At 71.1% G+C, this 57,671-nt stretch carries 52 protein-coding genes (1 of these 52 running past the window's edge); 31 read left to right on the top strand and 21 right to left on the bottom strand.

All coding sequences use genetic code 11. From position 1 onward, the window contains the following. The 3 genes in view from SM418_RS35750 to SM418_RS35740 are tightly spaced (each overlapping or abutting the next) and all read left to right on the top strand, a layout consistent with a single transcriptional unit that may run on beyond the window. Positions 1 to 39 carry the final stretch of a helix-turn-helix domain-containing protein gene (locus tag SM418_RS35750; protein ID WP_371945981.1) on the top strand. The gene continues 777 nt to the left of window position 1, outside the view, so the window shows 39 of its 816 coding nt (coding positions 778-816); its start codon lies beyond the left edge, outside the window; it ends in the stop codon at positions 37 to 39. Next, positions 36 to 230 (top strand): DUF397 domain-containing protein, encoded by a 195-nt coding sequence (locus SM418_RS35745; protein WP_371945982.1) that lies wholly within the window; start codon positions 36 to 38, stop codon positions 228 to 230. Before SM418_RS35750 ends, SM418_RS35745 begins: the two co-directional genes overlap by 4 nt. Further along, positions 227 to 460 carry a Scr1 family TA system antitoxin-like transcriptional regulator gene (locus tag SM418_RS35740; RefSeq protein WP_371966154.1) on the top strand — a complete coding sequence of 78 codons (234 nt, stop codon included), beginning with the start codon at positions 227 to 229 and terminating at the stop codon, positions 458 to 460. The genes SM418_RS35745 and SM418_RS35740 overlap by 4 nt, the downstream gene beginning before the upstream one ends. A 67-nt stretch (positions 461 to 527) precedes the next feature. On the opposite strand, the gene SM418_RS35735 is transcribed toward SM418_RS35740, so the two are convergent. The 3 genes from SM418_RS35735 to SM418_RS35725 are packed head-to-tail and all read right to left on the bottom strand — an operon-like array spanning position 528 to position 1,899. Then, a complete protein-coding gene (locus SM418_RS35735; RefSeq protein ID WP_371945983.1) occupies positions 528 to 941 on the bottom strand; it encodes a DNA-binding protein in 414 nt (137 codons plus the stop codon). Then, on the bottom strand, positions 938 to 1,195 hold the full coding sequence (locus tag SM418_RS35730; protein WP_371945984.1) for a CopG family transcriptional regulator: 258 nt from the start codon (positions 1,193 to 1,195) through the stop codon (positions 938 to 940). Before SM418_RS35730 ends, SM418_RS35735 begins: the two co-directional genes overlap by 4 nt. Positions 1,196 to 1,200: 5 nt before the next feature. Next, positions 1,201 to 1,899 carry a winged helix-turn-helix transcriptional regulator gene (locus SM418_RS35725; protein ID WP_371945985.1) on the bottom strand — a complete coding sequence of 233 codons (699 nt, stop codon included), beginning with the start codon at positions 1,897 to 1,899 and terminating at the stop codon, positions 1,201 to 1,203. 119 nt (positions 1,900 to 2,018) lie between these two features. Between SM418_RS35725 and SM418_RS35720 the strand changes: the two genes are divergently transcribed. Further along, the gene (locus SM418_RS35720; RefSeq protein ID WP_371945986.1) at positions 2,019 to 2,828 is read left to right on the top strand and encodes a class I SAM-dependent methyltransferase; all 810 of its coding nucleotides are present in this window, start codon (positions 2,019 to 2,021) and stop codon (positions 2,826 to 2,828) included. Positions 2,829 to 2,890: 62 nt separating this feature from the next. Here SM418_RS35720 and SM418_RS35715 read toward each other — a convergent pair whose 3' ends face one another. Then, on the bottom strand, positions 2,891 to 3,895 hold the full coding sequence (locus SM418_RS35715; RefSeq protein WP_371945987.1) for a CDP-alcohol phosphatidyltransferase family protein: 1,005 nt from the start codon (positions 3,893 to 3,895) through the stop codon (positions 2,891 to 2,893). A 128-nt stretch (positions 3,896 to 4,023) separates the two neighbouring features. Here SM418_RS35715 and SM418_RS35710 point away from each other — a divergent pair, with 128 nt between their 5' ends. Continuing rightward, on the top strand, positions 4,024 to 5,502 hold the full coding sequence (locus SM418_RS35710; RefSeq protein WP_371945988.1) for a hypothetical protein: 1,479 nt from the start codon (positions 4,024 to 4,026) through the stop codon (positions 5,500 to 5,502). A 40-nt stretch (positions 5,503 to 5,542) separates the two neighbouring features. Here SM418_RS35710 and SM418_RS35705 read toward each other — a convergent pair whose 3' ends face one another. The 7 genes from SM418_RS35705 to SM418_RS35675 all read right to left on the bottom strand — a co-directional run bounded on the left by SM418_RS35705 (position 5,543) and on the right by SM418_RS35675 (position 18,132). After that, positions 5,543 to 7,519, bottom strand: a complete 1,977-nt coding sequence (locus SM418_RS35705; protein ID WP_371945989.1) for a glycosyltransferase — start codon at positions 7,517 to 7,519, stop codon at positions 5,543 to 5,545. An 8-nt stretch (positions 7,520 to 7,527) separates the two neighbouring features. Then, complete coding sequence (locus SM418_RS35700; protein WP_371945990.1) at positions 7,528 to 10,968, bottom strand: bifunctional glycosyltransferase/CDP-glycerol:glycerophosphate glycerophosphotransferase; 3,441 nt, start codon at positions 10,966 to 10,968, stop codon at positions 7,528 to 7,530. A 90-nt stretch (positions 10,969 to 11,058) separates the two neighbouring features. Further along, positions 11,059 to 13,263 (bottom strand): bifunctional glycosyltransferase/CDP-glycerol:glycerophosphate glycerophosphotransferase, encoded by a 2,205-nt coding sequence (locus tag SM418_RS35695; RefSeq protein WP_371966152.1) that lies wholly within the window; start codon positions 13,261 to 13,263, stop codon positions 11,059 to 11,061. Positions 13,264 to 13,358: 95 nt separating this feature from the next. Next, positions 13,359 to 14,531 (bottom strand): acyltransferase family protein, encoded by a 1,173-nt coding sequence (locus tag SM418_RS35690; protein ID WP_371945992.1) that lies wholly within the window; start codon positions 14,529 to 14,531, stop codon positions 13,359 to 13,361. A gap of 26 nt (positions 14,532 to 14,557) precedes the next feature. Further along, on the bottom strand, positions 14,558 to 15,727 hold the full coding sequence (locus SM418_RS35685; protein WP_371945993.1) for an acyltransferase family protein: 1,170 nt from the start codon (positions 15,725 to 15,727) through the stop codon (positions 14,558 to 14,560). Positions 15,728 to 15,739: 12 nt separating this feature from the next. Then, positions 15,740 to 17,161: an LCP family protein gene (locus SM418_RS35680; RefSeq protein WP_371945994.1), complete on the bottom strand. Its 1,422-nt coding sequence runs from the start codon at positions 17,159 to 17,161 to the stop codon at positions 15,740 to 15,742. A 113-nt stretch (positions 17,162 to 17,274) separates the two neighbouring features. Continuing rightward, positions 17,275 to 18,132 (bottom strand): TIGR03089 family protein, encoded by an 858-nt coding sequence (locus SM418_RS35675; protein ID WP_371945995.1) that lies wholly within the window; start codon positions 18,130 to 18,132, stop codon positions 17,275 to 17,277. 241 nt (positions 18,133 to 18,373) lie between these two features. Between SM418_RS35675 and SM418_RS35670 the strand changes: the two genes are divergently transcribed. The 3 genes from SM418_RS35670 to SM418_RS35660 are packed head-to-tail and all read left to right on the top strand — an operon-like array spanning position 18,374 to position 22,635. Beyond that, on the top strand, positions 18,374 to 20,434 hold the full coding sequence (locus SM418_RS35670; RefSeq protein ID WP_371945996.1) for a hypothetical protein: 2,061 nt from the start codon (positions 18,374 to 18,376) through the stop codon (positions 20,432 to 20,434). A gap of 40 nt (positions 20,435 to 20,474) precedes the next feature. Continuing rightward, positions 20,475 to 21,515, top strand: coding sequence for a glycosyltransferase family 2 protein (locus SM418_RS35665; RefSeq protein WP_371945997.1), 1,041 nt, complete (start codon positions 20,475 to 20,477; stop codon positions 21,513 to 21,515). A 16-nt stretch (positions 21,516 to 21,531) separates the two neighbouring features. Continuing rightward, positions 21,532 to 22,635 carry a glycosyltransferase family 4 protein gene (locus tag SM418_RS35660; protein WP_371945998.1) on the top strand — a complete coding sequence of 368 codons (1,104 nt, stop codon included), beginning with the start codon at positions 21,532 to 21,534 and terminating at the stop codon, positions 22,633 to 22,635. Here the strand turns inward: SM418_RS35660 and trxA are convergent. After that, positions 22,616 to 22,939 (bottom strand): thioredoxin, encoded by a 324-nt coding sequence (trxA, locus tag SM418_RS35655; protein ID WP_371945999.1) that lies wholly within the window; start codon positions 22,937 to 22,939, stop codon positions 22,616 to 22,618. The two genes, SM418_RS35660 and trxA, sit on opposite strands and share 20 nt — an antisense overlap. Continuing rightward, positions 22,936 to 23,904: a lysylphosphatidylglycerol synthase domain-containing protein gene (locus tag SM418_RS35650; protein WP_371946031.1), complete on the bottom strand. Its 969-nt coding sequence runs from the start codon at positions 23,902 to 23,904 to the stop codon at positions 22,936 to 22,938. The genes trxA and SM418_RS35650 overlap by 4 nt, the downstream gene beginning before the upstream one ends. 65 nt (positions 23,905 to 23,969) lie before the next feature. Here SM418_RS35650 and SM418_RS35645 point away from each other — a divergent pair, with 65 nt between their 5' ends. From SM418_RS35645 to SM418_RS35620, 6 genes are all read left to right on the top strand, one after another. Continuing rightward, positions 23,970 to 24,674 carry a methyltransferase domain-containing protein gene (locus SM418_RS35645; RefSeq protein ID WP_371946000.1) on the top strand — a complete coding sequence of 235 codons (705 nt, stop codon included), beginning with the start codon at positions 23,970 to 23,972 and terminating at the stop codon, positions 24,672 to 24,674. Positions 24,675 to 24,838: 164 nt separating this feature from the next. Continuing rightward, positions 24,839 to 25,987, top strand: a complete 1,149-nt coding sequence (locus SM418_RS35640) for a glycosyltransferase family 4 protein (RefSeq protein WP_371946001.1) — start codon at positions 24,839 to 24,841, stop codon at positions 25,985 to 25,987. Positions 25,988 to 26,023: 36 nt separating this feature from the next. Then, complete coding sequence (manB, locus tag SM418_RS35635; RefSeq protein WP_371946002.1) at positions 26,024 to 27,091, top strand: mannose-1-phosphate guanylyltransferase; 1,068 nt, start codon at positions 26,024 to 26,026, stop codon at positions 27,089 to 27,091. Positions 27,092 to 27,200: 109 nt separating this feature from the next. Beyond that, on the top strand, positions 27,201 to 27,545 hold the full coding sequence (locus tag SM418_RS35630; protein WP_371946003.1) for a hypothetical protein: 345 nt from the start codon (positions 27,201 to 27,203) through the stop codon (positions 27,543 to 27,545). A 121-nt stretch (positions 27,546 to 27,666) separates the two neighbouring features. Further along, entirely contained in the window at positions 27,667 to 28,752 is a 1,086-nt protein-coding gene (locus SM418_RS35625) for an endonuclease/exonuclease/phosphatase family protein (protein WP_371946004.1), read from the top strand. Positions 28,753 to 28,807: 55 nt separating this feature from the next. After that, positions 28,808 to 29,851: a hypothetical protein gene (locus SM418_RS35620; RefSeq protein ID WP_371946005.1), complete on the top strand. Its 1,044-nt coding sequence runs from the start codon at positions 28,808 to 28,810 to the stop codon at positions 29,849 to 29,851. Between the two features lie 26 nt (positions 29,852 to 29,877). Here SM418_RS35620 and SM418_RS35615 read toward each other — a convergent pair whose 3' ends face one another. Both SM418_RS35615 and SM418_RS35610 read right to left on the bottom strand, forming a co-directional pair. Continuing rightward, entirely contained in the window at positions 29,878 to 30,711 is an 834-nt protein-coding gene (locus SM418_RS35615; protein WP_371946006.1) for a phosphotransferase, read from the bottom strand. 360 nt (positions 30,712 to 31,071) lie between these two features. Beyond that, positions 31,072 to 31,818: an ATP-binding protein gene (locus tag SM418_RS35610; protein WP_371946007.1), complete on the bottom strand. Its 747-nt coding sequence runs from the start codon at positions 31,816 to 31,818 to the stop codon at positions 31,072 to 31,074. 176 nt (positions 31,819 to 31,994) lie between these two features. On the opposite strand from SM418_RS35610, the gene SM418_RS35605 reads away from it, so the two are divergent. Both SM418_RS35605 and SM418_RS35600 read left to right on the top strand, forming a co-directional pair. Beyond that, complete coding sequence (locus SM418_RS35605; RefSeq protein WP_371966150.1) at positions 31,995 to 32,888, top strand: helix-turn-helix domain-containing protein; 894 nt, start codon at positions 31,995 to 31,997, stop codon at positions 32,886 to 32,888. A gap of 20 nt (positions 32,889 to 32,908) precedes the next feature. Then, positions 32,909 to 33,115 carry a DUF397 domain-containing protein gene (locus SM418_RS35600; RefSeq protein ID WP_371946009.1) on the top strand — a complete coding sequence of 69 codons (207 nt, stop codon included), beginning with the start codon at positions 32,909 to 32,911 and terminating at the stop codon, positions 33,113 to 33,115. Positions 33,116 to 33,150: 35 nt separating this feature from the next. Here the strand turns inward: SM418_RS35600 and kilB are convergent, their stop codons facing one another. Then, complete coding sequence (gene kilB, locus SM418_RS35595) at positions 33,151 to 33,636, bottom strand: plasmid transfer protein KilB (RefSeq protein ID WP_371946010.1); 486 nt, start codon at positions 33,634 to 33,636, stop codon at positions 33,151 to 33,153. Positions 33,637 to 34,132: 496 nt separating this feature from the next. Here kilB and SM418_RS35590 point away from each other — a divergent pair, with 496 nt between their 5' ends. The 4 genes from SM418_RS35590 (at position 34,133) to SM418_RS35575 (ending at position 37,260) form a co-directional block, all read left to right on the top strand. Beyond that, positions 34,133 to 34,771, top strand: a complete 639-nt coding sequence (locus SM418_RS35590) for a flavin reductase family protein (protein WP_371946011.1) — start codon at positions 34,133 to 34,135, stop codon at positions 34,769 to 34,771. 74 nt (positions 34,772 to 34,845) lie between these two features. After that, on the top strand, positions 34,846 to 35,091 hold the full coding sequence (locus tag SM418_RS35585) for a hypothetical protein (protein ID WP_371946012.1): 246 nt from the start codon (positions 34,846 to 34,848) through the stop codon (positions 35,089 to 35,091). A gap of 281 nt (positions 35,092 to 35,372) precedes the next feature. Continuing rightward, entirely contained in the window at positions 35,373 to 36,026 is a 654-nt protein-coding gene (locus SM418_RS35580; protein ID WP_371946013.1) for a DNA-3-methyladenine glycosylase family protein, read from the top strand. A 313-nt stretch (positions 36,027 to 36,339) separates the two neighbouring features. Beyond that, positions 36,340 to 37,260 carry a LysR family transcriptional regulator gene (locus SM418_RS35575; RefSeq protein ID WP_371946014.1) on the top strand — a complete coding sequence of 307 codons (921 nt, stop codon included), beginning with the start codon at positions 36,340 to 36,342 and terminating at the stop codon, positions 37,258 to 37,260. Here SM418_RS35575 and SM418_RS35570 read toward each other — a convergent pair whose 3' ends face one another. From SM418_RS35570 to cofD, 4 genes are all read right to left on the bottom strand, one after another. Then, complete coding sequence (locus SM418_RS35570; RefSeq protein ID WP_371946015.1) at positions 37,261 to 38,307, bottom strand: substrate-binding domain-containing protein; 1,047 nt, start codon at positions 38,305 to 38,307, stop codon at positions 37,261 to 37,263. Positions 38,308 to 38,325: 18 nt separating this feature from the next. Continuing rightward, positions 38,326 to 40,875 carry a bifunctional FO biosynthesis protein CofGH gene (locus tag SM418_RS35565; protein ID WP_371946016.1) on the bottom strand — a complete coding sequence of 850 codons (2,550 nt, stop codon included), beginning with the start codon at positions 40,873 to 40,875 and terminating at the stop codon, positions 38,326 to 38,328. A 158-nt stretch (positions 40,876 to 41,033) separates the two neighbouring features. Further along, entirely contained in the window at positions 41,034 to 42,320 is a 1,287-nt protein-coding gene (locus SM418_RS35560) for a coenzyme F420-0:L-glutamate ligase (protein WP_371946017.1), read from the bottom strand. Next, positions 42,317 to 43,270, bottom strand: a complete 954-nt coding sequence (cofD, locus tag SM418_RS35555; RefSeq protein WP_371946018.1) for a 2-phospho-L-lactate transferase — start codon at positions 43,268 to 43,270, stop codon at positions 42,317 to 42,319. The genes SM418_RS35560 and cofD overlap by 4 nt, the downstream gene beginning before the upstream one ends. 352 nt (positions 43,271 to 43,622) lie before the next feature. Between cofD and SM418_RS35550 the strand changes: the two genes are divergently transcribed. The 4 genes from SM418_RS35550 (at position 43,623) to SM418_RS35535 (ending at position 49,963) form a co-directional block, all read left to right on the top strand. Beyond that, positions 43,623 to 44,546 (top strand): hypothetical protein, encoded by a 924-nt coding sequence (locus SM418_RS35550; RefSeq protein WP_371946019.1) that lies wholly within the window; start codon positions 43,623 to 43,625, stop codon positions 44,544 to 44,546. Positions 44,547 to 44,779: 233 nt separating this feature from the next. After that, the gene (locus SM418_RS35545) at positions 44,780 to 45,049 is read left to right on the top strand and encodes a WhiB family transcriptional regulator (protein ID WP_371946020.1); all 270 of its coding nucleotides are present in this window, start codon (positions 44,780 to 44,782) and stop codon (positions 45,047 to 45,049) included. A 132-nt stretch (positions 45,050 to 45,181) separates the two neighbouring features. Continuing rightward, entirely contained in the window at positions 45,182 to 48,514 is a 3,333-nt protein-coding gene (locus SM418_RS35540; RefSeq protein ID WP_371966148.1) for a glycosyltransferase, read from the top strand. A 3-nt stretch (positions 48,515 to 48,517) separates the two neighbouring features. Next, positions 48,518 to 49,963: a DUF5719 family protein gene (locus SM418_RS35535; protein ID WP_371946022.1), complete on the top strand. Its 1,446-nt coding sequence runs from the start codon at positions 48,518 to 48,520 to the stop codon at positions 49,961 to 49,963. On the opposite strand, the gene SM418_RS35530 is transcribed toward SM418_RS35535, so the two are convergent. Next, a complete protein-coding gene (locus SM418_RS35530; protein ID WP_371946023.1) occupies positions 49,960 to 50,388 on the bottom strand; it encodes a metallopeptidase family protein in 429 nt (142 codons plus the stop codon). The two genes, SM418_RS35535 and SM418_RS35530, sit on opposite strands and share 4 nt — an antisense overlap. Before the next feature lie 191 nt (positions 50,389 to 50,579). Between SM418_RS35530 and SM418_RS35525 the strand changes: the two genes are divergently transcribed. From SM418_RS35525 to SM418_RS35495, 7 genes are all read left to right on the top strand, one after another. Beyond that, the gene (locus SM418_RS35525; RefSeq protein WP_371946024.1) at positions 50,580 to 50,960 is read left to right on the top strand and encodes a DUF3499 domain-containing protein; all 381 of its coding nucleotides are present in this window, start codon (positions 50,580 to 50,582) and stop codon (positions 50,958 to 50,960) included. A gap of 120 nt (positions 50,961 to 51,080) precedes the next feature. Beyond that, the gene (locus SM418_RS35520; RefSeq protein ID WP_371946025.1) at positions 51,081 to 52,436 is read left to right on the top strand and encodes a phosphomannomutase/phosphoglucomutase; all 1,356 of its coding nucleotides are present in this window, start codon (positions 51,081 to 51,083) and stop codon (positions 52,434 to 52,436) included. A 45-nt stretch (positions 52,437 to 52,481) separates the two neighbouring features. Beyond that, positions 52,482 to 52,664, top strand: a complete 183-nt coding sequence (locus SM418_RS35515; RefSeq protein ID WP_138636623.1) for a Trm112 family protein — start codon at positions 52,482 to 52,484, stop codon at positions 52,662 to 52,664. Between the two features lie 56 nt (positions 52,665 to 52,720). After that, entirely contained in the window at positions 52,721 to 53,860 is a 1,140-nt protein-coding gene (locus SM418_RS35510) for an SIS domain-containing protein (protein WP_371946026.1), read from the top strand. Continuing rightward, positions 53,861 to 54,853, top strand: a complete 993-nt coding sequence (locus SM418_RS35505; RefSeq protein WP_371946027.1) for a cation diffusion facilitator family transporter — start codon at positions 53,861 to 53,863, stop codon at positions 54,851 to 54,853. 378 nt (positions 54,854 to 55,231) lie between these two features. Further along, positions 55,232 to 56,806 (top strand): sensor histidine kinase, encoded by a 1,575-nt coding sequence (locus tag SM418_RS35500; protein ID WP_371946028.1) that lies wholly within the window; start codon positions 55,232 to 55,234, stop codon positions 56,804 to 56,806. A 33-nt stretch (positions 56,807 to 56,839) separates the two neighbouring features. Next, entirely contained in the window at positions 56,840 to 57,514 is a 675-nt protein-coding gene (locus tag SM418_RS35495; RefSeq protein WP_371946029.1) for a response regulator, read from the top strand. Positions 57,515 to 57,671: the final 157 nt, after the last annotated feature.

The raw sequence follows: 57,671 nt of genomic DNA, 5'->3' as shown, positions 1-57,671 counted from the left end.
CGCGAGATCATTGAACAGTACTTGGAGAGGTACACATGATCGTCCAGTGGCGCAAGAGTTCCTACAGCGGTGGCGTGAACGACGAACAGTGCGTTGAGCTGGGACGACTTGCATCAGAGGCTGGGATCGGGGCGCGGGACAGCAAGGACCCGGATGGGGGGCACCTCACCCTGTCCTTCGCACAGTTCGCTGGCCTCGTCGAGCAGGTCAAGCAGTACCCGACCCGCTGACCATTCCGCCTCGTACCGCCCTGGACGCCTGTTTGGGTGGTCCCATCGCGGCTCAGCTTCGGCGCCTGCTGCAGATGGCTGGGGAGCCTCATGTGAGCCTGCGGATCGTTCCCTTTTCCTCGGGAGCGAACGTCGGCATGAAAGCCCTCTCAGAGCATGGCACTCGCGCGAGATCGTCAAGCGGTACTTGGAGAGCTACGAATGATCATGCGGGTGCGGGCTCACGTTGACTTGCGGCATGTTGTTGGTATGGGCGCGCCGGAAGCAACAACACGCCGCAAGTCAACGAGAGCTCGGTCAGATCTTGATGACGGCGGCGCGTCCCCTGCACAGCATTGCCAGGTCTGCGGGGTCCGAGCTGAGGATCGTGACCGGGCCGGGCGAGGTGAGCGCGGTGGCGCTGAGCATGGCGTCGATGGCGTGCTTGTGGCCGTGCAGGCCGGCATCTGCGAGGAGGGCGGCGGCCTGGCGGGCGATGGGTTCGGTGACCGGCTCGACGACGAGGCGGGAAAGGGTCCACTCCAGGGCGGGCCGGTTGATGCGCGGGTGGACGACTTCCACCAGGGTCGCCGCCGAGGTGATCACGCGGAGGTCGTCGGCGTGGGCCAGGGCGAGCCAGCCGGTGACGTTGCGGTCGCGCAGAACGGCCTTGGCCAGGCCCTCGCTGTCGAGGACGAGGGTACCGCCGGGCATGGCAGGGGAGCGGCTCACGCCGCGTCCGCCCCACCCTGTTCCCTGCGCACCTGGTGGAGTTGGTCGCGCAGAGCCTGGATCTCCTCGTCCGTGATGGGCCCGTGCTCGGCCTCGGCGACGGCGATGATCTCGTTGAGGTTGTCGCGTTCGACCTGGCGGGCGACGGCGGCCGCAACGTAGGCGGACAGACCGGAAGGACCACTGCGGGCCTTGGCGGCTTCCGCGATGTCGCGCGGCATGGTGATCGAGTACTTGGCGGTAGGCTCGCTCATGCTGTTTATCCTACCTGTGATCCTCCTCCGGAGTCGCGCATGACCGGACGGGGGACGGCGGCGAAGCGGGGAAGGGTGAACCATTCCGGGATCTGGCGGCGGAGAGGGCCGGGGCCTTGCAGGTCTACCGCGCTGGAGCGGAGGGCGGCGTCCCAGGTGAGGTCGCCGCGCCAGATCTGGGTCAGGTGGCGGAGGTCGGCGGTCACCGTCACGGAGACCTCGTGGCCGGGGTCGGTGTCGCAGAGGTCGGCAGTGCCCGCTTCAGTGACGAGCCACCAGTGGCGGGCGCGCGGCGGGACGTCCGGAAAGACGAACTGCACCACTGTCCGACCGTTCGGGATCGCGTCGAGGGCGATGTTGCGGCGCATGTCCCAGAGGAGCAGTTTCGGGTCGAGGTCCTGGTCGCCCAGTTCGCCTATCCAGCGGACGCCCCACACTGCGAGGGCCTCGACCACCGGGCGCAGCTCCAGACCGGCCGGGGTGAGGACGTAGCGGTCGTCCCGCCTGGTCAGGACGCCCGCGCGCACCAGCTGGTTCAGGCGTTTGGAGAGCAGCGTCGGTGACATGCGGGGGACGCCCCGGCGCACCTCGTTGAAGCGCTCGCTGCCGGAGAGCAGTTCGCGGACGATCAGCAGCGTCCACCGCTCGTCGAGTAATTCCATCGCCTTGGCGACGGGACAGAACTGGTAATACGAGGCCCCCATGCCTCGCAGAGTAGGACGGTTCGCCCACCCGGAACAGGCCCCGGTACAGATTCTGTACTAGGAGCGCGCCCTTCCGGCTTCTTAGCGTGGACCCCACGAAAACGAGGGGAGAACGTGTCATGGGGGACACACTGAAGGCCGCGCACAGGACGATGTGGGCGTCGGGTGACTACCCGTCGCTGGCGTCCGAGGTCATCCCGGATCTCGGCGCGGCGCTCGTCCGGGCCGCCGGGGTGCGGGCCGGCGAGCGGGTGCTGGACATCGCGGCGGGGTCGGGCAACGCGGCCATCGCGGCGGCGCTCGCGGGGGCGGACGTGGTGGCGAGCGACCTCACACCCGAACTGCTCCAGGCCGGACGGGACGACGCGGCACGGCGGGGCGCGAAGCTGGAGTGGAAGGAGGCCGACGCGGAGGCGCTGCCGTTCGGCGACGGGGACTTCGACACAGTGCTGTCGTGCGTCGGGATCATGTTCGCCCCGCGCCACCAGGTGTCGGCGGACGAGATGGTGCGCGTCTGCCGGCCCGGCGGGACGGTCGGGCTGCTCAACTGGACGCCGGAGGGCTTCATCGGGCAGATGTTCGCCACGATGAAGCCGTACGCGCCGCCGCCTCCGGAGGGCGCGCAGCCGCCGCCGCTGTGGGGGCGGCCCGAGCATGTCGAGGCCCTCCTTGGCGACCGCGTCACCGATGTCCGGTTCGAGAAGCGGACGGTGCGGGTCGAGCGGTTCGGGAAGCCCGAGGAGTTCCGCGACTACTTCAAGGCCCGCTACGGCCCGACCATCGCCGTCTACAACCGCTTGGCCGGGGACACGGAGAAGGTCGCCGCGCTGGATCTCGCGCTGACCGAGCTGGCCCGCGGCCATGACGTCGGGACGTCCAGCCTGGTCATGGAGTGGGAGTACCTGATCGCCACCGCGTGCAGGCGCTGACCCTGAGAAGAACGAAGGCCCCCGGCGCGCGTGCCGGGGGCCTTCACAGGTACGAAGGCGGGTCAGCCCGCGCTGCCCACCGAGACCTCCGCCTGCTCGGCGGGAAGCTCGGCCCGGTAGCTCTCGATCTTGGCGTTGAGCTTGGCGAGGCTGCGGCTGTAGTCGCGGCTGGACAGCCAGAACTTGTAGATGATGACGAGCTCGAAGGCCAGCAGCCCGGCGGCGCTCACCGCGACCACCGGGATGATGGCGCCGGAGACGATCGCGGCGGCGATCGGGGCGACGATGAAGACGCCCATCTGGAACTCGATGCCGCTGATCAGGTGGGGGCGGATGCGGCCCGCCATCAGGACGTTGCGGATCCGGGCGTACCAGGGGAAGCGCTGGTTGAAGCCCTGCTGGAGCGTCGCGATGGTCGGGTCGTCGGCGACGACCCGGTTCTCCAGGTCGGCCTCGGGGTCCTCGGTAAGGGCCTCGGCGGAGCGGAGGTCCTCGTCGGCGTCGGTGATCTCGCCGTTGGCGCGGCGGGCGGCCAGTTCGAGTTCCCCGGCCTCGGCCCGGGCCGCGTTCAGCGTCGTCCGCATCTGGGAGCGGACCTTGTAGATCTCCAGCGCGTCCATGTAGCGGAGCATGTCGAGGAACACGACCGCCAGGGCCGTCCACACGTAGGCGACGTTCCCGGTCGCCGCGTACTGCCCGCCCATGAGGGCTATCGCGCAGGCCAGGACGCGGACGCGGTCAAAGATGTAGTCGAGCCAGGCGCCGAACACCGAACCGGTGCCCTTCAGGCGGGCGATCTTGCCGTCCATGCAGTCGAGCGTGAACGACAGGTGGTAGAGCAGTGCACCGGCGAGCAGCCACGGCCAGGACGCGACGGCGAAGCAGGCGCCGGCGGCGAGGCCGAGGACCAGGGCGCCGACGGTGAGCTGGTTCGGGGTAACGCGCGTCCGGTTGGCGGTGAACCTGACCAGCCGGGACGCGAACGGGTCGACCAGTAGGACGGTCCACCAGGCATCACGCGCCTTGTACGTCCGTTGCCGAACGTCGTCGAGCGTGAAGTTCGCCATGGAGTTCATCCCTTTCATCGTGAGGAGCGGTCCGATGCTACCGCTGTCCGGTTCGGCGAACTCGCATTGTCGCTGATCCGTGACTACAGGGTGCATATGATGATCATTTTCATGGGTACTGTTGCCGAGTGCGCGTCCGTCTCATCGCTCATGTGCCGTTCGCCGGGGTGCTCGCGGCGGCCATCTGGATCCGCGTCCTCGCGGTCCTCGGATATCCGGCCCCGTTGTGGGCAGGCGACTCCAAGAGCTACCTGGAGGCCGCGATCGAGTTGCGGCCGGGCGCCTCGCGTCCGAGTGGATACCCGATCCTGCTCTGGTTGATCAAACCCTTCCACAGTTTCACCGTCGTGGTGTCCGTACAGCACATCCTCGGCGTCCTCGCCGGTGTCCTGGTGTACGTCCTGGTGGTGCGTGCGGGACGGGCGGCGTGGCCCCTGGACGAGCCCGGACGGCTGGCGTGGCGCGTCTGGCTGCCCCCCGTCCTCGCCGCGGTGTTGAGCGCCCTCGTGCTGATGCCCGTCCACCAGATCTCCCTTGAGCACATGCTCATGTCGGACTCGCTGTTCGCCTTCCTGCTGCTCGCGGCGGTGACGGCGGCGCTGTGGCGGTACCGGTCGACCTGGTGGCTCGGCGCGCTGGCCGGCGTGTTCGCGGCGTTCGCGGCGCTCACCCGGACGGCCGGCCTGCCGCTGATCGCGCTGATCCTCGCCGCGATGGTGCTGCGCCGCGCGGGCTGGCGGGCCTGCGCGTCGGCGGCGGTGGCGTTCGTGCTGCCGGTCGTCGGCTACACGTTCTGGTTCCATTCGGAATACGGCCAGTTCAAGATGGCCAAGTCCGACTCGATCTGGCTCTATGGGCGCACCGCCTCGTTCGCCGACTGCGCGGTCATCCAGCCCCGTCCCGAACTGCGCATCATGTGCCCGCAGCTCACCGACCCGCGCATCTCGCCCGCGTTCGCCGTCATGTGGACGGACAACTCCCCGTTCCACGAGATCCCCGGATGGGTCACCGGCGACGAGGCCGACCGGCTCGCTGGCGAGTTCGCCTGGGCGGCCATCGAGAAGCAGCCTCGCGACTACGCGGACGTGGTCGTCCACGACACGCTCATGGCGTTCGACTGGGACCGCGAGCCGTACCCCACCCCCTGGACGTCGCTGCAGTACGAGTTCCCCAAGGGGGAGTCGTGGAAGGACGAGCAGGCGCTCCACGCTGAGAAGTACGACCCGGACGGCAGCGAGACCAGGGTCGTCCGGCCCTGGGCCGATCGGGTCCTCGCCTACCAGAACGACTTCGCCATGCCGGGCACGATCCTCGGCGTCCTGCTGCTCGGCGGGCTCGCGGGCGCGCTCCCGCACGTCCGGTCGCGGGGGAGATGGCGCCCGCTGGGGCCCGTCCGGCACTGGGGGACGAGCGCGCTCCTCCCGTGGGGGACGAGCCTGGCGCTGCTGGTGATCCCCGCCGCCACCGCCGACTTCGACTACCGGTACGTGGTGCCCGCCGTGCCGTTCGCCTGCCTGGCGCTCGGCCTGGTCCTGCTCCCACCGCCCCGGCCTCCCCGTCCGGCCGCCGTTCCGGCGCGGCCAGCGGAGAAACACGACACCCGCTAGAAGGTCGCCGTTATGAGCGACTCGCTGAACCCGGTAACGGTCAGGTCGACCGGCCGAAGCGGCGCTTCGCCGACCTGATCACCGTCGGCAGCCTTCCTGGGACGACATGTACGGCGAGGTTGCCGCCCCCCGTCCGGTAGAAGGACGCGCGGCGCATCCCCGGCGCCGCGCACGGTACCGCGCCGGACGGTTCGGTGTCGGCCAGTTGCACTCTGATACGGGACGTCTCGTCGGCAACGAGGAGGTCCAGCCAGGCGTCCCAGCGTCCTTCGCCCAGCCTGCGGACGTCGATGACCATGGTGAACTCCATGCGCTCATCGCCCGCCGCCTTCTCGACCTCGCCGCCCCGCGAGCCCCCGCCGCCGCGCCGGTCGAGCCCGGCGACCAGGTGGATGTGCGCGGCCGAGTCCGGAGCGGTGGGGACGTGACCGCGCACCCGGAGCTCGCAGCCGTCCCAGCCGACCTCGTCGAACCGCAGGAGCCGCTTCAGGCCTGCGGTTCCCGGCGTGACCGTGAAGGAGAGGTTGCCGTACTCGCGGGTGAAGAACGGCGTGACGGCCGCCCCCTCGCCGTCCTTGGACGCGACGAACCTGGCCGGTGGGGGCGCGTCGATCTCCGGCGCCCGGTCCGCGCCGAGACGGGCGGTCTTGACCAGTCCGCCGCTGGTCATCTCCATGTACAGATCCCAGGTACCCGCCGTCAGCGGCCCACCGGACGAGGCTGATGCGGGGGCGACGTCCACGGTGAAGTAGCCGTCGTCGTGCCGCTCGACGGCGACCCGGTGCTCCGAGCCGGGCTTCTTGGGGCGCAGGAGAAGCGTGCCTGTCTGGGCGGACGGGGCCATCCGGTCGATCGCGGCGGTTCCGCTCAACCGCAGTCGGTCGCCGTCCCAGCCGAGCGCGGTGATGTCGCGCTGGACCCGCAGCCGGTCGGTGAAGTCGAAGTAGGCGTCCGGAATGGTCGCGGTCGGCTCCCGGAATCCGGGGTAGCGCAGGTAGGCATGCTCCTTGTCGGCGACGAGCGGGACCGGCTCCGGATCGAGGTCCGCCTGGATGATCCTCGACAGGAGTTCCTCGTCTCCGCTGCGCAGACAGTGGGCGACCAGCCGGTATTTGGGCGGCATCCGCATCAGCACGGACGGCGTGAGGAACTCTTCGCAGAGGTCGCGGGCGGCGTCCAGTCTTTCCCGCTGGTATTTCTCCGAGGATTCGAGGTAGCGCCGGTTGAACGTGGCGAGGACGTCCCGGTGGAAGTGGCGCAGCAGCATCAGGTCACGGACCTCGCCGGATTCCCGGTGCGTCATGACCTGCTCCATCAGCATGCGGGTCGCCCTGGTGAAGCTGCCACTCGTTGCTGAGCCGCCGTTCTGCATGATGCTGGTGCCGTCCTCCCGGTCCACCAGGTAGTAGCAGTCGTAGTCGGCGATGACGGAGACGCCCGCGGAGTGCAGTAGCGCATGGGAGGTGAATACCTTGTCCTCCCCTGCCAGCATTCCTTCAGGGAATCGCAACCCGTGCCGCTCCACCAGGTCACGGCGGAACAGTTTGTGGGCGGTCAGCGATCTGCCGTAGATGTTGGTCTTCGGGTCGTCCACGACGACGCGGGCCATGTTCTTCTTGAACCGCGCCGCGCCCCGTCCGACGCCGACATAGTTGCCGATGACGATGTCGGTGCCCTGCTCGTCGCCCGTGGCGCACATGCGTTCTAAAGCCTCGGGGCCGAAATAGTCGTCGGCGTCCAGGAAGAACAGGTACTCACCGCGGGCGCGGTCGATGCCGACGTTGCGAGGCGCGCCGGGGCCCCCGGAGTTCGGCTGGTGAACGACCGTGAGCTGTGGCCGTGACCCGGCGATCGCGTCCAGCGCGTCGCCGCTCCCATCGGTGGAACCGTCGTCCACTGCGATGACCTCGACCTGTTCGGGGGCGAGGGTCTGCTTGAACACCGACCCAAGCGCCTCCCCGATCGATGTCCGGCAGTTGTAGACGGGGATGACGACGCTGACTTTGGGGGGAGTCAATGTGGCTCTCAGTCGGTTGGGCCGAACACGCGGTCGGCGGCGCGTGCGGCGGCGTGGCCGTCGTCCAGCGGGCAGAAGCGGTCGACGAAGGCGTCGTAGCGCTCCTTGTGGCCGGCGGTGGCGGCGTCGACGTCGCGGATCGCGTCGAGCAGGTCGTCGGATGTCTCCACGAGCGGCCCCGGCGCCTCGGCCTCGAAGTCGAAGTAGAAGCCGCGGAGCCGGTCCCGGTAGTCGGCGAGGTCGTAGGTGAAGAACAGCATGGGACGGCCCGTGTTGGCGTAGTCGAACATCACCGACGAGTAGTCGCTGATCATCATGTCGGAGATCAGGTACAGCTCGGTGATGTCCGGGTACAGCGACACGTCGCGGACGAAGCCGCCCGGGTCCTCGGGGACGCCGTCCACCACGTTGCTGTGCAAGCGGACGAGCAGCACGTGGTCGTCGCCGAGGACGGCGCGCGCGCGGTCCAGGTCGAGGCGCATGTCGTGCTTGTACCGGCCGCGGCTGTAGTACTGGTCGTCACGCCACGTCGGCGCGTACAGCACGACCCGCTTGCCCTCCGGGATGCCGAGCCGCGCCCGGACCGACCGGGCGACGGCGTCCGCGTCCGGGCTGTGCAGCAGGTCGTTGCGCGGGTACCCGACCTCCAGCATCTCGCCCTTGAACGCGAACGCGCGGCGGAAGATCTCCGTGCTGAACGGGTTCGGCGACAGCAGGTGGCTCCACTCGGGGACGACCGGCCCGTCCGGCTTCTTCTCCTTGCTCTGCAGCGCCGACTTCATCCCCGGCGCGTACGCGAAGTGGACCTCCTTGACGTCCCGGCCGATCTTCTTCAGGGGGGTGCCGTGCCAGGTCTGCAGGACGGTCTGGTCGGGGTGCCGCTGGAACCAGTCGCCGAGCCGGTGGTTCGTGACGATGTAGCGGGACGTCGTCACCGCCTCCTGCCACTCCTTGCCGTTCAGCCGCACGGCCTTCAGCGTGTCCGGCAGCTCGACCTGCGCGTCGTTGACGACCCACAGCTGTTCGAGATCGGAGCCGCGCCGCAGCAGCTCCTCGTGGATCGCCTTCGGGCTGTCGGAGTACTGCCGGCCGTTGAAGCAGGAGAACAGCACGGCGTCGCGCAGCCCGTCGCGGGCGACGGTGCGCCGCGCCTCCTCCCGGTACTTCGCGCCGGCGCTCTTCTCCTCGCCGGACACGTCCCCGGTGACGGCGACGACGAGCCTGCCGTTCTTGGTCTCCAGCGCGTAGCCGCGCCGCGCCACCTCCTGCGGCTCCGGCAGGGCGCGCTGCGCGGCCTCCGTCAGCCGGACGGTCAGCGCCCGCTCGCCCGGCGGGCGGAACAGCACGTCCCAGCGGCCGGGGCGCAGCGGCAGGACGCCCGCGACGCCCGGCACGGCCGCCACCGGGACGTCCGCGCGCAGCACGCCCGAGCCGTCCGGGACGAGGTCGAACGCGTACTCCTTGCGGCGCCCGCGGCTGCGCACCACGATCTGCCCGGACGCGTGCGCCGGATGCGTCGCCGCCAGCGCCAGCGTCCCGCCGGGGCCCCACGCGACCTCGTCCACCGAGAGCCGCGTCGTGGCCCGGCGCACCCGCACGTACCCGCCCGGACCGTGCCCCGCGCTCACCTCCAGCGCGCCGAACGTGCGCCGCGCCTCCGCCACGCCCTCGGCGAGGACGAGCGGCCGGCCGTCCGCGGACAGCGCCCAGTCGCGGGTGTCGTCGATCGACTCGGGGTCGATGTCGACGTCGAGCGCCGAGGGGTCGATGCGGGCCGTCCAGCCGGGCCCCGCCGGGGAACCCTCCACGCCCTCCGCAGCGGGCCGGGCCGTCACCGGGACCGGGACGCGGGAGTCGCCGAGCGTCAGCACCAGCTCGGCGGGCGGGTCGCCGGCCGACTCGACCTCGACGAGCAGCGAGTCGTCGTCCCAGCGCAGCACCGTCGCCCGCTCCCGGACGCGTTCCACCTGCACGACGAGGTTGCCGTCCACGACCTTGGGGACGACGCGCACGTCATCGGCCACGTACCGGTAGGGCGGGTGCGCGCCGGTCCCGGAGCCGCCGCCGCGCACCGGGCCCTGCCGGAACACGCCCGCGTTCAGCACCGAGGCGTGCACCTCCCAGGTGCCCTCCGCCCACGCGCCGTGCTCCTTCAGCTTCCCGGCGTCCAGGGAGAACTCGAAACCGGTCCAGCCGCCGGACGACTTGCCCGGCTTCGGGGTCTGCCGCGCCTTCATGACGATCTTGCGGCCGCCGTTGCGCAGCGTCACCGTCTTGATCGACGTCCAGCGGCGGCGGGAGCTGACGGAGTTGATGTAGGCCTCGCCCGTGACGACGAGCCGGTCGTCCTCCCACCGGACCGCGTGCGCCCGGCCCCGCATCTTGACTTCGTCGCGCGCCCGGTACACCTCGCGCGGGACGTCGAGCTTGGCGTCCTTCCAGTACGGGTAGACGACGTAGCGGCGCACCGGGTCCCGGACGATCGACGGCGACGACTTGCCGCGCTCGTACCGGACGACCTTCACCAGCTCCATCGTGTGGCCCGTCTCGGCGAAGTGCCACTTCAGCCGGGTCAGCGCGGAGGCCTCGGCGAACACCTTCGGCGAGACGCCCTTCGCGTACGCCGCGGCCTGCGCGACGACCTGCTCGCGCTCGTCGCCGGACAGGTCGGGCAGGATGTCCAGGAACGTCGTCAGCTCGGTCGTGACGAGGGCGAGCTGCAGCCGCCGCAGGTCCTTGACGTCGCCGCGCTCGGCCAGCCACGCCGTCGCGAGGTTCGCCGCACCGAAACCGTCCGCGATCTCCTGCAGCTCGGTGGTCGGCGGGTAGCGCCGCGACCGGCGGTGCAGGACGACGTCCGGCACCACGTCCACGGACTTCGCCAGGTGCAGGACCCGCACCATGACCGGCAGGTCGTCGTAGCGGCCGAGGTCGGGGAACTCCAGCCCGTGCGCGTCCCAGAAGGAGCGGCGCAGCAGCGTCCCGGTGATCTTGCGGTCGCGCAGCAGGTCGGGGCTGCGGTGCAGGTCGGTGGCCTTCGCCGGGTCCGCGGTGTCGCCGCGCCGCTTCCACTGCGACACCTGGCCCGTCCACTTGCGGGACGCGTCGGGGCCCTTCGCCAGCTCCGAGCCGGACGCCTCCAGCGCGCTGTGAAGCGCCGCGACCGCGTCCGGCGGCATCGGGTCGCCGCCGTCGGCGAACAGCAGGAACTCGCCGCTGCTCTGCGCCACCGCCAGGTTGCGGGCCGCGCCCCGGCTCGGCGCGCCCTGCCGGATCAGCCGGAACCGGTCGTCGGGCAGCGCCGCCAGCGCGGCAGTGCCGGTGCCGTCGTCCACGACCAGGACCTCCAGGTCCCGGAACGTCTGGTCCGCGATCGACTCCAGGGCGCCGCCGAGGTTCTCCCCGGCGCCGTGAGTGAGGACGATGACACTGATCCTGCGGGCGGACAAGCGACCCACTCCTTCGATCACTTCGGCCGTCCCGGCGGCGATGCCGGGGCGGTGACAGCGGGTTTGCGCGACGGGCGCGTGCGCCGGATGCTACTGCGGTCCGGCGCCCGGCGTGGCGCTCTGCGGCGGATTCGCGATCTTCTCGCCGAGGAACACCCGGCGCACCGCGCGCTCGGCCGCGTTCCCGTCGTCCCACGGGCAGAACCGCGCCTGGAACGCCTCCAGGTTCTTGCCCGCCGCGTCGCCCCACGGGGCCTTCGTCACGAAGGCGTCGATGAGCTCGTTCTCGGTGTAGGCGACGATCCCGGGCGGGAACTCGGTGAGGTCGAAGTTCACGCCCCGGGTGAGCCGGTAGGTCTCCCAGTCGTTGGCGTAGACGACGATCGGCTTGCCGAGGTTGGCGTAGTCGAACATGATCGACGAGTAGTCGGTGAGCAGCGCGTCCGAGGCGATCATGAGGTCCTCGACCGACGGGTGCTTGGACACGTCGATCACCCTGTCCTCGGGCCAGCCCAGGTCGGCCGCCATGTCCTTCAGCTTGTAGTAGTAGTGCGCGCGCAGCAGGAGGACGTGGTCGTCGCCGAGCTGCTCGACGACGCGGCCGATGTCGAACATCGGCGTGTAGCGGCGCTGGTAGTCGCGGTGCGTCGGCGCGTACAGGACCGCGGTCTTGCCCTCGGGGACGCCGAGGTCGGCGCGCAGCCGCGCCTGCTCGTCCGGCGTGGCGCGCACCAGCCGGTCGTTGCGCGGGTAGCCGATCTCCAGCATCTCGTAGTGGCACGGGAAGCCGCGCTCCCACGCCTCGCTGGTCAGCGGGTTGGCGGAGACGAGGAAGTCCCAGCGGTCGGACCGCTCGATGAGGGCCTTGAAGTCCATGTCGGCGGCGCCGACCGGGTACTCCATCTGGTCGAGGCCCATCTTCTTCAGCGGAGTGCCGTGCTGGGTCTCCAGGTGAACCTGCCCCGGCCGCTTGACGAGATGGTCGGGGAAGTTGACGTTGTTGACGAAGTACTTCGCGGCGGCGATCGTCCGGTAGTAGTCCGCGGAGCCGGCGACGACGTAGTCCACGCCCTCGGGCATGTCCTTGCGCCCGCCCGGCTTCACGATCCACACGCAGCGGATGTGCGGGGCCAGCTCCCGGACCTTCTCGTAGATCGCGGCCGGGTTGCAGGCGTACCCGCGGTACCAGTAGGCGGCGAAGACGGCGAGGTCCTCCTCGATCGGCATGTGCCGCCGCATCCGGTAGTAGCGCTCCTTGGCGAGCTCCTTGGAGTACAGGACGCTGCGCTTCTGCAGCTTCCTGACCTTGCGCCCGCGCTTCCTGGCCTTCGCCGAGAGCGTCGGCGAGCTGAGGCGCTCCCAGGCCTTGAAATCGCCCCGCTCGATCGCGCGGTGCTTGTCGGCGAGGCCCGGATCGTCGTCCGGCGGGACGTGCCCCGCCGGCTTGTACCGGTTGTAGGTCTTCGACATCTCGGCGAAGAACCGCGGCTTCTCCGACGGGACCACGCGGTCGGCGCGTTCGAGGATGACGAGCAGGTGCCAGATCGTCCGGTCGAACATCAGCGGCCGGAGCGAGTCCATGTCCGGGCCGAGCGCGTCCATGAACGCGAAGATGCGGTCGTACTGGTCGAAGGCGTCGAAGTGCTTGGCGCTGGCCGTCTTCGTGATCGCGCCGCGGCGGCGCTGCCGGTAGACGTAGCAGACCCGGTCGAGGAAGCTGACCCGCTCGGCGGCCATGAGGACCGGGTAGGTGATGCTGACGTCCTCGTAGTAGCCGCTGTTGAAGCGCAGCCCGTGCTCGATCATGAACTCGCGGCGGATCGCCCGGTTCCAGATCGAGGTGAACATCTCCAGCAGGCTCGGCCGGTCGGCGATCGTGAACACGTCCGGCGCGGGCGGCTCCCGGAACAGGTGGTTGATGATGCTGCGCTTGACCCGCCCGTTCCAGTAGGACCGCGCGTAGTCGAACATCAGGACGTCCGGGCGCGTCTCCTGGAGCCGGTCGACGATCGCGCGGACGGCGCCCTCGGTCGCGTAGTCGTCGCTGTCGAAGAACCAGACGTAGTCGCCGGTCGCCATGTCCATGCCGACGTTGCGCGCGTGGCCGAGCCCCACGTTCTCGGTGAGATGCCGCACCCGGACGCGCGGGTCGCGCGCGGCGAACTCGTCGAGGATCTCCCCGCAGCCGTCCGGCGAGGCGTCGTCGACCGCGATGATCTCAAGATTCGGCAGATCCGGATCCAGAAGGGAATCCAGGCACTGCCGGATGTACCCCTGCACTTTGTGCACGGGCACGATGATGCTCAAGGAGATGTCGTGATCACTGCTCACGCGTAGGCCAATCAGCTACTCGGTGAATCTGGACTATACCCGCAGATCGTAGTTAGATCTTATGTCCCGCCATGAGACGGCTTGAGCAGCCATCGTCCCTTGGGCTCGACGGCCCACCGGGTAAGGCGCTGGACGGGGACGGTGGAGAGCAGGACGCCGAGCGCGAGGCCGCCGGCCGTGACGAGGACGAGCCCGAGCGGCGTCCGGAGGAAGCCGCCGTCGAGGACGCCGCCGTACTCCAGCGCCTTCACCACGAGGCCGTGCAGCAGGTAGACGTACATCGTCCGGGTGCCGAGCGCCGTGTACCAGGCACGGCCGCGCGGCACGGCCGCGAGGAACGCCATGCCGAGGACGACGGCGATCCCCAGTGCGAGCAGGCGGTACGCCATCCCCTCCAGTGCGCCGAAGCCCATGTGCTCGTAGCCGCGGTTCCACAGCAGGACGCCGCGCTCGACCTTCGGCACGACGGCGCCGAGCTGCCAGACGTAGGCGATCGGCAGCGCCGCGAGCAGCGCGGCGGCGCCGGCCCAGCGCGTCCAGCCGGGGCCGCGCAGCGCCTCGACGCGGTCGCGCCGGACGGTCAGGCCGAGGACGAAGAACGGCAGCAGCCCGGCGGCCCGGCACAGCGTCGAGTCGGAGTTGAAGCTCCAGCTCCCGGCGACCAGGCACAGCGCCACCGACACCGCGACCGGGTGCCGCAGGTGCGACCACAGCGGGGCGCTCAGCCGCCACAGCACCAGCGCGACGAGGAACCACATCAGGAACTGCGGACGGAAAAGCTCGTGCAGGCGGAACTCGTTCCCCCTGATGATCACAAGCTGCATCCGGTAAAGGACGTCGAAAATCACATACGGCACGATCAACGTCGGGAAAACAACCCGGAATTTCTCCGTCGACTTCATGAAGCCGCGGGAGAAGTAGCCGGAGACGAACACGAACGCCGGCATGTGGAAGGCGTAGACGAGCGAGTACACCGCGTTCACCGCGTGGCTGTCGTTCCGGAACACCTCCCAGCAGTGCCCGAGCACGACCAGCATGATCAGGAAGAACTTGACGTTGTCGAAGTAGGCGTCGCGCTCCTTGGGCGCGGGCCGGTCACCGGACGTCCGCGCGTCCGTCCGCGTGTCGGTTCGGACGCCCGCGGGCGCGGCCGGGGCCACCGCGCCGGGGAGCACCGGGTCCGGGACGGTGACGGACGCCGGCGGACGCGGGGGAGGAAGGATGTCGGTCATGTCTCCGATTGCTTTGTTCGGTCCGGCTAACGTGACCCGCCCGGGCGCCGCAACGGGGTGAACACCCAGGTCATCTTGGGTTCCAGGGCCCAGCTCATCGACCGGACGACGGGCTTGGAGCACAGCGCCGTCCCGACGACGAGGGCACCGCAGACCACGATGACGACGCCGGGCTCGGTGTGCATCCAGTCCGCGCCCCACCAGCCGGTGAAGTTGAGCAGCCGGGTCACGAACCCGTGCAGCAGGTAGGCGTAGAGGGTGTAGGCGCCGAGCTGGGTGTACCAGTGGCGCCGGCGGGGGATCAGGCTGAGGAACGCGGCGACGAACACGGTCGCGCAGGCGAACATGGCGAGCCGCACCAGGGAGCCGGTGAAGTTGCCGACGTGGAGCTCGAAGTTCGGGTGCTTCCAGTAGATCCAGCTCCGCGACATGTGGTTCATGACGAGGTAGGTCCCGCCGAGGCCGGCGGCGAGGACCAGCGCCCCGATCGGCCGCGCGATCGGCTTCTTCAGCAGCTCGAAGTGCTCGGGCCGCAGCGTGAGCCCGAGGACGTAGAACGGGAGCAGCCCGATGACGCGGTGGATGTCGAACGTCCCGCCGAGGTCGCTCATGTACGACACCAGCGCGAACACCAGCGCCACCGCGAGCGGCCAGCGGATCTGCTGCCAGACGGGGGTGGACAGCCGCCACATGAACAGCGCGATCAGGAACCACGTCAGGTAGTACGGGTTCAGGAGGCTGATCTCCAGCTCGTTGCGCCCGGCCAGCCAGTCGTACAGCGAGTAGGCGGTCTCGAACACCACGTACGGCACGCCGACGTGGGTGATGAGCTTGCGCGCCTTGCCGCCGGCGAACGTCCAGTTACGCGAGAAGTAGCCGGTGATCACGATGAACAGCGGCATGTGGAACGAGTAGATGAAGATGTACAGGCCCTTGGCCATCGGGACGTTCAGCAGGTTGGCCAGGGAGTGGCCCGCCACCACCAGCAGGATCGCGAAGTACTTGGCGTTGTCGAAGAAGGGGTCGCGCTCCTTGCGCGGCCGGGCGGGCTGCGCGGGCGCCGGGACCTGTGCGGTGCCCGCGGCGGCCGGGGCCTGCGCGACGGCCGCGGCGGCCGGTGCCGCCGGGTCCGTGGACGGCGGCTGCGCCGGGTACGGGGCCGTCTCGGCTCCGGAGGGCCTGGTGGTGTACGTCATAGGGCCGCCCGGTCAGGTGTCCTTGCAGATGTCGTCGCTGGCCCGGATCTCGCCCTGCTGCTTCGGGATGCCGGCGCCGGCGCTCTTCAGGTTCGTCCAGTCCCGTCCGACGACGAGGTCGACGACGCCCGGCGTGGCGCCCGTCCCGCGAGCGGCCGGCTGCGGCTTGCTCGGGATCAGCCCGGCGAGCGTCTGGGCCTGCTGGTCGGCGCCGGAACCGTACAGCACCTTGGTGGTCGTGGTGGTGGAGGGGGCGTTGCCGCCGACCGTCACCTGGAAGCCCTGCGACTCCAGGTCGTCGGCGACGCGCCCGGCCTGGCCGTTGATGCCGCTGCCGTTGTAGACCCGCACCCGCACCTGGCTCGGCGGGATCTTCGACCCGCCCGCCTTGGGCTCCTTGGGCACGGTCTTGTCGTTGCGGACGGCGGAGAAGAACGGCTGCGCGGCGGCGCTCAGCGCGACCCGGTTCGGGTCGGCCGCGTCGGGCCCGGACGGGACGGTCACGAACCGCAGCTTGCCGGAGCTCATGCCCTGCATCTCCTGGGCGAGGTCCATCATGACCTGCGGCGTCAGCTCCTTGTCGGTGGTGAGCGACTTGGTGACCGCGTTCATGAGCTGGAGGAGCGACTTGGGGTTGCTGAGCACGCCCGCGCTCATCGCTTTACTGGCGAGGGCGCCCATGAACTTCTGCTGGCGCTTGATGCGGTCGGTGTCGGAGCCGTCGCCGAGCCCGTGCCGGACCCGCACGTAGGCCAGCGCCGTTTCGCCGGAGATCTTGTGCTGGCCCTTGGACAGCTTGAGTCCCGACTTGGGGTCGTTGACGTCCTTCGGCAGGCACACCGGGACGCCGCCGACCGCCTTCGTGATGGTCTTGAACCCGGCGAAGTCGACCTGCATGAAGTGGTCGACGCGGATGTTGGAGATGCTCTCGATCGTCTTGATGACGCAGGCGGCGCCGCCGTTGGTGAACGCCGAGTTGATCTGGGCCCGGGACTGCGCCGGGACCACCGTGCCCTTGCGGGTCTTGCAGGACGGCATCGGGATGATCAGGTCGCGCGGGAAGCTGATCCCCATCGCCTGGCCGCCGCCGGGCGACAGGTGCAGCAGGATCATCGTGTCCGAGCGCGGCGGCTCGTTCTTCATCTGGCGGCCGTACTTGGCGTTGGACCCCGCGCGGGTGTCGGACCCGAGCAGCAGGATGTTCATCGCGCTGTTCAGCTTCTTCGGCCGGTTGGGGCCGAGCTGCGCGTTGACGTCCTCGTGCGAGATGTTTCCCATCGCCTTGCGGTAGACGCCGTAGGCGGCGAGGGAGCCGACCACCATGACCGCCGACAGCCCGACGCATACCCATCCGAGGATGCGCCAGCCGCGTCGAGGCGCCGGCTGCGGGTCGGCGTCGTCGACGTACTCCATGTACATCGGGTTGCTGTTCATCGGCTCCGGGTCCGGGGTCTCAGCGGCTCTTGGAGGTGTGGGGGTCATCCCCCCACACGGGATCGCCCGCTTTCAGGGGTCGGGTGATGAGACTGGGGCAAGGAGAGCGTAGGTCAGGGGAGCCGGTACGGGGACCCGGATGCGTCATTCGGTCCGGGCAGACCGGCCACCACCGTCACATGCTCCACTGTCAGACGTCGATCTAGGGCGGCTTTGTCAAAGTTTCGTTGGATTATGACGGAAGCACCCGAGGCTAGCGGCGCGAGCAGCGCGATCAATACCCCGTCGAGTGTGGTGAACGGCATATGAACCAGCAGGCGGTCGCGTGCGTCCAGCTCCCATTTCTCGGCCGCGGCGCGGGCCGCGCCCACCAGCTCCGCACCGCTGAGTGTGGTCTTTGTCACATTTGAAGCGGTCACATCCAACGCGGGAGCCACGGGAGTCACCTCCGGTCCCGGATCGAACCGGTCGCCGTAGGTGCGGACCTCGCCGGCGTAGTCGGTCACGCCGGGCGGGCAGTCGGCGAGCGGGCCGCCGAGCGCGTGCAGCGACAGCCCGACGATCTCCTCGGCCTCCCCGTCGCCGACCACGTCGTCCAGCACCTCCTGCGCCGCCGCCAGGATGTACGGCCCGGACGACCCGATCGGTTCGGCCGCGTCCCGTCCCCGGACCGATTCCGGGTCGACCGGCTCCACGACGAGCCCCGCCGACCAGCAGGCCATCAGCCACACCGCCGTCTGCCAGTGCGGCGGCAGCACGAGCACGACCCGGGTGCCCGGCTCGGCGCCGAGGCCGTCCACCAGGAAGTTCGCCGTCTTGGCGACCCAGTTGTCGAACGTCCGCGCGGACAGCTCGACGCGTTCCCCGGCCGCGTCGTCGTAGAACGTGACCAGCGGGTTGGACGGGTCGTCCGCCACCCGCCGCCGCAGCAGCTCCGCGGGCGTGGCCGCGCTCGGGTCGTGTGCGCTCATGGCCCGAGCGTATGCCCGCATGATCGTCCGGCGGCCACCACACGCCCGGTGCCGCTACCCTCCGCACGGGTGCACGACCACCGTCGAACCGCACACGCGGGCGACGCGGGCCTCACGAACACGGCGCAGGGCCTCACGAACACGGCGCAGGACTCATGGACACTGCGCGGGCTTCACGGACACTGCGCGGGCTTCACGGACATTGCGCAGGGACTCACGAACACGGGGCGGGAACGGGAAGATGAACGCTGGTCGGCTGCTCGTCCGCGGCACCGCGGCTCCGGCGCTGCTCGTCGTCGCGTGGCTGGCGGTCTCGCTGCCGCTCCTGCTGGCGGGCGTGTTCCGCCCCGGGCCGGCGATCGCGCTGTTCGTGCCGGTCGCGGCCGCGGTGCTGTGGCTCGGCCTGCGGTCCCGGCCCCGTGACCTGCCGGGCGAGTCGCGAGGGAGCCTGAACGGTCCCGGCGGCGTCGACGCGGTGCCGTGGTGGACGACCGGGAGCGTCCTCGCGATCACCCTCGCGTTCCTGGTGCTCCAGGTGGTGATGTGCGCGGAGCAGATCGTCGTCCGCCGCGACCCGGCGTCCTACGTCCAGTTCGCGACCTGGCTCGCCGAGCACGGGTCGCTGCCCATCCCGCAGAGGGCGGAGGCGTTCGGCGGCCCGGACGCCCTCCTCCGGTTCGAGAGCCCCGCCTTTTACCAGGACGGCGGCGCGATCGTCCCGCAGTTCATGGCGGGCATGCCGCTGGTCCTCGCGCTCGGCGGCTGGATCGGCGGCACGCACGGGATCCTGCTGATGGCGCCGCTTCTCGGCGCGTGCTGCGTGCTGTCGTTCGCCGGGCTCGTCGCGCGGCTCGTCGGCCCGCGCTGGGCCCCCGCCGGAGCGCTGCTGCTGGCGCTGACGCTGCCGATGCTCTACGTCTCGCGCAGCACGTTCAGCGAGCTGCCCGCGATCGTCCTGCTGCTGGGCGGGCTGTCGCTGATGTACGACGTCCGCCGGGAGGAGGGACGTCTCGCCGACCTGAAGGCGTTCCTGGCGGGGGCAGCGCTCGGGCTCATCGTGCTCGTCCGCATCGACGGGCTGCGGGACGTCCTGCCGGTGCTCGCGTTCGCCGGCCTCCTCATCGGGCTCAGGCGGCGCACCGGTTACCACGTGGCCGGTGGGCTGCTGCTCGGCGCCGGTGCGGGGCTGGTCGAGGGCTTCACGCTGTCCCGGCCCTACCTCGCGTATCTCGAATCGTCGCTCAAGCCGCTGCTGGCCATCAGCGCGGCGGTGCTCGTCGCGACGGTCGTCCTGGTCGTCCTGCTGCGCTGGAATCGGACGGGCACGCGGCTGCGGGCGCTGGGGCCGGCGGTCGCGCGAGGCCGGCTGCCGGGCGCCGCCGCCGTCCTCACCGTGGTGGTGATGACCGGTTTCGCGGTCCGGCCGCTGGTGCAGACCGTCCGCCGGGTCCCGGCCACGCGGGACGACGAGCTGAACGCGCAGTTCATCGAGACGATCCAGCGCATCCAGGACCTCCCGCTGGACGGCACCCGGCAGTACTCGGAGCTGTCCCTGTACTGGGTCGGCTGGTACATCGGCGTCCCCGCGCTGCTGTTCGCGACGCTGGGCGCGGCACTGCTGGTGCGGCGGCTGCTGCGCGGCCGGTCGCCGGAGTGGCTGCCGCCCTACGCGATGATCGTCTGGACGACGGCGCAGGTGCTGCTCCGGCCGGGGATCACCCCCGACCATCCGTGGGCGTCCCGGCGGCTGATCGGCCTCGTCATCCCCGGCCTGCTGCTGTTCACCGTGTTCGCGGCGGCGTGGACGGTGCGGCGCGTCCGCCGGGTCGGGTACGGGCCGAAGCTGGTGAACCGGGGCGCCGCCGGCGGCGTCGCGCTGATGCTGGTGCCGATCGTGCTGACGTCCGGCGGGTTCATGGTGACCCGGACCGAGCAGCACGAGGTGGCCGCCGTGCGGGGCATGTGCGACACGCTGCCGCCGAGCGGTTCGGTCGTGGTCGTCGAGCAGTCGACGGCCGACCGGTTCCTCCAGGTCGTGCGCGGCATGTGCGGGCTGCCCGCCGCGCGGGTGCGCGGCGGCGCCACGCCCGCCGACATGGAGCGCATCACCCGGGGCGTGTTCGAGGCCGGGCGACGTCCGGTGATCATGGCGGCGAAGCGGGAGCAGGTCGCCCCGTACGGGACGCCCGAACGGGTCCTGTACGTGCGGACGAGGCAGGACGGACGCACCCTCCCCGAGCCGCCGGGCGGGACGTGGGGGCTCACCATGGAGGTCTGGATCGCCGCGCCCTCCGCCCCTTAACGGCTGCCGGCGCGCGCCAGGGCGAGTATCCTCGCGCTGCGTGAGTACCCAGTCTGCCGAGCCGACGTCCGAGACCGCGCCCGCCGAGTACGCCGAAACCGTGCCCGGCGAGTCCGTGCCCGTCGAGGCCCTGCCCGCCGAGGCGCCGCCGTCGCCCGCGGCGGCGGCCGAGCCGGTGGAGCCGGCGAACGGGCCCGTCCACGTCACGATCGTCCTGCCCTGCTACAACGAGCAGGACCACGTGATCGACGAGGTCGAACGCATCTGCAAGGCGATGGACAACAGCGGCAAGACCTACGAGCTGCTGGCCGTCGACGACTGCTCGACCGACGACACGCTCGCCCGGCTGCGCGAGGCGGAGCCGCGCTTCCCCAACATGCGGGTCGTGGCGTTCCAGCACAACAGCGGCTCGGGCACCGTCCGGCGGATCGGCTCCCAGCAGGCCCGCGGCGACATCGTCGTGTGGACGGACGCCGACATGTCCTACCCGAACGAGCGGATCCCCGACCTCGTGGACGTCCTGGACACCGACCCGTCCGTCGACCAGGTCGTCGGTGCGCGCACCACCGAGGAGGGGACGCACAAGGTGCTGCGGGTCCCCGCCAAGTGGTTCATCCGCAAGGTCGCCGAGCGGCTCACCAACTCCCGGATCCCGGACCTGAACTCGGGGCTGCGCGCGTTCCGCCGCGACGTGTCGCTGCCGTACCTGCGGCTGCTGCCGCCCGGGTTCTCCTGCGTCACCACGATCACGATCGCGTTCCTGTCGAACCAGCACCCGGTCCGGTACATGCCGATCGACTACGCGAAGCGGGCGGGCAAGTCGAAGTTCCACTTCACCAAGGACGCCTACCGCTACATCCTGCAGGTGCTGCGGATGGTCATGTACTTCAACCCGCTCAAGGTGCTGATGCCGCCCGCGCTGTGGCTGATCGTGATCGGGCTGCTCAAGGGCGTGTTCGACATGGTGGTGCACTTCGGCTACTTCGCCAACAACACCATCATGATCTTCGTGACCGGGTTGATCATCGCCTCGCTGGCGCTGCTCGCCGACCTGATCGTCCGCTCGCGCGGCGACGTCTAGCGTGGCCTCCGGCGGCATGCGCGTCGCGATCGTCGGGCCGGCGTTCCCGTACAAGGGCGGCGGCGCCCGGCACACGACCGAGCTGGCGCACCGGCTCGCGGCGGCGGGCCACGAGGTCGTCATCGAGTCGTGGCGCGCCCAGTACCCGGGGTTCCTGTATCCGGGGCAGCAGACGATCGCCGAGCCGGAGGGCGAGCCGTTCCCCGCGACCCGGCACCGGCTCGACTGGCGGCGCCCGGACGGCTGGTGGCGCACCGGCCGCGCCCTGCGCTCCTTCGACCTGGTCGTCCTGGTGGTGCTGAGCACCGTCCAGGTGCCGTCCTACCTGGGGATCCTCGCCGGTCTGCGGAGAGGCGCCGCGAAGAACGCGGGAGGATGCAGGGTGGTGGCGCTGTGCCACAACGTCCTGCCGCACGAGCGGAAGCCGTACGACGAGCCGCTGATGAAGCGCCTGCTGCGGAAGGTGGACGGCGTCCTGGTCCACACCGACGCCCAGGCCGACGTGGCGCGGACGCTCACCGATCGTCCCGTGCGGGTCGCGGAGATGGCCGCGCACCTTCCGTCGGAGGGCGCCCCCGCTCCTGACGACGAGAAGGTGCGCCGGCGCCTGCTGTTCTGGGGGATCGTCCGCCCGTACAAGGGCCTGGACGTCCTGCTGCGAGCCCTCGCCGAAGGCCCGGACGACGTGGCGCTGACCGTCGCGGGCGAGTTCTGGAGCGGCCTGGACGAGACGCGCGAGCTGATCCGGTCGCTGGATCTGACCTCACGGGTGGAACTGCGCCCCGGCTACGTCCCCGCCGCGGACGTCCCGGGCCTGTTCGCCGCCGCCGACGCGCTCGTCCTGCCGTACCGGACGGCCACCGCGTCACAGAACGTCTGGATGGCCTACGCGCACGGCCTGCCGGTGATCGCCACCGACGTGGGCGACTTCGGGGCCCAGGTCCGCGACGGCGTCGACGGCCTGCTCTGCCGGCCGGACGACGTGGCGTCCCTGGCGTCGGCGCTGCGCCGGTTCTACGCGCCGGGGGAGCCGGAGCGCCTGCGCTCCGGCGTCCGCCCGGTCGACCACGGCCCGCTCTGGACCGCCTACGTCGACACCCTCACAGGTGCGGTTCGATGATCTTCATCAGGGCGCGCTTGGGCTTGGCGCCGACGATCTGCTCCACGACCTCGCCGTTCTTGTAGAGCAGCAGGGTCGGCAGGCCCATCACGCCGTACTTGTTCGGCGTCTCCGGGTTCGCGTCGTAGTCGATCTTCGCGATCCGGATCTTGCCGTCCTGCTCCTGCGCGATCTGCTCCAGGACGGGAGCGATCATGCGGCACGGCCCGCACCAGTTCGCCCAGAAGTCGACCAGCACCGGGGTGTCACTCTTCAGGACCTCGTCCGCGAACGTCGCGTCGGTCACGGTGATCGGGGCCGTCACGATCCCTCCTTCGTAGGCTGCGTATCCCTCACAAGCTCCTTGGAGGGGGCTTCATTCCCGGCGTCCGGCGCGGTGCGTCCCAGCAGGAACGCGACGCCCGCGTTGGCCAGGTCGGCGACGGTCAGCAGCACCCGGGACGCGATCGCCACCACGACCGGCGCGCCCGCCGGCAGCACCGGCGTCAGCACCACCGTGAGCGCGGCCTCCCGCGCCCCGATGCCGCCAGGCGCGATGAAGACGAGGAAGCCGGCGACGAACGCGAGCGCGTAGGCGCCGGTAGCGACGAACGGCAGGCCCTTGCCGTCACCGCCGACGGCCATGCAGAGCAGCCAGGTGTGGACGCCGAACAGGGCCCAGCCGAGGACCGTCCAGCCGATGGCCTTCAGCGTGACGCCGAGGCTCACCGGGTGCTCCAGCGGCGGCCGGCGGATCAGCCTGAGCATCGTCCCGAGCGCCCACGTCACGATCTTCGGGTGCAGCATCGCCAGCAGGAACGGCGCGAGCAGGAACAGCCACCAGTACTCGTTCCGGGCCGCTTCGGACGTCAGCGGGAGCGTCACCGCCGCGACCGCCAGCCCGCACGCCGTGGACGTCGCCACCGCCAGCAGCGTCGACCCGAAGCTGCGCTCCGGCGGCACCCGGTGCTCGCGGGTCATCTCGATCTGCGTGACCAGCGCCCACACCTTGCCCGGCACGTACTTGCCGAGCTGAGAGATCCCGGAGATCCGGAAGATGGCCCGGACCGGCAGCGGCGACCCGAGCCCGGCGAGGAACTCCCGCCAGCCGAGCATCCAGACGAAGAGCCCCGCCAGCCCCGCGGCCAGCGCCGCGGTGAGCGCGGCCCAGGACATCTGCTCGAACGCGCGCACCGTCGCGTCCCACTGGGAGGCCACGCTGTAGGCGCAGAACGCCAGCGCGAGCAGCACCAGGGACACGCGCAGCGCCCGCACGGCGACGACCCTCATGTTCACCCGCACAGCGTAGGCGAACGCGACGTCCCACCCGCCCGCTCGTCCTAGAGTTGGGGGCGATGAAGATTTCGGATGTGGTCGCCTTCATGGGGCACCAGGTGCACGTGTGCCGGTACCGCGAGGCGGGGACGCTGCTCGGCTGGATGGGGCGGGACCTGCGCGGCAAGCGCGTCCTCGACGTCGCGGGCGGTGACGGCTACTGGGCGGGCCAGGCGCGCAGGCGCGGCGCCGACGCCGTCTCGATCGACCTCGCCCGCACCAAGATGGTCTACGGGCGGACGCTGGCGAACGCCCCCGCGCTGATCGAATGCGACGCGCTGCGGCTGCCGTTCGCGGACGGCTCGTTCGACGCGATCCTGTCCGTCTGCGCGATCGAGCACTTCGACGACGGCGGCCGGTCGCTGGACGAGATGGCGCGGGTGCTGAAGCCCGGCGGCGAGATCTTCATGTCCGCCGACGTGCTGAGCCGCGCCGACACCTGGCCGAAGCTGCGGGACGCGCACAAGGCCAAGTACCACGTCCAGCACACCTACACCCATGACAGCCTCAGCAAGCTGATGGACGAGCGCGGCCTCGACCTGGTGCAGCACAGCTACCAGTTCCGCACGGCCGCGACCGAGCGCCTCTACCTGTCGCTTTCCACCTACGGGGGCAAGGTCGGCTTCAACGCCGCCGCGCCCCTGACCCCTCTCGTCGCGTACGCCGACCGCAAGGCGCCGAACGAGCGGGGCAGCATCGTGCTCGTCCGAGCGCGTAAACGGTAGTCGTCGGGGGTGCGGGGGTCGGCCCCCGCAATGAAACGTGACCATCGGGTAGGGGCCCATCCGTGAATCACGTGGAACGAGGTCACCCGAGTGCCCGCCCGGCGGGCGTAGGCTCGGTACGTAAAGGGTGATCTACGCCACCGCGCTGGATGGGGGAATGGACCGTGGCGCTTCGAATTCTTCTCGACGCCACCGCCGTGCCTGCCGACCGCGGCGGTCTCGGCCGGTACGTGGACGGGCTGCTGTACGCCCTGCACGCGCAGGGCGCGGACCTCGCCGTCGCCTGCCAGCGGGCGGACGAGAAACGCTACGAGGGGCTCGTTCCCGGCGCCCGGGTCGTCGCGGGCCCCGCGACGCTGTCGCACCGCGCCACCCGTCTCGCCTGGGAGCAGTCGGGCCTGCCGCGCGTCGCCGAAAGCGTCGGCGCGGACGTCATCCACCTGCCCACCTACACGATGCCGGTGAGCGCCGCCCTGCCCACGGTCGTGACGATCCACGACGTGACGCTCTTCGCCGAGCCCGAACCGCACGACCCGGTCCGCACCTCCTACATCAAGTCGGCGACCCGCACCGCCGCCCGCCGCGCGACCCGCCTGATCGTCCCGTCCCGCGCGACCCGCGACGAACTCGTCAGCGTCCTCGGCGCCGACCCGGCGCATATCGACGTCGCCTACCACGGCGTCGACCACGACGTGTTCCACCGGCCGTCCGAAGCCGAGATCAAGCAGGTCTCCGACCGTCTCGGCCTGCACGGCCGCCCCTACGTCGCCTACCTGGGGGCGCTGGAGCCGCGCAAGAACGTCCCGAACCTGATCCGCGGCTGGGTCCAGGCCTGCGCGGGCCGTCCCGACCCCCCGGCCCTGGTCCTCGCGGGCAGCGGCGGCTGGGACGACGAGGTCGACGCCGCGCTCGCCACCGTCCCCCTCGACCTGCGCGTGCTGCGTCCCGGCTACCTGGCGTGGCCGTCCCTGCCGGGCCTCTTCGGCGGCGCCCTGGTCGTCGCGATCCCGAGCCGCGGCGAGGGGTTCGGCCTGCCCGTCCTGGAGGCCATGTCCTGCGGCGCGCCCGTCCTCACCACCCACCGCGGCCCCCTGCCCGAGGTGGGCGGCGACGCGGTCGCCTACACCGAACTGGACGCGCCCGGCATAGCCTCGGCCCTTTCCGCCCTGATCGACGACCCGTCCCGCCGCGCCGAGCTGGCCGAGGCCGCCCACACCCGCTCCCTGCAGTTCTCCTGGTCGGCCTCCGCCACCGCCCACCTGGCCTCCTACCAGCGCGCAGTGGACCAATACGCCGCATCCCACACCCACTAGGCTCTCTCCCCAACCGTGCGCGGAGAAAGGAGCCGAGTGGAAGCGATCCTCCTGGTGGGAGGCCAGGGCACCCGCCTGCGCCCCCTGACGATCTCCACCCCGAAACCCCTGCTCCCCACCGCCGGCGTGGCGTTCCTGGCGCACCAGCTGGCACGCGCCCACGCCTCCGGCGTCGAACGCATCGTGTTCGCGACGTCCTACCGCGCCGAGATGTTCGAGGCGGCCTTCGGCAGCCACGCGTACGGCGTCGACCTCGCCTACGTCAGCGAGAAGGAACCCCTGGGCACCGGCGGCGCCATCCGCAACGCCTCCCGCGCGCTGACCTGCGCCCCGGACGACCCGGTCCTCATCCTGAACGGTGACATCCTCTCCGGCCACGACGTCCAGGCCCAGGTGAAACTGCACGAGGAGTCCGCCGCCTCGGTGACCCTGCACCTGACCGAGGTCGACGACCCGTCCCGCTTCGGCTGCGTCCCCACCTCCGCCGACGGCCGGGTGACCGCCTTCCTGGAGAAGACTCCGCACCCGGTCACGAACCAGATCAACGCCGGCTGCTACGTCTTCCGCCGCTCGGCCATCGACACCATCCCCGAACACGAGGTGGTCTCCGTGGAACGGGAGACGTTCCCCGCCCTCATCTCGTCCGGCGCGGTCGTGATGGGCCACGTGGAATCGGCCTACTGGCTGGACGTGGGCACCCCCGAAGCCTTCGTCCAGGGCTCCCGAGACCTGGTCCTCGGCACCCTGACCTCCCCCGCGATGCCCGGCGAGCCAGGCGAACGCCTGACTCTCCCAGGCGCCAGGGTTGCCCCGGGCGCGGTAGTACGCGGCGGCACGACGGTAGGCCGCAACGCCGTGATCGAGGCGGGCGCCACCGTGGTCGGCAGCGTCCTCCTGGAAAACGCCTTCGTGGCCGAAGGCGCCACAGTCTGCGACTCGGTCCTGAGCAGAGGCGCCCGAGTGGGCCCCGGCGCCGTCCTGGAGGGCGTGGTCCTGGGCGACGGCGCGGTAGTCGGCCCAGGCAACGAGCTACGCCCCGGCCTCCGGATCTGGCCCGGCATAAAACTCCCTCCCACCGCCATCCGCTTCTCCACCGACACCTGACGAAGCCGATATCGCAGGTAGCTCCAGTGATGTGGATCGTCCGCGACGGGCGACTACTAAAAGTGTGCTGTAGCCTCGGGTGAGGAATGGCTTAAATCTAAGATCCCCCATGCCGGGGGACGACCTCATCTACCTCTACGGCCATCGTTCGAAGGAGAAGGTCCCCGACCTGGGGTGGCTGACGGTGGACGACCTGCTGGTCCCGCCGAAGTTCATCAACCGGCAGCCCTGGCTCCGGGGCTACTTCGAGAACGTCGCGCACGCGCCGCTCGAAGACGGTGACGTGCTCGCCCGGCATTGCTTCTACAATCCGGCGAAGAAGGTCTATGTCAACGGCCGGGGCGATGTGCTCCCCGAGCGTATCGAGCCCTGCGGTTTCTTCGCTCTGGACAGCTATCTGACGCTTGACGACGCCATCAGCGAGGCCCTGGGCGTGGCTCTCGCGAGCGACTGAGCACCGGTACTTCCAGGGCTGCGAGCCGGCACATATCGTCGGCGTATCGAAAACCGCATACGGGCAGGCAACGCCCCGCCTCCTTGACTGGCGGCATGAGTCGAACCCCGAGGTTGTGGCAGTGACCGGTGCGGAGCAAGGGCAGCGGATGTTGCGGCCGGACACGTCGGAGACCGGACGAGCCGGCGCCGAGACCCGCCGCGCGGCCATCCGCAGGGCGCTTCGCGTCGCCGTGCGGCCGGGGCCCTGGCGGCGCGGCCCGGTCCTCGCGGCGCTGGCGGCGCTGCTCGGTCTGTTCATGCTGCTGCACGCGAAGATCCCGAACCGGGTCGGGAACGTCGGCGGCCTGGTGGAGACGTTCCTGCCGTGGTTCGGTCTGCTCGTCCCGGCGCTGCTGGCCGGGGCGCTGTGGCGCCGCTCCGCATCCGCCGTGGCCGCGCTGCTGGTGCCGATTGTGGTGTGGCTGCACCTGTTCGGCGGGCTGCTTAGCGACAAGTCCCGTCCGGGCGGCGATCTCACCGTGGCCAGCCACAACGTCGGCGCCGCCAACCCCGACCCCGCTCGCACCGCCCGCGACCTGGTCGCCTCCGGCGCGGACGTGCTGGCACTGGAGGAGCTGACCGAGCGGGCACGGGTCATGTACGAGAAGGAGTTGGCGAGGGCGTACGCGTACCACACGGTGCTGGGCACGGTCGGGCTGTGGAGCAGGTTCCCACTGTCGGACGTCCGCCCGGTCGACGTCCAGACGGACTACGGGCCGCTGGCGGCCACCAGGCCGGCTGAGGCCAGGATGAGCTACGCCCGTGCGCTGCGCGCCACGGTTGCCACGAAGCACGGCCCGCTTGCGGTGTACGTGGCCCACCTGGGGTCCGCCCGCGTGAATCCGAGGGCGGGCTTCTGGACGGTCCACCGCGACAGGAACGCCGACGCGCTCGGCAAGGCCATCGCGGCAGAGCGGAACGAGCGGGTGGTGCTGCTCGGCGACCTGAACGGCACCATGGACGACCGCGCGTTCGCCGGCCTCACCTCCCGGATGCGTTCGACCCAGGACGCGGCCGGGGACGGCTTCGGCTTCACCTGGCCCGCGAGGTTCCCGGTGGCCCGGATCGACCAGATCCTCGTCAGGGGCGTGGAACCGGTGAACTCGCGCGTCCTGCCCGCCACCGGCAGCGACCACCTGCCGATAGCGGCCGGAATCAACTGGTGAGAAGGGAGCTGTGGCACGGTGATCCGGACGGGACGTCCTCGGGAGTGGTGCCAGTGTGGTGATTCGACCGCGGCTGATCGGTGTCTACCGGACGGATGACGCCAGGCTGCTCCAACGCGGGTCGGCGGTGATCGATCGGGCGGGGCGCGTGCCGCGTCTGATCGTCCGGACCGGTGACGGGCTCGTCGTCCACGAATTGAGAGGCGGTGGCGGTCGTCTCGCGGAGCCCACGGCGGTGTTCCCCGGGGATGTGCGCGGGCGCCCGATCGTCGGGACGGGCCCGGTGGCACCGGACCTGTCGCACGCCGTCCTGGTGGACGAGCACTCCTACCGGATCGTCACGCCGGACGGAACGCTGCTGTGGAGCCGACCCCCGGCAAGCTCGAAGGGCGTACCAGTGCTCTACGCGCGGTGGGTGCAGCCGCCCGGCGCTGAACCGCGACTGTGGCTGGCCGTCGACGCCGATCGAGGAGTCTGCCTGCAGTCGCTGACCGTCTCGGGTGAGGTCGTCGACCGACTGGCGGTGCCGGTCGACGGCCGCCACCTTTCCGTGCGGCTCGCGTTGGATGCGGGCGGACGGCCGGTGGCCCTGGGCGCCCGCCCGGGTGCAGGCGCGATGACGTTCGGCGTCGGGCGCGATGGCGTCCTCTCGCCCGCCATGGACCGCGAACTGCTGGAATCCGACCCGGGCCCGGATTTCATCACCGTCGGGCGCAGCGACGGCGGTGAGACCACCGACGTCCGGTGGCACGGCCCCGACGGGGCGGACCCGGTCACCGTGGTGGCCTGCACCGACCTCCCGGCTTCCGACATGCACATGCGGCCGAACCTGTCCGGCTCCACCGGCGGCGTCCTGCGCGACGGCGTCCTGCTGCTCGCACTGGAGGATTACTACGATGAAATCGACGTCGAGCTCTTCGGCGTGGAGCGCTGGCGGCCGTCGAGCCATTGGCTGGTGACCCCCGGACGCTCACCCGCCCTGATCGAATATCCCGATCGGGCCCACGCCCCCGACCCGGGCGACGCCGTGCCCCTCCAAGACGGAACCTGGCTGACCCACGACCGCGACACCCTCCACCACTGGAGCATCGACTCCTGACACGCCGGTCCGTCGAAAAATTGGCGTCACGAGGTTCGACGGTCGAGCAAGGTCAGCAGCCGGGCCGCCTGGCTCGTCAGGGTTTTTGCGCGGGTCTGCGGATCGCCTCGGTCGCTGCCCATGATTCTCAGCAGCCAGAACGCGGCGAGCAGGCGGCGGCAGCTCTCCATTTTGTCGGCCTCCGCCGAGTCCAGGTCGAAGTGTTTCAGGACGTGCTCCATGCCGGGCCCGTGCGCCGTCCGTACCGAGATGTGCTCGGTCAGTTCGGCCAGCTCGTAGGGACGGTCACTGCGGCCGGAGTACTCGAAGTCCACAAGGCGGACTTCGCTGCCGTCCCAGAGGAGGTTGGCCAGGTTCCCGTCGCCGGTGCCGAAAACGGGCCGCGTGGGCTGTTCGAGCACGACATCCAGCGCGGGGCGCCGGAGCCAGATCTCTGCCGCGCGGAGCGCCTCGGCCACCGTCGGGTCGGCGGCAGGACGTCGCGCTGCCGCGCACCACGTCCGAACCTGCTTCAGGAGTTCGAGTGGATGCCCGGCGCGAGCCGGTAGATCCGCCAGGGTGTGCGAGGGGATCGCTTCCTGTACGCGCATGACGGCGCTGGCGACTGCCGTGGCCAGGTCTGAGGAGGGCCCGCACTCCAGCGGAGCACCGTTCAAGCGGGACATCACCACGGTCGGCGGCTCTACGTCCAGGTTGGCGCTGATCGGTACAGGCGCGATGCCCGGGGCGTGTTCGTGCAGAAGGGTCAGGGCCCGCCACTCGCGATGCGGCTCGTCGTTGCGCCGCGAGCGGTATCGCTTGACCACCACATCGGGCCCTAACTCGATCACGTGCGTGCTCGACCGGACGTCCACCAACATCTCCCGTCCTCGCGACTCAGCCGCCTCCCAAGATCCCACGTACGGGGTGGCATGGCCCAACAAGATCACGGGAGGCGGCAGCGGCCCCAGACGGTGAGCGGAAGGGGCCGTTGCCGGTGGCCGCCGCCGTCACCAGCACGTTGATGCAGGCGGGCCCACATCGTCAGGCGCCGTCCTGCTCTTGAGGAACTGCCGTACGCGGTCGGGTACGTCGGCGGGTTCGATGCCGAGTTTCGGCGGTGCGCTGCCGCCCGTATGCCTGAAGGTCGCGAAGCTGCTCGGCAAGCATGATCGGCTTCATGACGTGGTAGGACGCGGAGGCAGGCGGACCGGTTCCCGCCGCCGGAGTAGTCGACGAGTTCACTTTGAGGCCGGGGTCAGGGTGGTGTCGAGATGGTGGATGAGCAGTTCGGTGGTTTCTTGAAGGTCGATCAGGGGGCGGCGCATGTAGCGGCGCGGGGTGGACCACCAGCAGAAGGTGCGGCGGTGGACCCAGACATTGAGGTTGGGGAGGACGAGGACGGAGAGGCCGTCCTCGGTGGTGCTGCGCGTTCCCTTGAAGCCGCGGCGGGTGAGGTTGAGGAGCAGATGGTGTGCGGCCGTCCCGGGGTGGACGCGGTAGTGCAGGCCGGGCCAGTCGTGGGGTAGCGGTAATGCGAACCAGACCGTTTTGCCGGGGATGGATGTGGTGTCGATCCGGGAACGGGTTGGGGTGCTGCCCCACGCGACGGTGACTTGACGGACGAGTTCGAGGCCCTTGCCGTGCTCGTCCAGCAGCCCGGCCCCGGAGGTGTGCGGTGTGGTCGTTCGCGCGCCGTCGAAAACGGAGACGATGAGCTGGGGGGATGGGATCGTCCGTGCCCAGATCCACAGTTCCGGGACGGTCGGTGGCCGACCGCCCCGCGCGCACCTGGCGTGCCGCAGCGCGTTCGTCGCGGTCTCGGAGACGGCGAGCTCGCCGTCCTCGATCACGTCCCGGTCGAGCCGCAACTCGGACATCGTCTGACGGACGAGCCGCCGCGCCGCCGCCGGCCCGCTCTCGTCCTCCGGCAGCCGCCACGCGCACAGCCCCCCGGCCACCAGCCCCCACGCCCCCTTGACCTCCATCGAGCCTCTCCTCCCAGGGATCGCGATATGTGTTCATCGCGTCACACACTGCGTTGACGGCTCGATACTGACCACGCAAAGCTAAGATGCAATCCCGTTTCAAAAACCCATATGCAATGACCGAAATGGACTGTGTGTGTGGAATTGGCCACGCAAGGTGAAGTTGGGAGGGCAGAATGACGACCGACCATCGAGGAGGTGCCCTGATGCCACGCCCCGAGAGCCCGACCGTCCGCCGGATCATGCTGGGTATCCGGCTCCGTGCGCTGCGGACCCGCGCCGGCGTCACGGCGGACGACGCGGCACGCCACATCGCCCGGACGGACTCGACCATCAGCCGAATGGAGACCGGGCAGAGTTCCGTGCCCGCGCGTGTCCTCGAACGGCTTGTGGAGCTGTACGGCGCGACGCCGGACGAGACGGCGCAGCTCACCGAGCTGGCCAAAGCCGCGCGGCAACGCGGCTGGTGGCAGCGCTATGGCGAGGTCCTGCACCCGGGCTTCGAGCTGTACCTCGGCTTGGAGGCGGAGGCCACGGAGATCGCCATCTTTGCCAATGAGTGGGTACCGGGCCTCCTCCAGACACCCGAGTATGCGCGGGCGATCATGTCCGTTGAGCCGCGCCGACCCTCGGACGATGAGATCCAAGGGCGCGTCGAATCCCGGTTGGCTCGCCAAGCGATCTTGGGAGGAGACGACCCCGTCCAGTACTGGGCAGTGCTCAGTGAGGCGGTACTTCGCAGGATCGTCGGCAGCCCCGAGATCATGGTGGAGCAACTACGCGCTCTGGTGACTCGGGCACGAGAACGCAACGTCACGCTTCAGGTTCTGCCCTTCAGTTGCGGCGCCCACCCAGCGGTCAGTGGAGCGTTCACCATGGTGACCCTGGATCTTGGGGACGCGGCTGTTGCCGAGTATGTGTACGTCGAGAACCGAGCGGGGTCGATCTTGATGGACAAGACGGCCGAAATCGAGATACATAGACTGACGTTCGAAGCCCTCCGGGCGGATGCGCTCAGCCCAGGTGAGTCGATCACGTTGATCGAGAAGGTAGCCGTAGAGCTGGCGTGACAGAGAGATGAGGTCTCGTCGTGGAGGAACCCACCTTCAGCGGCGCTGTGTGGCGTAAGAGCTCCCACAGCGGCAGTTCGGGCGGCGAATGCGTGGAGGTGGCGCTGCTCGTTAAGGGAAATGCCGTGCGGGACTCCAAGGACCCAGCCGGTGCTGTCCTCGCCTTGGAACGGGACGCGTGGGCGGCCATTGTGTCGCAGATCAAGCAGGGCGCGTACGACCTCTGAGCCAGCCCGATCAAACGCCGTACCTCGTCGGGCACCTAAGCATGACGCACATCGGTCTGATGCGTCGTGGGGTGGACGGTGGCGCCGGTTGCGGTGACGAAGTCGCGGATCGCCTGGTCTGCCTTGGCCGCGTCCCGGCTGGCCTGCTCCAGCGTGCCCGCGTCGTGGATCCCGCCGGTGAGCTCGAACGCCCGCTCAGCCAGCATCACGATGCGCGGGTCGGTGGACGCCGTCCGCAGTAGGAAGAGCGCGTGCTGAACCGTGGAGCGCTCGCGGAAGGATGCCGCGTGCGCGTCACGTGCGGCCGGGGTGCCGGGCGATCCGAGGCGCTGGCGGATGTAGTGCAGTTCTGCGTGGCGGTAGTGGGTGAGCGCGTTGGCCAGGGCGTCGTGGGCCGCCGCCTGGTTCGCCCGTCGTCGTCTATTGCGGCGCCGCGCATTGAGGCGGATGTACAGGGTGGAGGGGATCGGCAGGCTGAGCACGAGGCCGAGCGCGATGCCGAGAGCTTCCGTGCCGCTCATGGATCCAGTGGAGCACGGTTTCGGTCGGCGGAGCCCCAAGGATCCGGTGGTTACGCTCGAACGGCCAGCGACAATGTCGTAAGAGCAGCCACAGTGAGGGTGCGAACGGTTGCGTCGAGACCTGCGTCCGCGACGCGCAGTACTTGGTTCAGAACTCAAAGGACCTCGAAGGTGGGGTCTTTGGCCATGGAGCGGAACGTGTGGGCAGCGATGGTGTCGGAGATCGAGTAGGGCGCGGACGGCCTGATCTGGGCCGATCACCTGCTGTACCTCGTGCGCCATGCCAGGAGGATCGAGCAGCTCGGCGGTGTCGGCGACTGTTCGTTGACTTGCGGCGTGTCGTTGTTTTCGACGCGTCCATAACAACGACACGCCGCAAGTCAACGTGCGCGGGGGTCAACGTGCGCGGGGGAGCGGGGGTCGTCCGGCTCGCGAGAGGGTCGGTGACGGCTCGTGCTTCCGGCCGCGGGTCGTCCCCCTGCGAAAGGCGCTGTGCATGCACGTCGTACCTGGGCTCAAGGTGCTGTACTTCGGAATTCCGGTGGTGCTGATCAGTTCGCTGAACGACGACGGTACGGCGAACCTCGCGCCGATGTCGTCCGCGTGGTGGCTGAACCAGTCGTGCATGCTCGGCCTCGGCAACAGCGCGCGGACCACGGCGAACCTGCTGCGGGACGGCGAATGCGTGCTCAACCTGCCCTCTTCGGCGATGGTCGACGCCGTCGACCGGCTCGCGCTCATGACCGGAAGGCCGGACGTCCCGGACCGCAAGGTCGCGCAGGGCTACCGGTACGAGCCCGACAAGTTCTCGGCGGCCGGGCTGACCGAGCAGGCATCGCAGTTGGTCCGGGCCCCACGGGTTGCGGAATGCCCGATCCAGTTGGAGTGCCGGGTCGTCTCGGCCCGTCCCTTCGGCGGCCCGACTCCGAAGGCCGCGGCGTTCGAGGTCGAGGTCCTGCGCGCCCGCGTCGAAGAAGATCTGGTCATCCCGGGGACCGGCCACGTCGACCCGCTCGGGTGGGACCCGCTGATCATGAAGTTCTGCGAGTTCTTCGGCGGTGGCCGCAACGTCCACCCGTCCAGGCTCGCCGAAGGCTGGAACATGCCGCACGAGCTTCAGCCGACGACCACCTGAGCCCGAAGCCGTTCCGCCAGGGGTTGCGGCGGGGCCGGACGGTCTTGGTGCCGGTCAGGGAGTATGTCGAGGTCGTGAGCAGTGGCAAACTGGTGCTCGATACCGCCGAGGTGCGGACGTTCGGGAAGGGCTACGAACTCATCGCCGCGCAGGTGCTCCCCGAGGTCCCCTCGCGCCGACTGATCGATGGAGTACACGAGATGACCTCCCAGGCCAGCTGGCAGAAGTCGAGGCACAGCGACATGACCGGCAACAAGAGTCGCGTTCCGGTTCTCGCTGGCCTGGTCGTTCGCATCTCCAGGGACGAGTTTTCTCTTTGAGCCTTTCCGAGATTTCGCCCGGTGTGGCTGGGGACGCGGTCGGTGGGCGGCTTCCCGGGCGGGTTCGGGAGTGGCGGCCGCCGTGGGAGCTGGATCTCCTCGGCACGCTTTCGCCGCATCAGCGGGGGCGGCATGATCCGGCTTTCCGGGTTGAGCGGGACGGCGCTGTCTGGCGCGCGTCCTACACGCCGGACGGGCCGGGGACGTTGCGGCTTCGGTGGGCCGGGGACGTCGTTCAGGCCACTGCCTGGGGTGCGGGGGCCGAGTGGTTGCTGGACGGGGTGCCCGAGCTACTCGGGGCGTCCGATGTGCCGGAGGAGTTCGAGGCTCGGCACGACGTCGTCCGGGAGCAGGTGCGTCGGCGGCCGGGGCTGCGGATCGGGAAGTCGCGGCGGGTGTTCGAGGCGCTCGTGCCGGCCGTGATGGAGCAGAAGGTGCTCGCGCAGGAGGCCTGGCGCGGGTGGGGCTACCTGCTGCGGCGGTTCGGGGAGCCGGCGCCGGGGGCGCCGCACATGCGGGTTCCGCCGCCGCCCGAGGTGTGGGTCCGGATTCCCTCGTGGGAGTGGCATCGGTCCGGGCTGGAGGCCGTCCGCGCGAGGACGATCATCGGGGCGGCGCGGGTCGCGAAGCGGCTGGAGGAGGACGCGGGGGAGGTCCGGCTGCGGTCGCTGCCCGGGGTCGGGGTCTGGACGGCGGCCGAGATACGGCAGCGGGCGGTCGGGGATCCCGACGCCGTCTCCGTCGGCGACTACAACCTGCCCGGCCTGGTGGGCTGGGCGCTCGCGGGACGGAAGGTCGACGACGCCGGGATGCTCGAACTGCTGGAGCCCTATGCCGGTCATCGGTACCGGGTCACCCGGCTGCTGGAATCGTCCGGGAGGCGCCCGCCGAGGCGTGGCCCCCGTTTGGCCGTTCGGGACTACCGGTCGTTTTGACCGGGGCGGCCTCCGAACGGCGGCGCAGCCAGAAGCTGTTCGGGGTCCAGTCGAGGCTGTCGCGGCTGTCCGCGCCGAACAGGGGGGCGAGGACGGCGAGGGCGATGATGAGGCCGAGCACGTACAGCATGGTCTTCTTCCTTTGGGATCGCTGTGGGGGCGTTCCCGCGCGGGGCGACCGGGTGTGGCGGGGTGTCCGCCTCTCTCCGTCGCACCTACAGTTTGACTCCGTCCAACGTTCAGGTCCAGCGACCTTTTCTGGAGGGATTGTGTAAGAATCCCTTCACTATGCTGGATCTCGGACGGTTGCGGGGTGCTCCGCGAGTTCAAGCTGCGCGGGACGCTCGGGGCCGTGGCCGATGCCCTCGGTTACACGCCGTCCGCGGTGTCGCAGCAACTCGCGCAGTTGCAGAAGGACGTCGGTGTCCCGGTGGTCGAGCGCGCCGGGCGGCGGCTGCGGCTGACTGCGGCGGGGGAGGTGCTCGCCGAGCACGCGGAGGCGCTGCTGGCGCGGGCGAAGCAGGCTGAGGAGGCGACGGTCGCGGCGAGCGGGCGGGTCGCCGGAGTGGTGCGGCTCGTCGGGTTCCAGACGGCGCTGCTCCATGTGCTGGCGCCCGCCCTCCCGCGTCTGGCGCGCGAGTATCCGGAACTCGTGATCGACGTGCTGGACGAGGAGTTCCACCGGGTTCTGCAAGCGTTGGTGATGCAGGAGATCGACGTCGTGCTGACCGACGAGTACTCGCATCTGCCGCGTCCCCGGCGTCCCGAACTGACGTCCGAAGTGCTGATCACCGAGATGATGCGGGTCGCGCTGCCGGAGGATCATCCGCTGGCCCTGGACGGGGCTCCCGTCCGGCTGGCCGATCTCGCGGAATGCCCGTGGGTGACGGCCCATGTCGGGACGAACCACGCCGATCTGCTGGAACGGACGTGTGTGGAGCTCGGGGGTTTCCGGCCCGATGTCCGGTACCGGACGAACGACCTGCTGATCATGTTCGCGATGGTCGCCTCGGGCGGGGCGGCCTGCCTGATCCCCGATCTGGCGCTCGCCGAGCGGGAGGAGGGCATCGTCGTCCGGGACGTGGCCGACGCCCCGGTGGACCGCCGCATGGTGTTGTGGACGCGTGTCGGCGCCGAGGTGCGGCCGTCGGTCCGGGCCGTCCTGGAGGAGCTGCGGAAGTCGGCGGACGCGCTGGCCGAGCGGCGTCCGAGCTGCCTCCGCGGCACGCCATGATCAGGTCTTCCAGGACGAGAGCGCCTCGTCGATCTCCTTGCGGGCCGGGAGCCGGAGTGGTTTCGGCGCCTTCTCCGGAAGGTCGTACTCGCTCGCGTACGCGGCGGCCAGGGTGCCGTCGGGGACGCGGAAACCGGCGCCCTGGAAGATGTTGCGCGCTGAGCGCGTGCCGAGGGCCGCTTGGAACGCTTCCGCGGCGTCACGCCTGCGCTGGTCCTTCGTGGTCACGGCGAAGGGGTGGTCGAGCATGAGCGTGCCTTCGTCTGGCATGAGGCTGACGACGGGGTTCGGACGGTGGGTTTCGTTATAGGCGACCACCGCCTGCTCTGTGGAGACCGCCAGTGGACGGTCGAATCGTTCGGCGCCCATGAGCCCGGCCAAAGTCGCGGTCGAGCCGCCGTTCTTGCGGAGCGCCTCGGCGACGTCCGCGTCCTTGTCGACCTGCCCGATCGCGAGCATCGCGATCGTTCCGGTCATGCCGGCGCTCGGGTCGGCCGCGATCCGCTCCAGGGGGAGCCCGCCCGCCTTGCCCTTGAGCAGGAGTTTCCAGCCGATGTCGACGTCGGCGTCCACTAATTCCTTCTCCACCGGACGGGTCGTGGCCAGCACGACCGGCGTCGCGGCCACCGACGTCGCCGTCAAGGGGACGGACGTGCTGCCGCCCTCCCGCACGATGCTCAGCCACAGCGACGACTCCGGCACCCACGCGTCCGCTTGCCCCTTGTAGGAGGCGGGCGCGACCGGGGTGACGCGGGCGTGGGCGCAGCGCCCGCCGACCCGGTGCTTCTCCACGTTGAAGCGGGACGCCACGTCGCTCAGCGCGGGCGCGATCTCCGGCTGTGCCGCGACCATGATCCGGACCGGCGCGCCGGAGCAGGCCGGCGCGGAGAACAGGCCAGATGCCCACGCGCCCCCGCTGGCGCCCGACAGCAGCAGCGCCGCGGCGGCCAGGGCCGCCGGGCTACGTCTGAGCGGAGCGAACCGGGGGGCGTGGGGGGTCGCCCCCTCACCGGTAACCCGCCACAGCGGGCGTGCCTCTTCGTCCACGCGTCTGTCATACAGGAATCAGGTGCCGACGAGCGGCAGGCGCCGTCCGAAATTACCGATTCCGTCGGTCCGGCGGGACGCTTCCAGGCGCTCTGCCGGCACCTCGCCGTAAAGGGTCGTGCGCTGTTTGGAGGGACGCCCCGCGCGCGCTGCGATCGCCTCCAGATCGCTGATGGGCTTGAACGAACCGTTCTCCGACCCGGCCATGCGGCTGATGGTCTCTTCCATCAGCGTGCCGCCGAGGTCGTTCACGCCCCCTTGCAGGACGCGCGTGCACAGTTCGTCCCCGAGCTTCACCCACGACGTCTGGATGTTGGGGATCGCGCCGTGCAACAGGATCCGGGCCAAGGCGTGGACGGCCACGTTCTCCCGGACGGTAGGTCCCGGACGCGCCAGCCCAGCGAGATAGATGGGCGAGTTGTGGTGGACGAACGGCAGCAGCACGAACTCGCTGAACCCGCCCGTCCGCTCCTGGATGGACCTCAGCAGCTTGATGTGCGCGACCCAGTGCGCCGGAGTGTCCACATGCCCGTACATCATGGTGGACGTCGTCGGTATGCCGATCTCATGCGCGTTGGTGACGACCTCGATCCACTGGTCGGTGGGCAGCTTGCCCTTGGTCAGCACCCACCGAACGTCGTCGTCCAGGATCTCGGCGGCCGTCCCGGGCAGCGAGTCGACACCGGCCTCCTTCGCGGCCTGGAGCCACTCCCGGATCGACAGGTCCGTCCGGGAAGCGCCGTTCACGACCTCCATCGGGCTGTACGAATGCAGGTGAATGTCAGGCGCCCGCCGCTTCACCTCACGCGCGAGGTCGAAGTAGGCGGTGCCGGGCAGATCCGGGTGGATGCCGCCCTGCATGCAGATCTCGGTGGCGCCGGCCGCCCACGCTTCGTCCACCCGGTCACCGACCTGGCTCAACGACAGCGTGTAGGCGTCGGCATCGGTCCGGCGCTGGGCGAACGCGCAGAATCGGCAGCCGGTGTAGCAGACGTTCGTGAAGTTGATGTTCCGCGTGACGACGTAGGTGACGTCGTCCCCGACGGCCTCCCGCCGCAGGTCGTCGGCCAGCGAGACCAGCGCGTCGAGTTCGGGCCCGTCGGCATGCAGGAGGGCGAGCGCCTCATCGTCCGAAAGCCCCGCAGGGTTCTGCTCCGCGCGCGCGAGAGCGGTCTTGACATCGGCATCGAACCGCTGGGGCGCGGCCATGCGTTCCTTCAGCGCGTCCCAGTCCCCGTAGACCTCGTCGAAGTCGTCCCGCCGGTCGCTCGTCCGCCCGGTCGTGTCGATCGACGTGTGCAGGTCCGTCCGCCCGGACGCCTCGAACCCGCCGTCGGGCTCCTGCCACGGCCGTCCCGAGACCACCGCGTCCTCGCGCGCCAGCCCGGTCGCCGGGTCGGCCAGGGCGGCGACGTGCCCGACCAGCCGCGGATCGAGCCACGGCTCGCCCCGGCGCACGTACTCGGGGTAGATCGTCAGCCGTTCCCGCAGCTCGAAGCCCGATTCGGCGGTCCGCTCGGCCAGCTCGTCGAGCTGCGGCCACGGCCGCTCGGGGTTCACGTGGTCGGGCGTCAGCGGCGAGACGCCGCCCCAGTCGTCGATGCCGGCGCGCAGCATCAGCGCGTACTGCTCGGCGACCAGGTTCGGCGGCGCCTGGACCCGCGCCTTAGGGCCGAGGACGAGCCGCGTCACCGCGATCGTCGCGGCCAGCTCCTCGAGCTCGGCGTCCGGCGTGTCGCGCATCTTCGTGTCGGGCTTCGCGCGGAAGTTCTGGACGATCACCTCCTGGATCGCCCCGTACTCCCGCATCGTCCGGCGGATTTCGAAGATCGCGTCTGCGCGCTCCTCGACGGTCTCGCCGATGCCGATGAGGATCCCCGTCGTGAACGGCACGTTCGTGCGTCCCGCGTCCTCCAGCACGCGCAGCCGGACGGCCGGATCCTTGTCGGGCGACCCGAAGTGCGGGCCGCCCCGCTCGCTGAACAGCCGCGTCGCCGTCGTCTCCAGCATCATGCCCATCGACGGGGCGACCGGCTTGAGCCGCTGGAAGTCGCGCCAGGTCAGCACGCCCGGGTTCAGGTGCGGCAGGAGCCCGGTCTCCTCCAGCACCCGGATCGCCATCGCGCGCACGTACGAGAGCGTGTCGTCGTAGCCGTGCGCGTCCAGCCATTCGCGGGCCTGCTTCCACCGGTCCTCGGGACGGTCCCCGAGCGTGAACAGGGCCTCCTTGCAGCCCATCGCGGCCCCCTGCCGCGCGATCTCCAGGACCTCGTCGGGGCTGAGGTACGGCGAGTCCAGCCTGTGCGGGACGGTCGCGAACGTGCAGTACCCGCAGCGGTCCCGGCAGAGCCGGGTCAGCGGGATGAAGACCTTGCGGCTGTAGGTGATGACGTGCGGGCGGCCGGCGGCCTCCAGGCCGGCGTCCCGGGTGCGGGCCGCGTGGGCGAGCAGATCGTCGAGCTGCGCGCCGCGCGCCTGCAGCAGTGTCGTGGCCTCGGATCGGTCCAGTGTCTTGCCGTCACGCGCGCGGGCCAGGGCCCGGCGAAGAGCGGAGCTCGGGGCGTCCATGCGGGCACTCTATGCCAATCGTCATAATTTGCACCGCGCCGGGGCCCCGGCAAGGCCCTGCAATGAGCCAAGCCCCGGCCACCTGCGATCTATTCCCGCCGAGTGGACGACCCTCGGACGTCCGTCCCGAGGTCAGCCGATCCTCGCGCCTCCGCGGGTCACCTGACCTCGATGAACGCGTCGGCGCTCCGCGGCGGGCGCGCACGCGGCGGCGCGGCCGCGTGACCGACGCCGACGGCGCCCAGCGGGTCCCACTCGTCCGGCAGGTCGAGGACGTCGCGCACCACGTCACGGCAGAACATCGTGCTCGACACCCAGCAGGAGCCGAGCCCTTCGACCGCCAGCCCGACCAGCAGGTTCTGCACGCCCGCACCCGCCGCCACGACGAACATCTCCCGCTCGGCACTCGACCGGCGCTCGTCCGGATAGTCGTGCGAACCGTCCATGACCAGGCAGGGCACCACGAGATACGGCGCCTGCCGCAGCACCTCGCCGCGCCGCAGCCGCCTGGTGATCGACTCCTCAGAGAAGCCGTCACGGCGCAGGTCGGCCTCCCAGGCGTCGCGCATCGCGTCCAGCAGCAGCGTCCGCGACTCCGCCGACTCCAGAAGGACGAACCGCCACGGCGTCGTGTGGTGCGGCGCGGGCGCGGTGATCGCGGCGTCGACGGCCCGCCGCACCGCCGCCGGGTCCACCGGCTCCGCGGTGAACTCGCGGATGGTCCGGCGCGCACGCAGCACGTCCGCCGACCCGAACCGGAACATGTCCTCCGCAGGCGGACGCACCAGCGCCCGCGCCCCCGGCCCGTCCCCTTGCGTGACGATTCCGGCCAAGCCCCGCACGACGGCGATCGGCACCCCGTCGAGCTTGCCCTTCACCAGTTCGCCCGCCGCGGCGATCTCGTCCGCCACGGCCGTGACGGTGGCGTCGAGCCGATTGCCGTAGGAGTCGTCCCGCCCGCGCAGGTCGCTGAGCGGCTCCAGCCCCGCGACGCCGATGGCCGCGTCCGTCAGCCCGTTCCGCCAGGGCCGCCCCAGCGTGTCGGACACGATCACGCCCACGTCGACACCGGTCCGCTCCCGCACCCCGGCCCGGATGCGCCGCGCCGAAGCGTCGGGGTCCTCCGGCAGCAGCAGCACGGTTCCCGGCTCGGTATTGGACGCGTCCACACCGGCCGCCGCGAGCACGAGCCCCTGCCGCGTCTCCACGATCCGGGTCTCGCCGCGCGCGTGCGCCCGCCGCGCCACGACCCGCACGGTCTCGGCGTCGATGGCCTTCTCCCGGTCGCCCGCGACCAGGACCCGCCCCTCCGCCTTACTGACGATCTTGGACGTGACGACGAGCACGTCACCGTCCTCGACCAGACCTGCCGGGACCAGCGCGGCGATGTCGTCCCCCTCGGCGACCTCCGGCAGCCCCGGAACGCCGAAAACCTCAACCCTCACTCGGCGTCCTCCGCCCGCTTCAACTCCACCGCGAGATCGAGTGCCGCACGCGCTATCTCGGCCGTCGCCCGGTCATCGGTCATCAGCAGCGGCCGGGACCGGATGTCGATCCCCTCGACCCGCACGTCCGCGTCGGCCTCGTCGACGAGCCACCCGTCCAGCAGCCCGAGCCCGTAAAGCTCGGCGACCGCCCGGGCCGACGTCTCCACGCCGATCGCGGTCAGGCAGGCGTCCGCCATCCCCCGCACCGGCGCCCCGCCGATGATCGGCGAGACCCCGACCACGGTCTTCGCGGCGATGGCGTCCCGGATACCGGGCACCGCCAGGATCGTCCCGATGCTCACCACAGGGTTGGACGGCGGGAACAGCACCACGTCGGCGGCGTCGATCGCCGCGAGCACGCCGGGCGCCGGCTTCGCGACCTCGGCGCCGACCGCCGCGATCGACAGCGCCGGGATCGACGCCCGCAGCCGCACCCACCACTCCTGGAAGTGGATCGCCCGCCGCCCCTGGTCGTCCTCGATGACCACGTGCGTCTCGACCTGGTCATCGGTCATCGGGATGAGCCGCACCCCCGGCTTCCACCGGTCGCACAGGGCCTCGGTGACCGCCGACAACGTGTACCCGGCCGCCAGCATCTGCGTCCGGACGATGTGCGTGGCGAAGTCCCGATCCCCGAGCCCGAACCACCCCGGCCCGACCCCGTACGCGGCGAGTTCCTCTTTGAGGGTGAACTTCTCGTCCGTCCGCCCCCAGCCCTGCTCCTCGTTGATGCCGCCGCCGAGCGTGTACATCACGGTGTCCAGGTCAGGGCACACCCGCAGCCCGAACAGCGAAATATCGTCCCCGGTGTTGCCGATGACGGTGATCTCCGCCTCCGGAACCGCCCCACGCAGCCCCCGCAAGAAGCGGGCCCCGCCAATCCCACCCGCCAGACACACGATCCGCATAACCCAACCCTACGGCGCTCCACCCCCCACACCTGAACGAGCCACAACGACCCCCCGGGAACGAGCCACAACAGCCCCCATCCGAACAAGCGCGAATTCTCCCTCTTGGACCGGTCCTCAGCCACCGGAACACGGGCAGGCACGCGGAGCGAGCGCCAGCGAGCGCAGCGGGCATGCCCGCCGAGCCGGACGACCGCAGCGCCACGCGTGAACCCGCACGGCCGCACACACCGCAACAGTGGCGTGAGGATCGGCCGGCTCGTTGACGGGGGGTGTGGGGGGTCGCCCCCCCACACGAGACTGTGCAAAGCTTTGTCGCGTAATTAGGTTGCCTCGGTCTGGAGAATTCACCGTGAACAAGGAAGCCGTCCAGCGCCTGCGCGAACCGGCCGCCTGGGTACTGCTCGCCGCGGCGGGTCTGCACTTGCTCGCGGGCCTCATCTCCCTTCTGGGCGGCGGCGGTTCGTTCACCGGCCGCGCGCTGGAGGAGACCCGGGGCGGGACGTTCCTGCAGATCGCGCTCGTCGGGCTCCTCGTTCTCGCGGTGCTCCTGGTGACGTGGGGTGACACCCGGACGCCGCAGGCACGGACGATCACCATGGGGGCGCTCGGCGTCCTCGGCGGGATCGCCCTGTTCGGGGTCCTCTCGTGGCTCTGCGGGATGCTCGCCGACTCCCAGTACATCTCGGCCTCGATGAAGCTCTCCGTGTTCCTGGAGGGCGCCGGGAAGCTCGCGGTCGTGGGTGTGGGCGGATGGTTCGTCTTCACCGTGTTCCAGGGGATGCAGCCTGCCCGTCCGCAGCAGCAGGGGCAGCAGGGCTACCCCGACTTCGGGTACCAGCAGGGGCAGCAGGGCCAGCAGCAGTACGGGCAACAGCAGCAGTACGGCCAGCAGGGCTACGAGCAGCAGCAGTACGGCGGGCAGGGCTACGAGCAGCAGCAGTACCAGCAGTACGGCCAGCAGGCCGGCGCCGAAGGACAGCAGGGCCAGCAGGGCCAGCAGCAGTACGGTCAGCAGCAGTACGGCCAGCCTCAGCAGCAGTACGGGCAGCAGGACTACCAGCAGCAGTACGGCGCCCAGAGCGGCGGCTACCAGGCGGGCCAGCAGCAGGGGCAGCAGCCGGCCGCCGACGAGGACATGGGCGAGTGGACGCGGGCCTACGGCGGCTCCGGCCAGGACCAGGGCCCGCAGGGCACGCAGCCCGCGCCGCCGCAGGGCGGCGGGGAGCAGGGCGGCGACTGGTACCGGGACAACCGTCCCTCGCCGCCGCAGTGATGCCGCCGCAGTGATCCAAGTCCGGCGGTGACCGCCCGATTAACTGATCTTCAGTCAAAGGTCAGGGTGCCCATCCCGGCATAACCCGTTTTGTCGCCCAGGAAAGCTCTCCGGCTTGACGGGACCGTCGCTACACGCGTGTAATTTCGTCCGTGTAGTTTCAATGCCTTCTCGGGGGAAGGAACCGGAGGGAAGGCATTGACCAGGGGGTTCCACGGGCAGGGAGGTGCGCTGTGAGCGAGGTGGTCATCCCGCTGGCGCACGGCACAGACGGCGACGGCGAAGAGTTGGGCTGGCAGGAGCGCGCCCTGTGCGCGCAGACGGACCCGGAGGCGTTCTTTCCGGAGAAGGGCGGCTCCACTCGCGAGGCCAAGAAGGTGTGCCGGGCATGCGAGGTGCGTACGGAGTGCCTGGAGTACGCGCTGCAGCACGATGAACGTTTCGGCATCTGGGGGGGACTCTCCGAGCGGGAACGGCGCAAGCTGAAGCGCGAGGCCGTTTAGAACGGCCGGAGCGGTACGCCGGGACTTCCGGCCGCGCCCGGATCTCGGCGGATCCGGAGCGTGCCCCGCGCGGCCACGCGTACAGTAAGCAGCCGTGCCGGCCCGGTGTCGGCGCGGCTGCTGTACTTTTCCGTGCTGGACTTTTCCGTGCTGGACTTTTCCGCCACGCCCCCTGTCGTCCCACAGATCGAGCGATCATTGGCCCCCACTCTCGATCGCCATGTCGTCACGGCGGTCCTCGTCGCGCACGACGGTGCGCGCTGGCTTCCCGAGACGCTGAAGGCGCTGCTGACGCAGGCGCGTCCCGTCCAGCGCCTGGTGACCGTGGACACCGGAAGCCGCGATCGCGGGCCCGCCGTGCTGGCCGAGGTCGTCGGCGAGGGCAAGGTCCTCGCGCTGCCGCGCACCACCGGCTACGGGGAGGCGATCGCGGAGGCGCTCCGGCAGGACGCCGCGTCCGCCCCCGTCCCCGACGACGATCCCGGGAACCCCAGAACCGAGTGGATCTGGCTGCTGCACGACGACTCCGCGCCCGCCCACGACGCGCTCGCCCAGCTGCTGCGCACGGCGGGCACCGACCCGAACGTGGCGGTGCTCGGCCCGAAGGTCCGCGACTGGGACGACCGGCGCGTCCTGCGCGAGGTCGGCGTCACCGTGGACGCCGTCGGACGCCGCGAGCGCGGCTTCGACCGCGACGAGTTCGACCAGGGCCAGCACGACGGCGTCCGGGACGTCCTCGCCGTCGGCAGCGCCGGGATGCTGGTCCGCCGGGACGTGTGGGAGCGGCTCGGCGGCTTCGACGTCGAGTACGGGATCTTCCGCGACGACCTCGACTTCTGCTGGCGGGTGCACGCCTCCGGCCAGCGGGTCGTCACGGCGACCGACGCCGTCGTCCACCACGCGGAGGCGTCCCGGCGCGGGCTCCGCGAGATCGGGATGACGGCCGAGCATCCGGCCCGCCGCGACCGCCGCAACGCCCTGTTCACGCTGCTCGCCAACCAGCCGCTGCCAGCCATGCTGCGCGCCGCCGTCCGCAACGTCTGGGCGTCGCTCGTGCACGCCCTCGTCCTGCTGGTCACGAAGCGGCCGGCCGCGGCCCGCGAGGAGCTGGCCGCGCTCGCCGACGTCCTGCGCGACCCCGGCAGGCTGCGGCGGGCGCGGGCCGCCCGCGCGGACGGCCGGACCCGCGTGCACCGCAGCGTCCGGCGCTTCCAGCCGCGCTGGCTCGTGCTGCGCCGGGCCGTCGAGGCGGTCTCGGAGTATCTGGCCGCCCATGAACGGGAACGCGAACGAGAGGAGCAGGAGAACGACATCACGGCGGACGAGCCGGGACCGATCCGCCGGTTCCTCGCCCGCCCCGGCGTCCTGCTCGTCCTCGCGCTGACCGCCGTCGCGGTCGCCGCCGAACGCTCGCTGCTCACCGCGGCGGGACGGCTCGGCGGCGGCGCGCTCGTCCCGGCGTGGGGCGGCGCGAGCGACCTGTGGGAGCAGTACCTGTCCGGCTGGCACCCGGTCGGGCTCGGCACCGACGCGGGAAGCCCGCCCCACGTCGGCGTCCTCGCGGCGCTGTCGTCGGTGCTGTTCGGCAAGCCGTGGCTGGCCGTGTCGGTCCTGCTGCTCGGCAGCGTGCCGCTCGCCGGCCTCACCGCCTACCGGGCGTCCCGGCTGCTGATCACCGAGTCGCCGGCGGCGGGCCGCCGCGCCCGCGCCGCCGGCCGCCGCGTCCCGGTCTCCGCCGTCCGCGCGTGGTTCGCCGCCGTGTACGCGCTGCTGCCCGCCGCGACCGGTGCCGTCGCGGGCGGACGGCTCGGCACCGCCGTCGTCCTCGTCCTGCTCCCGCTCATCGGCCTGTACGCGGCCCGCGTCTACGGGCTGCCGCGTTCGGAGGCCGCCCGGTTCGACGCCGTGACGCGGCGCAAGCGCGCGGGACGGGCCGCCTGGACGGTCGCGCTGCTGCTCGCCGTCGCGATCGCGTTCGTCCCGCTCGTCTGGCTCATCGCCCTGCTGACGGCCGGGATGGTGTGGGCGCTGCTCGACCGGCCGTCCCCCCGGCAGGGCCGCCGCAACCTCCTCATCGCGCTCGGCGTGCCGCCGCTGCTGATGCTCCCGTGGACCGTCGGCCTCCTGTTGCACCCGTCCCGGCTCCTCACCGAGGCGGGCCTGCACCGGCGGTTCGAGCCCGCCGCCGCGGCCGACCTGCTGGTGCTCGACCCGGGCGGGCCCGGCACGCCCGCGCGGTGGGCGCTCGGGGGCCTGCTGGCGGCCGCGGTGCTGGCACTGCCGCTGCGCGCCCGCCGGGGCCGGGTGCTGGCGGGCTGGCTGCTCGCGGTGTTCGGGCTGCTCGCCGCCGTGCTGACCGGCGCGGCCACCGTCGGCAAGGGCGCGGACACGGCGCCGGTCTGGCCGGGCGTGGCCCTGGTCTTCGCCGGTGCGGGGGTGCTGCTCGCCGCGACCGCGGTCGTCCAGCGCGCCGCCGAGGCCCTCGCGGGCAAGCACGTGATCTACCGGACCGGCGGGGCGGCCGTGCTGCTCGCCGCGCTGACCGCGCCCGTCCTGTCCGCCGGGTTCTGGGTGGTCGGCGGCGCGGCCGGGCCGCTGGGCAAGGTCGACCCCGACACCGTTCCCCTCTTTCTCCAGATGCCGGGCGGGCCGAGGACCCTCGTCCTGCACAGAGAGCCCACCGGACGGATCTCCTACACCATCCTTCGGGACGCGCCTCCGAGGCTGGGCGAATCAGAGGTCACGGTAGGCGGCGATGCCGATGAACGCTTGGACGACCTCGTCGCCGGCCTGGCCGCAGGACGCGAGGGTGACGACGGGCCGGCCCTGACCCGGATGGGCGTCCAGTACCTTCTAGTGCCGCACCCCAAGACGGACCCGGTCACCAAGGTCTTGGACGCGTCGCCTGAGCTGACCCGCCTCAGCCGCACCGGGACGTTCGCCGTGTGGCGGCTCCAGCCGACGTCCGCCCGGATGCTGCTTCTGCAAGGCTCCACGATCACGCCGCTGGCGGCGGGCCGTATCAATGCCCACGTGCAGATCCCGCCAGGTACCGGCAAGCGCACCCTGCTCTTGGCCGAACCCGCCGACGGTGGGTGGCAGGGCACCCTGAACGGCCGCGACCTCAAAGAGCACACGGTGGACGGCTGGGCGCAGGGCTACGACCTCCCTCCCGCGGGAGGCGAGTTCAACCTGACACGGTCGATGAAGATGCGGCACACATGGGTCGTCATCCAGGGCATCGCCGTCTTGCTCGTGGTTGTCCTGGCCTTGCCAGGCGCCCAGGCCGACAACCTCATGTTCGTCAGTGACCGGGAGCGTCGCCGTCGCGGACGGCGAGGCGGACGAGGCGGTAAACGCGGGCAGCGCGGCCAACGCGGACGACGCCGCGCGAACGTTGCCCGCCGCCAACACGAGGCGTCCCAAGAGCCGGTGAAGGAACCGAGCCCCGAGGAGGTGTCCTGACCCATGGACAAGGTTCTGCGCTTCCTCGGCATGCGCTACGCCACCGCCGCGCTCATGCTCGTCGCCGTCGCCGCCCTCTACGGGGCCGCGACGCTGTCCCGTCCTGGCGAGGCGTCCGAGAAGGGCCGTGCGGCGCCCCTCACCCACGCCGTGATGGTCTGCCCAGGGCACGAAGGCGGTCGGCTGGCCGTCCAGTCCACCTCGCAGAAGGGAGGCGGACGCGTCGACATGACGCCGACGAAGGGCGGATCCCCGCTCGCGTCCACGACCGAGTCCGGCAAGGGATGGGAGAAGGACACCAAGTCCGGCGAGGACTCCTACACCCTCCGGGCCACCGGCGGCATCGCCGCCGGGCTGGAGGCCGAGCAGACCACCCACTGGAGCGGCGGCGCCGATCGCGGCCTCGCCGGCGCCCGCTGCGCCACCCCCGGCACCGACCTGTGGTTCATGGGCCCCGGGCCGGTCTCCGCCGACGAACTCGACCTCTACCTGACCAACGTCGACGGGCAGCCGGCGTCGGTGAACCTCAGCGCGCTGTCCGGCGAAGGCCCCCTCGACACCCCCGAGGGACGCGCCACCCCCGTCGCGCCCTACACCACCAGGGTCGTGAAGATCGGCGACTCCGCGGAGGGCCTCGGCGACATCGTGCGGAGCGCCGCCGACCTCGCCCTGCGCGTGCAGACCACCAGCGGCCGCGTCGCCGCGTCGCTGCGCGTCCGCATCGGCGAGAAGAAGGGCATCGAGTGGCTGCCGCAGTCGCGCGAGCCCGCGACGTCCGTCCTCGTCCCGGGGGTGCCTGGCGGCTCCGGGCAGCGCCGCCTGCTGGTCTCGGTCCCGGGCGAGGCAGACGCCCGCATCAAGGTCCAGGTGATCACGTCGGGCGGCGCGTTCGCCCCGCAGGGACAGGACGTCCTGGACGCCCCCGCCAAGACCGTGACGTCCGTTCCCCTCACCGGCGCGCTCTCGGGCAAGGCCGCCGCCGTCCGGCTGGTCGCCGACCGGCCCATCCTCGCGGGCTTCGCCGCGTCCCGCGGCGCCGACGTCGCCTACGGCACGGCCACGGCGCCGCTCGCCGCCTCCGGCCCGGGTGTCGTCGCCGACAACCGCTTCGACTCCTCGCTCGTCCTCACCGCCCCGTCCGGCGCGGCGAGCGTGCAGGTCACGACCGTCAACGCGGCGGGCCGGAGCGAGCCGCAGGAGATCGACATCCCGGCCGGACGCACCGTCGAGAGCAAGCTGACCGCGCCCGGACAGAACGCGGAAGGCGGCACGGCCTACGGCGCCGTCATCACCCTGAAGCCCGGCTCGGCGCCCGTCTACGCGTCCCGCACTCTCGCCAAGGGCAAGGGCGACGGCTACCTGTTCACCGTCCTGCCGATCGTCCCCGCCCCGACGACCGTCCACCTCCCGGACACGGCCGACTCCCAGACCGCCCTGATCCCCGGTTAGTCGTCGGGGAAGTCGTAGCTCGGGTCGACGGAATCGGGGGACAGGCCGAGGAGATCGGCGACCTCCTCGACCAGCAGGTCGCGGACCAGGCGGGAGAGTTCGGCCTCGCCGGAGGCGCGGGCCTCGACGGGACGGCGGAAGACCACGATGCGCACCGGCCGGCGGCCCACCGCGGGGAAGGTCTGGCCGAGCGGCACGGGCCCGTCGAAGGGCGGTCCGACGTCCGGCACCTCGCCGACGGCGAACTCCACCCCGGCCAGTTCCCGGCCCCAGCGCTGGACCAGCCGCCGCACCTCGTCGTCGACGAGGTCGTCGAACCGCTCCGCGCGGGTCCGCGAGACCGGCGCCTGCGGGGGCGTCAGAGGACCACGGAGGCCACGACCGTGCCGATCGCGGCGCCGTGCGCCTGCCACACGGGATCGCACGCGTCCAGCCTACCTCCGTGGATCCCCGCGCCCCGTGGCGGAGCGCGAGACCGCGCACCCGCCAGATTCCGCACGGTGAGAGTTCGGAGACGTACGGAATGTAGTTCTTACCTCGGAAATCGCCCGGTAACGGCGACACGGGTGCCGGGGTGGTGGCGGAGCCCGGTGGGAGGGAGGTACGGTCAGCCATCGTGAGCCCCGTCCGCACCTGCTCCCGCACCGCCTGCAAGGCGCCCGCAGTGTTCACGCTCACGTACGTCTACCGCGACTCCACCGCGGTCCTGGGGCCGCTCGCCACGTACGCGGAGCCGCACTGCTACGACCTGTGCGCGGAGCACTCCGAGCGGCTGACCGCCCCGATGGGGTGGGAACTCGTGCGGCTCCCCGTCGAGGAGGAGACCGAGCCCAGCGCGGACGACCTGGAGGCCCTCGCCGACGCCGTCCGGGAGGCCGCCAGGCCCGCACCCGGAGTGGGCCATGAGCCTGTCGGGCAGGGTACGGAAGTCGGGCGCCGCGGTCACCTCCGGGTGCTGCGCTCCGAGCCCGCGGCGACCCAACCCGGCCAGGAATAGCGCCCAGCGTCGCGGCGGCGTCGCGTCCGGTCGCCTCCGGCCTTCCCGGTAGGCTCAAGAACCCGGTTTCCCCGGGCACGCGAACTTGCGGGAACGGGTTCATTCGGACAGGGAGCAGGAGTGGGCGACCTCGGCAGGATCTTCAAGGCGTACGACATCCGCGGCGTCGTCCCGGACGAGCTCGACCCCGCGATCGCCGAGGCGGCCGGGGCGGCGTTCGTCCGGGTGACCGGGGCGCGCGCGGTCGTCACCGCGCACGACATGCGCGAGTCGTCGGTCCCCCTGGCCGAGGCGTTCGCGCGGGGCGCCACGTCCCAGGGCGCGGACGTGATCGAGGCCGGGCTCGGCTCCACCGACCTGCTCTACTACGCCAGCGGCAGCCTCGACCTGCCCGGCGCGATGTTCACCGCGAGCCACAACCCCGCCAGGTACAACGGGCTGAAGCTGTGCCGCGCCGGCGCCCGCCCGGTCGGCCGCGACACCGGCCTCGGCGAGATCCGCGAGATGATCGAGGACGGCGTCCCCGGCTACGACGGCGAACCGGGCACCGTGTCCCGGCGGGACGTCCTCAAGGGCTACGCCGAGCACCTGAAGACGCTGGTCGACCTGTCGTCGATCCGCCCGCTGAAGGTCGTCGTGGACGCCGGCAACGGCATGGGCGGGCACACCGTTCCGTCGGTGTTCGAGGGCCTGCCGATCGACCTCGTGCCGATGTACTTCGAGCTGGACGGCACCTTCCCCAACCACGAGGCCAACCCGATCGAGCCGGAGAACCTGCGCGACCTGCAGGCCAAGGTCCGCGAGACCGGCGCCGACATCGGGCTCGCGTTCGACGGCGACGCCGACCGCTGCTTCGTGGTGGACGAGCGCGGCGAGATCGTCTCCCCGTCCGCGATCACCGCGCTGGTCGCGACGCGGGAGCTGGCCAAGCACCCGGGCTCCTCGATCGTGCACAACCTGATCACGTCCAAGGCCGTCCCGGAGATCGTGGCCGAGCACGGCGGGACGCCGGTCCGCACCCGCGTCGGGCACTCGTTCATCAAGCAGACGATGGCGGAGACGGGCGCGGTGTTCGGCGGCGAGCACTCGGCGCACTTCTACTTCCGCGACTTCTGGTTCGCCGACTCCGGCATGCTGGCGGCGCTGCACGTCCTCGCGGCCCTCGGCGAGCAGGACGGGCCGCTGTCGGGGCTCCTGCGCGAGTACACCCGCTACGCCGCGTCCGGCGAGATCAACAGCGAGGTCGCCGACCAGGGCGCCGCCGCCGCGAAGGTCGAGGAGGCCTTCGCCGGACGGCCCGGCGTCGAGATCGACGAGCTGGACGGCCTCACCGTGGCCGACGAGTCCGCCGGCTGGTGGTTCAACCTGCGGCCCTCCAACACCGAGCCGCTGCTGCGCCTCAACGCGGAGGCGGGCGACGAGGCGACGATGGCGGCGATCCGCGACGAGGTCCTGGCCCTGGTCAGGGAGAAGTGACGACCGGGTCAGGGAAGACCGACTGTAGGGAGAAGTGACGCTGCCATGACGATGAAGCTGGACTCCTGGCTGCTGGAGATCCTCGCCTGCCCGAACTGCGGCGGCGACCTCCGTGCCGACGAGGGCGCGGACGAGTTGGTGTGCACCGGCTCGTGCGGCTACGCCTACCCCGTCCGCGACGACATCCCCGTCCTGCTCGTCGACGAGGCGAGGACCCCCGCCCCGTGAGCGCGGGGGAAGCCGATGCCTGAGAGCGCCCCGGGCCGCCGGGCGGAGCCGCGGCCGTGACCGCGGGCGCGGACCCTTCGCGGCTGGAGGACGCGGAGGCGGCCGAGGCGGCGGATCCCGGTGGGATGCTGCGGCAGGTCGCCTCGTCGGCGGCGCAGGTGCGGGAGGCGCAGCGGGCGGCGGCCGAGGCGGGCGTCGCGGCGCTGGCCGGGGACGGCCGGCCGCGCGCGGTCGTGGTCGCCGGTATGGGCGGCTCCGGCGTCGCGGGCGACGTGCTCGCGGCGGTGTGCGGCGCGGGCTGCGCGGTCCCGGTGTTCACGGTGCGCGGCCACCGGCTGCCCGGCTGGGTGGGCGCCGCCGACCTCGTGATCGCGGTGTCGTGCTCGGGGACCACCGAGGAGACCCTGGAGGTCGCCGCGGAGGCGGCCCGGCGGGGCTGCAGGCTGATGTTCGTCGGCGCGGCGGAGTCGCCGCTCGCCGACCTGGCCGCCCGGAGCCGCGGCGTCTTCGTCCCGGTGCGGTCGGCGGGCCAGCCGCGTTCGACGCTGTGGGGCCTCACGATCCCGGTGCTCCTCGCCGCGCGCGCACTGCGCCTGGCGGACGTCCCCGACGCGGTGCTGGAGTCCACGGCCGCGCTGCTGGAGGACGTCGCGCACCGGTGCCGTCCGTCCAGCGAGCCGTTCGTCAACCCGGCCAAGCGGATCGCGCTCGACCTCGCCGGCGACGTGCCGCTGGTGTGGGGCTCGTCCGCGGTGGCGGGGGCGGCGGCGTACCGGTTGTGCTGCCAGCTCAACGAGAACGCGAAGTACCCGGCGGTCTTCGGCGAGGTGCCGGAGGCCGGTCACAACCAGCTGATGGCGTTCGACGGCGTCTTCGCGCGCGGCGGCTCCCCGTCCGACCCCGATGACTTCTTCCGCGACCGCGCCGAGGACCCCGAGCACGGCCTCCACCTCGTCCTCGTGCGGGACGTGGAGGAACATCCCGAGGTGCGCAGGCGGTGCGAGGCGTCCGCCGCGATGGCGCGCGACCGGGGCGTGGCGGTCACCGAGGTCCGCGCCGAGGGCGAGCACCCGCTGGAAAGAATCGCGACCCTGATCGCCCTGGCGGACTATGTCACGGTTTACTTGGCTATCGCGCTGGGCGTGGATCCGACGCCGGTGCCTGCCATTGACGAGCTCAAAGCGAGGATTACCTAGATGAGTGCTGAGGGTGGAACCAAGGCCATCGTCGCCGCGCTGGCCGCCAACCTCGGGATCGCCGCGTCCAAGGCCGTCGCGTTCGCGTTCACCGGTTCGTCGTCGATGCTGGCGGAGTCGATCCACTCGGTGGCCGACTCGGGGAACCAGGGGCTGCTGCTGCTCGGCCGCAAACGGTCCGAGCGCGACCGGACGCCGGAGCACCCCTTCGGCTACGGCCGCGAGCGCTACTTCTACGCGTTCGTCGTTGCGGTCGTCCTGTTCACCGTCGGTTCGGCGTTCTCGCTGTACGAGGGCTACCACAAGATCTCCCACCCGGAGGAGGTCAAGTCCCCGATCTGGGCGTTCGCGGTGCTGATCATCGCGATCGTGCTGGAGATGTTCTCCTTCCGGACCGCGATCAAGGAGTCGAACCAGGTCCGGGGCGAGCAGTCCTGGTGGTCGTTCATCCGCCGCGCCAAGGCCCCCGAGCTGCCGGTCGTCCTGCTGGAGGACCTCGCCGCCCTCGTCGGCCTGCTCCTCGCGCTGGGCGGCGTCTCGATGGCCGTGGCCACCGGCGACGGCGTCTGGGACGGCGTCGGCACCGTCGCGATCGGCGTGCTGCTCGGCGCGGTCGCGACGATCCTGGCGATCGAGACCAAGAGCCTGCTGATCGGCGAGGGCGTCGACCCCGCCACCGAGCGGCAGATCGTCGAGGCGCTGGAGTCGGTGGACAAGGTCGCCCGGATGATCCACATCAGGACCGAGTACATGGGCCCGGACGCGCTGCTGATCGCCGCGAAGATCGCCGTCTACCACGACGACACGGCCGCCGACGTGGCGCGGTGCATCGACGCCGCCGAGGCGAAGGTCAGGGCGCAGTTCCCGGTGGCGAAGCTGATCTACCTGGAGCCGGCGCTGGACGAGGCGTCCCGCCTGGGGACGGCCGGGGCGAGCACGGAGGCCGCGGAGGCGAGCACGGGGGCCGCACCGGAGGCGTCGGCGTCGTCCTGACGTCCTGACGCGGACTCTCGGGGAACATGGGACCCCTCGCCGAACGGCCGCCGCGGTGCCGGCCGTACCCCAGCCCAGGCGAGACCGGCGGATGCCTCCGTGGAGGCGGACGGCGGCCGTCCGGCGAGGTGCTTCCCATGCCTCCCCGCCCGGACCCCTGAAACCGGGCGGTTCTGGTGTGACCCGCGGCGCCCCCGCCGAACCCCCTACGTCGGCGACGGCCACCGTCGCGGTCACGGTTAAGACATTACGTGTGCGGGGCTCTCCGGTACGTCCCCCTCAAGGAGGGAACCGGCGTGGTACTCCAGGTGGACACGCGTCCTCCCAATACATCCGCGCGGTGAGGTGGCGGCACGCCACAGAGGTCACTATTGGGGAGTGACATCCGATGACAAGGCCCGGACCGGACCCGACCCCGCGGGGTTCGGCCCAGCCGTCGCGCACCACGCGTGGCGGCTGTCCGGCCGGATCGTGGCGGGCGTCGGGCAGCTGCTGCTGTGGATCCTCACCGGTGTCGGCACCCTGCTGCGTCCGCTCGCGGCGCGGCTCGGCGCGCGGCTGACCGGCGGCGCGGGCCGGCGCCCGGCCCCCGGCGCGCCGGGCGTCCCGCCCGGCGCTCCCGGCCCGACGGCGCCGCTGCCCCGGTGGATCAACACCTGGCGGGAGGTCGTCGGGTCCTGGTACTTCGCCCCGCTCACCGGGCTGGCGCTCACGATCGCCGCGCTGGCCGAGCTGGCGCCGCGGGTCGACTCGCCGCTCAGTCTCGCCGGCGGGTTCGCGGTCGCGGCGACGCTCCCGCTCGTCTGGCGGCGGGAGAACCTGCGCCCGGTCGCGGCCGTCGTGCTCAGCGCGGTCGCGGCGAGCCTGCTCACGGGGCAGATCCTCCTCGTCACCACGGGCTTCGCCGCGCTCTACACGCTGTACGCGCTGGGGCGGCAGCTGCCCCGCCAGTCGACCGGCGTCCTCGCGGTCGGCAGCGTCGCCACGATCGCGGTCGTCTACCTCGCAGCCGGGACGCTCGACGAGATCCCGTGGCCGGCGCCGATCGTCGCCGTCCTCGCCGCCATCGGGCTCGGGGACGCGCGGCGCGTCGTCGAGTCCGCCGGGCGGACGGAGGCCGAGGCCGCCGAGCGCACCAACGAGACCCTCACCCGGCTGACCGCCGTCCAGCGGGAGCAGGCCGTCATGCGGGAACGGGCCCGCATCGCCCGCGAGCTGCACGACGTCGTCGCGCACTCCGTCTCCATGATCGCGGTGCAGGCGGAGACCGCCCCGTACACGATGGAGAACCTGTCGCCCGAGGCCCGCGCCGGCTACACCGAGATCGCCAAGACGGCCCGGGACGCGCTGGTGGAGATGCGGCGGCTGCTCAGCGTGCTGCGCGCCGACGCCAAGCCCGAGCCGGACGCGGCGAACTCCCCGCAGCCGCGCCTGGACCGGCTGCCCGACCTGATCGAGCAGCACCGTGGCGCCGGCGGGCACGTCGACCTCGCCGTCCACGGCGACCCGCGTGCGCTGTCGACGACGGTCGAGCTGTCGGCGTACCGGATCGTCCAGGAGGCGCTGACGAACGCGCGGCGGCACGCGCCCGGCGCCGGCGTCCGCGTCGACCTGATGTTCCTGCCGGACCGGCTGGCGGTCCGCGTCAGCGACGACGGCGCGTCGGCGCCGACGCAGGTGCTGAACCGGGACGCCGCTCATCCCCGTACCGCGGTACTGGATCCCGCCGGCCCGACCTCCGTGGACGGGCGCACCCGGCTGGAGCCATCGCAGACCGGTGGCGGACACGGCCTCGTCGGGATGCGGGAACGTGCGACCATGCTGGGCGGGCGGTTCTCCGCCGGGCCGGCCGCGGAGGGCGGGTTCCTGGTGGAGGCCGAGCTTCCGCTGACGAGAGAGGGGAATTCCACCCGTGGACACGCTTCGCAGGCGCCCCCCGGGCATCACCCCTGATCCCGTCGCCGCCCGGCCCGCGGGGCGGCGACCGTGATCAACGTGCTGATCGTCGACGACCAGACGATCGTGCGGGCCGGGTTCGCCGCCCTGCTCGCCGCGCAGGACGACATCACCGTCGTCGGCGAGGCCGGCGACGGTCGCGAGGCCGTCCGGATCGCCGAGCGGACCCGTCCCGACGTCGTCGTGATGGACATCCGGATGCCCGGCATGGACGGCATCGAGGCCACCCGCCGCATCCTCGCCCTCCCCGGCGCGGAGGGCGTCCGGGTGCTGGTCCTGACGACGTTCGACGTGGACGAGTACGTCTACGAGGCGCTCGCGGTCGGCGCCAGCGGCTTCCTGCTGAAGGACGCGACCGCCGAGGAGCTGGTCTCGGCGGTCCGGGTGGTGGCGCGCGGCGACTCGCTGCTCGCCCCGCAGGTCACCGGGCGGCTGATCCGCGAGTTCACCAGGCAGCGCCGGAACCGTCCGCAGGCCCCGGCGGAGCTGGCGACGCTGACCGCCCGGGAGAACGAGGTCCTCGTGCTGATCGCGGGCGGGCTGTCGAACGGGGAGATCGCGCAGCGCCTCGTCGTCAGCGAGCACACGGTGAAGACGCACGTGGCCCGCGTTTTCACCAAGCTCGGCCTGCGCGACCGCGCGCAGGCCGTGATGCTGGCCTACGAGTCGGGCGTGGTGGTTCCGGGCGAGGGCGCCGCGAGCTAGCCCCGGTGTCGTTGACCTGCGGCGTGTTGTTGCTTCCGACGCGGCGATGTCAAGCGGCTGTTGCAACGAGGTACTCGTTGAGTGTTTGGGCTGGGGTTTTCCAGTTCAGGGTGTGGCGGGGGCGTCCGTTGAGCTGGCGGGCGATCTCGTCGAGGTC

Source organism: Actinomadura chokoriensis, assembly GCF_041463665.1.
GTDB classification, from domain to species: Bacteria; Actinomycetota; Actinomycetes; order Streptosporangiales; family Streptosporangiaceae; genus Spirillospora; species Spirillospora chokoriensis_A.
The sequence above is the reverse complement of the archived record's forward strand: the minus strand, read 5'-3'. Positions and strand labels throughout refer to the sequence as shown.

Bases quoted from the DNA above. Each gene is read 5' to 3' on its own strand.
- SM418_RS35590 (WP_371946011.1), top strand. From the start codon at position 34,133: ATGCACGTCGTACCTGGGCTCAAGGTGCTGTACTTCGGAATTCCGGTG.
- SM418_RS35565 (WP_371946016.1), bottom strand. From the start codon at position 40,875: ATGGACGCCCCGAGCTCCGCTCTTCGCCGGGCCCTGGCCCGCGCGCGT.
- SM418_RS35515 (WP_138636623.1), top strand. From the start codon at position 52,482: ATGACGATGAAGCTGGACTCCTGGCTGCTGGAGATCCTCGCCTGCCCG.
- SM418_RS35660 (WP_371945998.1), top strand. From the start codon at position 21,532: ATGCGCGTCGCGATCGTCGGGCCGGCGTTCCCGTACAAGGGCGGCGGC.
- SM418_RS35610 (WP_371946007.1), bottom strand. From the start codon at position 31,818: ATGGAGGTCAAGGGGGCGTGGGGGCTGGTGGCCGGGGGGCTGTGCGCG.
- SM418_RS35505 (WP_371946027.1), top strand. From the start codon at position 53,861: ATGAGTGCTGAGGGTGGAACCAAGGCCATCGTCGCCGCGCTGGCCGCC.
- SM418_RS35615 (WP_371946006.1), bottom strand. From the start codon at position 30,711: ATGTTGGTGGACGTCCGGTCGAGCACGCACGTGATCGAGTTAGGGCCC.
- cofD (WP_371946018.1), bottom strand. From the start codon at position 43,270: ATGCGGATCGTGTGTCTGGCGGGTGGGATTGGCGGGGCCCGCTTCTTG.
- SM418_RS35730 (WP_371945984.1), bottom strand. From the start codon at position 1,195: ATGAGCGAGCCTACCGCCAAGTACTCGATCACCATGCCGCGCGACATC.
- SM418_RS35535 (WP_371946022.1), top strand. From the start codon at position 48,518: ATGGACAAGGTTCTGCGCTTCCTCGGCATGCGCTACGCCACCGCCGCG.
- SM418_RS35745 (WP_371945982.1), top strand. From the start codon at position 36: ATGATCGTCCAGTGGCGCAAGAGTTCCTACAGCGGTGGCGTGAACGAC.
- SM418_RS35715 (WP_371945987.1), bottom strand. From the start codon at position 3,895: ATGGCGAACTTCACGCTCGACGACGTTCGGCAACGGACGTACAAGGCG.
- SM418_RS35630 (WP_371946003.1), top strand. From the start codon at position 27,201: ATGCCGGGGGACGACCTCATCTACCTCTACGGCCATCGTTCGAAGGAG.
- SM418_RS35690 (WP_371945992.1), bottom strand. From the start codon at position 14,531: ATGACCGACATCCTTCCTCCCCCGCGTCCGCCGGCGTCCGTCACCGTC.
- SM418_RS35720 (WP_371945986.1), top strand. From the start codon at position 2,019: ATGGGGGACACACTGAAGGCCGCGCACAGGACGATGTGGGCGTCGGGT.
- SM418_RS35675 (WP_371945995.1), bottom strand. From the start codon at position 18,132: ATGAGCGCACACGACCCGAGCGCGGCCACGCCCGCGGAGCTGCTGCGG.
- SM418_RS35650 (WP_371946031.1), bottom strand. From the start codon at position 23,904: ATGAGGGTCGTCGCCGTGCGGGCGCTGCGCGTGTCCCTGGTGCTGCTC.
- SM418_RS35725 (WP_371945985.1), bottom strand. From the start codon at position 1,899: ATGGGGGCCTCGTATTACCAGTTCTGTCCCGTCGCCAAGGCGATGGAA.
- SM418_RS35685 (WP_371945993.1), bottom strand. From the start codon at position 15,727: ATGACGTACACCACCAGGCCCTCCGGAGCCGAGACGGCCCCGTACCCG.
- SM418_RS35680 (WP_371945994.1), bottom strand. From the start codon at position 17,161: ATGAACAGCAACCCGATGTACATGGAGTACGTCGACGACGCCGACCCG.
- SM418_RS35605 (WP_371966150.1), top strand. From the start codon at position 31,995: ATGACGACCGACCATCGAGGAGGTGCCCTGATGCCACGCCCCGAGAGC.
- kilB (WP_371946010.1), bottom strand. From the start codon at position 33,636: ATGAGCGGCACGGAAGCTCTCGGCATCGCGCTCGGCCTCGTGCTCAGC.
- SM418_RS35645 (WP_371946000.1), top strand. From the start codon at position 23,970: ATGAAGATTTCGGATGTGGTCGCCTTCATGGGGCACCAGGTGCACGTG.
- SM418_RS35670 (WP_371945996.1), top strand. From the start codon at position 18,374: ATGAACGCTGGTCGGCTGCTCGTCCGCGGCACCGCGGCTCCGGCGCTG.